The sequence below is a fragment of the Sorangium sp. So ce204 genome (genome assembly GCF_051526795.1).
GTDB classification, from domain to species: domain Bacteria; phylum Myxococcota_A; class Polyangia; order Polyangiales; family Polyangiaceae; genus Sorangium; species Sorangium cellulosum_B.
In genome coordinates this window covers 5,897,501-5,955,171 of the sequence record NZ_CP150317.1, presented here as the reverse complement: position 1 = coordinate 5,955,171, position 57,671 = coordinate 5,897,501, and the positions used below count along the sequence as shown (strand labels likewise).

The window sequence follows — 57,671 nt, the reverse complement described above, 5'->3', positions numbered from 1 at the left end:
CGACCGCGGCCCGGAGATGTCGCGCGACGCGGGCGTGAAAGGAGCACGATTGACGATCATGAACTCGAACTATCTACATGCTGTCGAGCAGATGAGATGGACTGGCCGGCGCACACGTGTGACGCTCCTCGAAAGGATGGCCGAGCTCTTGCGGGCTCGTGCCCTCCGCCTTGCGTGCTTGAGCATCTTCGTCGCGCTCTCGACATGCGGTCACTCGAGCGGTAGCTCCGCCGGAACGACCGACTTTACCGTTCAGTACAGCAACTATGACGCCGCCGCGCCGAACGACACCATCGTCGAGGCCGGGATAAAAATTCGCAACAACACCGCTGCCTCGATACCGCTGAGCAGCATCGTCGTGCGCTACTGGTTCACGAAGAACGGCGCGACGACGGTGACCCCGGCGTGCTGGTGGTGGAGCGCGGGCTGCGGCCGAATCACGCTGACGACCGGGACAGTGGCCTATACGGGCGCCGATCGCTACGTGCAGATCGGCTTCACCAGCGCCGCCGGAAGCCTGGCTCCGGGGGCGACGACCCAGCCGATCGACCTCGGGATCGAGTTCGACACGAACGTCGTCGAGACCGACGATTACTCGTATGGAAACCAGACGGCCTTCTCCAGCTTCAGCCGTATCACCGTGCACGACGCCGGCTCCGCGCCCACGGGCGGCCTGCGCAGCGGTACGCCGCCGAGCGGCGCTGTGTCGCCGCCTCCGGCGCCGATCTCCTTGACGGCGACGGCGTCGAGCGCAAGCGCGATCTCCCTGAGCTGGGCGGCGAGCAGCGGTGCGACGAGCTATGACGTCTACCGATCGACCACGTCGGGTTTCACGCCTGGCACGGGAAGCCGCATCGCCAGCGGCGTGACCTCGACCAGTTACAACAGCACCGGCCTGGCCGCGTCGACCACCTACTATTACAAGGTCACGGCCCTGAACGCGGGCGGTGCGTCTGCCGCCTCCAATCAGGCGAGCGCGACGACCCGGGCCGGCAGCGCGGTCACGGCCGAGTTCTTCGACGATTTCAGCTACAGCGGGACCAGCGACGCCAACTTCACGAGCTGGTGGTCGGTGCGGAGCTGGTCGGGGGCGCCAGGGGTGAGCGGTGCGTCGTGGCTGGAATCCAACGTTTCGCTGGTCGCTGACCCGCAGAGCTCCACGAACAAGCTGATGCGCCTCAAGGCGAGCACGAGCGGCACCGGACCGACCACCTCGCAGGCCGAGGTGATCACCCACGCGCAAAAGTTCCGCTTCGGCACCTACGCTGCCAGGGTCAAGTTCAGCGACACCCCGCTGTCCGGCACGCGTTTCTACGCCGACAAGCCCGTCGAGACCTTCTTCACCTTGACCGAATGGGCTGTCGGCGACCCGGACTACTCGGAGCAGGATTTCGAGTACATGCCCAACGGCGGCTGGGGCCAGGGCGACACGAACACGATGTGGCTGACCTCGTGGGAGACGTCGGACGTGAACGTCTCGAGCTCGGTCTCCGCGAACTTCAACGGATTTCACACCCTCGTTCTCCAGGTTACCAGCACGTCCATCAGCTATTACATCGATGGGGTGCATCGCGCGACGCACGGTTCCATGTACGTTCCGGAGGTGGATCAGTTCATCTTCTTCAACCTCTGGTACGATGAGCTCGATGCCGCAAAGGGCAGCTCGCGGACATACCACGAGGACGTCGACTGGGTCTATTTCGCCGAGGACGCGACCCTGTCGTCGGCCGAGGTCGACGCGAAGATTGCTAACTTCCGCTCTTCGTCGATCTCCCGTCGAGACACGGTGCCTTAGACCGGAGATCACCTTCCTCGGATGCAGGCCCGCCTCGGCGTTCTCGGTGCTCGGCGTACACGAGCCTCAGGACCCTGGTTGTCTCACCTGGATGGCCGAACGGGTTCTGCAGATCGCGGGAGGGCCTGTCGAGCTGGCGCTCGACGCCGCGCCGGTGAGCTTGTCGAGCAGCGCATGGAACGGGATGTTTGCGCGGGTCTGGAAACTTCTGCCCGATGCGGCGAGCCGACGTCGAGCTCTCCTTCCAGCGGTTCGCCTCCCTTGATCACCCCGTGCAACCCCTGGCATGCTCCAACCATGAAGGTTCTCGCTCCGTCCCGTTGGTCGTTGGGTACCCTCGCCGCTTGCCTCGCTGCCGCGGCTTTCACGGGCTGTTCCGGCTCGGGGGAAGGGAAGGACGACGGCGGGAGCGGCGGATCGATCGCGGGATCCACCGGCGCGAGCGGAGGCGGTGGTCAACCGGGCGCCGGGGGCGCGGACGCTACCTCCGCTACCGGAGGCGTCACGGGGAGCGGCGGCGCGAGCAGCAGCAGCAGCAGCGGGCTCCCTGGTGCGGGCGGAGCGACGGGTGGAGGTGGCTCCCCCGGCGACGGCGGCGGGTCCACCGGCGAAGGCGGGTCCACGGGCAGCGGCGCGACCACCTGCCCGCCGGCGACCCCCCTGACCGGAGGCAGGGAGTATTGCTCGAACAGCAAAGGCAATGCGGGCAATGGTTACGGTTATGAGCTCTGGGCGGAGGGAAGCGGGACGGGCTGCATGACCGTGCACGGCGTCGACGCCGCGTTCAGCGCGGAATGGAGCAACGTCGAGGATTTCCTTGCGCGCGTCGGGCTCGACTTCAACCAGACCCGGAAACACGCCCAGATCGGCACCTTCTCGGCGGAATTCGCGCATACCAAGACGGAGGAGGACGGCGGCTTGACGTACATCGGTATCTACGGCTGGACGGTCAACCCGCTGCGCGAGTTCTACATCCTCGACGACTGGGGGAGCGTGAAGCCGGCAGGGTTTTCTTCCGACGGGACGCCACGCGACGAGGTCGGCACGCTCACCGCCGATGGCGAGACCTACGACGTGTGGAAGAAGACCCGCGTGAACAAGCCGGCCATCACGGGGGATAGCGAGACGTTCGATCAGTATTTCAGCATCCGGCGGACGGCTCGCACGTGCGGCACCATCTCCGTTTCCGAACACTTCACCAAGTGGGAAGCGCTCGGCCTTCCCCTGGGGAACCTGCACGAGGTCAAGCTGCTGGTCGAGTCCCAGAACAACAGCGGGACGATCAAGTTCACGACGGCGAAGGTCGTCGTGAAGTGAGCGGAGGCGTCCAGACACATCGAGCTCGGCATGGCCAGCGCGAGCCTGCGCCTCCTGGAGTCATGGCAGGCTCTCTGACCCGCTGGTTCAGGCCGGCTCCGCCTCGAGGTCCTGCGTGACGGTGACGCCCGCGGCCCGGTAGGGCGCGAGCGCCTCCTGCGACACGCCGCGCTCGGTGAACAGCCATGTGAGCTCGCTCAGCGGCGCGACAACGTACGGCGACACGGTGCCCAGCTTGTCCGCGGTCACCAGCGCGACGACCTCGGCCGAGGCCTCCACCATCGCCCGCTTCACGTACGACTCGTCCAGGTCCAGCGTGGTGACGCCGAACGTGGGATCGAGCGTGCACACCCCCAGGTAGCAGAGGTCCGCCCGGATCTGGCGCACCCCCGCAATGGTCACCCCGTCGGCGGCGGCCAGCGGGTCCTTGCGCACGCGCCCGCCCAGCAGGACCAGCTCCACCCGCGGGTGCTCCGAGAGCGCGATGGCGACAGGAGGGCTGTTGGTCACGACCGTCGCCTCGAGATCGCGCGGGAGGTGGCGCGCCACGGCCACGTTGGTCGTCCCGCTGTCGATGAACACGACCTGACCCCGCTTGATCAAGGTCGCCGCGGCCCGCGCGAGCTCCTCCTTGGCCTTCGGCCGCTCCCGCTCGCGCGCAGGAAAGCTCGGGTTCACCCGCGAGACAGGCAGGCCGCCGCCGTGAACCCGCTGCAAGAGCCCCTCGTTCGCCATCTCGCGCAGATCGCGCCGGATCGTGTCCTCCGAGACCCCGAAGGCACGGCTCAGCTCTGCCGCCACCACCTTCCCGTCACGTTCCAGCACCGCGAGAATATGCTGGCGCCGCTCTGCCACCATCAGGCCGGAGGTGTCTGCGTTGTTTTGCACGATCGTTCCTGTTTGTGCACGAAGTTGCTTGCTCCGGTCCCGTCCGGCCCCATGATCTTTCCCTGATGTTCACGAAAATGCACGAACCTTCCGGGGAGCCTCCAACTTTCAACGCCGTCCTCCGGACGGCCTTCCCCGGGCCGCGGCTGTGCGCCAGCGGCTCGCCTGGTCCAGCGCGGGGGGTGCCGTGATGGGCGTCCCCCTCTCGCCCGTCGATGACGTCGCGCGCGCTCGGCGCGCCGTCTCGGTCATGTTCGTGGCGAACGGCATCGCCTTCGCGTCCTGGGCCGCGCGTGTCCCTGCGGTCCGCGAGCGGATCGGGCTGCGCGACGGCCTGCTCGGCCTCGCCCTCCTCGGCCTCGCCTGCGGCGCGATGCTCGCTTTCCGCGCCGCCGGGCCGCTCGTCGCCCGCTTCGGGAGCCGCCGCATCACCCGGGTCTCGGCCGTGCTCCTGTGCGCGGCGCTGCCCCTGCCCGCGCTCGCCCCTTCCTTCGCCGCGCTCGTCGCGGCCCTCCTGCTGCTCGGCGTGTGCAACGGCCTCATGGACGTCGCGATGAACGCGCAGGCCGTCGAGGTCGAGCGGCGCTCCGGCCGGCCGATCCTCGCCTCGGTGCACGGCATGTTCAGCCTCGGCGGGCTGATCGGGGCGGCCCTTGGCGCGCTCGGGGCCGACAGGGCGCTGTCGCCCGCGGCGCACCTCGCCGCCGTCGCCGCCGTGCTCGCCGCGGCCGTCGCGCGCGAGGGCGGGGCGCTCTCGGCCGACGCGCGCCCCGAGCCCGCGGCCGAGGCCGGCCCCGGGACCGCACGCTCGACAGGGCTCCTCCTGCTCGGCCTCGTCGCGTTCTGCTCGTCCGTGGGTGAAGGCGCGATGGCCAACTGGTCGGCCGTCTACCTCCGCGACGAGCTCCACACCACCGCGGCCTTCGCGGCGACCGGCTACGCCGCGTTCTCGCTGGCGATGCTCGTCGGGCGGTTCTCCGGGGACGGGCTGACGCAGCGGTTCGGCGCCGATCGGGTCGTGCGCGCGGCCGGGGTCGTCGTCGCGGGCGGGCTCGGCGCGGCGCTGCTCGCCAACGCCCCCGTCGCCATGCTGCTGGGGTTCGGGTGCGTGGGCGCCGGCCTGTCCGTCGTGGTGCCGCTGGTCTTCCGCGCCGGGGCGAGCGCCCCCGGCGTCGCGCCCGGCAAGGCGCTGGCGACGCTCGCCACCCTGTCGTACGGCGGCTTTCTCGTCGGCCCTCCGGCCATCGGCCTTGTCTCCGACCGCCTCACCCTGCGCGGCGGCCTCGCGCTCGTCGTGGCGCTGGCCCTCGTGATCGTCGCGCTGGGCCCGGCGGTCATCCGCGGGCCCGCGCCCCGCGCCCCCGCCGCCCGCACGCCCGCGCGCCCGCAGGTGATCAGGGCGCACTGACCGCGGGCACCGGCGGGTCTCCGCCCGCTTCGGGGCGATTGACCGCAAGCTGGCTGCAAGCTGCTCGCGCCGAGGGCTCAGCGCTTGCGCCACACCGTCGCCAGCCAGGGCTGCTGCTCGCGCGGCCGGCCCGCCGGTCGATAGTAGTGCTCGATCTCCTCGAACCCGGCGGCGGTCACGTGCTCCCGCCACCGCTCGAGCGACCAGTAGCAACCGTACCGGTCGCCCGACCACCCCTCCGGATCGTCGCCGCGCGGGTTCGAGCAGAAGAGGACGCCGCGATGCGTCGACCCGGGTCGGGGGCAATGCGTCGACCCGGGTCGGGTAGCAGGTCGCACCACAGGCGCTCACGGCGGGCGCCCAGGCGACCCGCTGACGGAGGGATTCGTCGACCGTCGTGCGGGATCTACTGGATGCACATGACGTGGGCCGTCTTGCCGTTGCTCACGGTCACCTTCCACCAGTGGGTCCCGGGGTCATAGGTGACGAAGACGCCGTCGTCCCAGGAGTTGGTCCGGAAGCGCCCACCGACGCCCGTGAGGAAGCATTGCGTTCCGAGGGGGCTCGTGCCGTGGTCGATTGCCTGGACGAGGTTGTGCGTGGCCGTGCCGGAGCTCGGCGCAATAAGTGTCCAGCCCCCGATGCCGGTGCCGGGGCTAACGTCCACGCAGTTGGCCCAGCCTATGGCGTTCCCGGTGCCGCCGAGGTACCAGTTGGTGCCGTCGTTCCAGACCTGCACGCTGTCGCCGGAGGCCTGCCATTCGTCGATCCCGTAGTTCATCACTTGCGTTAGGCCACACCGCCGGTTGGCAGTGACCGGCGCCAGGACCTTCGCCGCCTCTCCGGAACTCCAATCGACCTCCGTCGTCCTGTTCGCGATGCTGGGAACGCAGAGGGTGGTCGCCTTGACCTTGGTGTCATCGTCTTCGCCCCTCGTGGACAGTAACCAGCGGCCGTTGTGGTCGTGGTTGAGGACCCCCGCCTGGGCGGTGAAGAAGCCGGGGCCGTCGGACTTGAGGTTACCGGCGACCCCGGAGAGGAAGCAGGTCATATCGGCGTTCGATGCGAGGTCCCATGACAGCAAATCGTGACCTTCCGTCGCCCGCGACCAGCCCCAGTAGCCGCTGAATGCCTGCTCGGCCGTGCCGACCAGCTCGTCGTCCACCAGCTCGTCGCCCGCCTGTTCACCCGTGGCTGCTACGCAGCTGATTCCCATGAGCAGGACAGGGAGCATGCACGAGAGCTTCCAGAGTTTGTGCGATATGTTCTTCATATGTATTCCATCGATAGGGGTCGTACTGCTCCGACGGCGCTTCAGAACTGATCCATGCAGCGGCGCTTTCGTGGTCCGCGCCCGAGCGTGCAGCGATATTCGATCGAACCGTGGGCCACGGTCCCGCAACGCGTGGATCAGGTGAAGAGCATTGCTGAAGGGACAAAGCAAAAGGCGCGCCAGCTCTGGCGTCCCGGGGTGCTCGCATGCGCAGCAGCGCCAAACTCGGGGCACCGCGGCGCCAAACGTTCGCAACTACAGCGCCTGCAGAGCGAGAGGGCTGCTGCGCCACGCGTCGCCAGGCGGAGCTGTATTGAAAATCTCTGCTGGACTGTAGCGCGTGTCACGGTGCGGCCGTGACATGTCACGTGACATGTCACGGTGCGGCCGTGACATGTCACGTGACATGTCACGGCGAAGCCGGCGGCGATCCAATCCAGATCACGTGAGCGGCAGTCGTTCCTGGGGAGTCGGCCGGGCTACTCGCGCACGATCCGGACGCTGGCGTCGGCGGCCCGTGCGTCGCTGGACCGCGGCTGCCGCGGCGGGCGGGTCAGCGCGACGTGACGGTCCGCGCCCTGGTGAGCTGCATGATGGAAAGTCAAGCGGCTCGCGACGGGGGTCGTGGCCTGCTGCGTCCCTGGACCACCCCCGAGGGCTCAGCGCTTGCGCCACACCGTCGCCAGCCAGGGCTGCTGCTCGCGCGGCCGGCCCGCCGGTCGATAGTAGTGCTCGATCTCCTCGAACCCGGCGGCTGTCACGAGCTCCCGCCACCGCTCGAGCGACCAGTAACAACCGTACCGATCGCCAGACCACCCCTCCCGATCGTCGCCGCGCGGGTTCGAGCAGAAGAGGACGCCGCGCGGCCGGAGCGCGGCGTGGAGCTCGCGGAGCACGCGCGGCAGCTCCTTGCTCGGCACGTGGAACAGCGACGCGTTGGCGAATATCCCGTCGAAGCGCTCCGCTCCGAGATCGAGGTGCAGGAAGTCCTGGTGGAGCACCTCGCAGCCCGCGTGTCGCCGCGCCATCTCGACGAACCGCGCGGACCCGTCGAGGCCGACCGGGGTGTGCCCCGCGTCCCGGAACGCCGCGAGATCGCGCCCGGGGCCACAGCCGAGATCGAGGATCGTGAACGGGCCTGCCCCCTCCAGGGCCGCGAGCAGCGCGGCGCGGTTCTGCGAGACGTCGTGATCGCGCGTGCCCTCCCAGAACGACAGGGCGTGATCGTCGTAGTGAGCCAGGGTCCTCTCGGTGAGCGCGGAGTGCCGGGGGGCGCCGTCGTCGTGCATGGCGGCAGTGTGGGCCGGGAGCGCCCCGCGGAAAAGGACGGCGAGGCGCTCGTGGTGGGGCCGCCGTCCGGCCCGCCCGTTCGGCGCTATCCCTCCGTGCGGCGCGCGCCTACCCTGAGGCTGGCGCATGCACCGACCCACCCGATCGACCCCTCCTCCGTACCGCGTGTCGCTGCCGTTCCGCGCGCTCAACGCGGCCGGGGCGCGGATGGGGCGCTCGGCCCTGCGCGCGCTCGCTCCCCTGGACGTCGATGTCCTGTTCGAGCGCGCCCGGCGGCATACGGGCCTGACCGATCCCGGCGAGGGCTGGTTCTGGGAGGGGCTGCGGATCCTCTCCGCCTCGCTCGAGGACGAGGCCGATCTGGCCCTGCTCGGGAGGCTCGGCTTCGGCGACGAGATCGAGCGGCAGATCGCGAATCGCCTGCTGCTGCGCGAGGACGTGCGGCGCGAGCCGCGGATCGCCGAGCAGCGCACGCCGCGCCCGGTCTTCATCGTCGGCTATCCGCGGACCGGCACGACGCTGCTGCACAACCTGATGATCCTGCACCCGGACGCGCACGCGCCGCGCCTCTGGCGGCTCCAGGCGCCGTCGCCGCCGGTCCGCCCCGAGGACGAGGCCGGCGATCCCCGGCGCGCGGCGGCGAGGCGCCGCGTCCGCTTCGCGCACGCCGTCTGTCCGATCTTTGCCACCATCCACGAGCTTTCCGCGGACGGCCCGGAAGAGTGCGTGTTCCTGATGCAGAACACCCTTCTCCCCTGTGTCCGCGCCGAGACGCCGTCGTACCGGAGGTGGGCGCTCGCGCAGGACCTCGTCCCGGACTACCAGCATCACCGCCGCCAGCTGCAGGTCTTGCAATGGGGGCGCCCCGAGGGGCGCTGGGTGCTCAAGTCTCCCTTCCACCTGCCGTCGATCGCCGCGCTCCTGCAGGTGTATCCGGACGCGTGCGTCGTGATGACGCACCGCGATCCGCTCCGGGTCGTCCCGTCGTTCTGCAGCCTCGTCGCGGCCGCGCGCGCGATGCACCAGCGGCGGGTCGAGCCGCGCGCGGTCGGCCCGGGGGCCCTCGAGCTGCTCGGCGCCATGATGGACCGCTTCCTCGAGGCCCGCGCGCGGCTCGATCCGGCGCGGTTCATCGACGCGAGCTACGAGGAGCTGACCGCGGATCCCGCCGGGCTGGTGCGGCGCATCCACGAGCGCTTCGGCCTCGGGTTCGACGGCGCCGTCGCCGCGCGGATCGAGGGGTGGATGCGCGAGCACCCGCAGCACCGCTGCGGGGTCCATCGCTACGTCCTCGACGAGTTCGGGCTCACCGAGCGGGAGGTGCTGGACCGGTTCGGGGGTTACCTGGAGCGGTTCGGCGAGCTCGCCGCGGGGAAGCGGGGGCGGAGCTGAGCCAGAGAGCGGGAGCGCCGTAGTCCGGGCTCAGGCGGCGTCGAGCCAGGCCTCGAGCTCGGCGGCGAACGCCGCCGGCGCGTCGAGCATCAGCCAGTGGCTGGTCTCCGGCAGCACGACCGCCGTGAGCGCGGGCCTCAGCGCGTGCAGGCTTTGCGGCCATGCGTTCGAGGGGGCGAGGATGGCGTGGGCGCGGGCGCCCGGGGCGGCGAGGTAGCGGTCCAGCGCGTTCACCGCCTGGAACTCCAGCAAATGCCGGGACATGCCGAGCATCCGGTCGTGCGGCGTGGCGGCGACGCGCGCCAGCACCGTCTCCCGGGTCGCGGGCGTGCTGCCCGCGAGCGCCTCGCTGAAGGTGGCCACGGCGGTGTCACGCCAGCCGTCCGCCGCGAGGGCGGCGAGGTAGGGCGGGAAGTGCTGCGCCTGGACCTCCGCCGGGATCTGCGTGAAATCCCGGGGCGGGTCTGCGAGCAGGAGGCGCGCGACCCGCTCCGGGTGGTCGGCCGCGGCGGCGAGCGCCACGAGCGCGCCGTAGCTGTGGCCGACGAGCGCCACGCGGGGGAGCGCCAGGGCGTCGAGGACCGCGAGCACGTCGGCCGCGCACGCGGAGGGAGCGTAGTCCGCGTCGGGCGGGGGCTCCGACGCGCCGTGCCCCCGGAGGTCGATGGCCACCGCGCGCCGCCGGCCGGCGACGTGCGCGAGCGGCGCCTCCCAGAAGCCGGCGTGGCCGACCATCCCGTGCACGAGCACGAGCGGCGGCGCCTCGCGCGAGGAACCGGCGCCTGCGTCGGGGCGGGGGACGGCGGCCGGATGATCGACGATGTGGAGCGCGCCCGCAGGGCCCGCGACGGTCAGGGAAGGCATGGGCGTCTGCTACCTCGGTGTGTATTGCCGCGTGAAGGAGCCGTATTGCGCTGCGAGGACGGAGCGTAGGCGAGGTGCCTGTTCGAAGCAAAGGGGCTCGCCCAGGAGCGCGTCGCCGTGGGCTACACGCAGGTCGATGTCCTCGGAGCCGAGGAGAGCCGGTCGCCGAGCCGATACGGCTCCTTCAGGAGCACGTGTTCGAGGTGAACGACATGCCTGTTGACGATCGGGCTCCCGCAGAGCGCCCCACAGAGCGTCTTCTCGCTCTTTTCCACGAGACCCTGAGTTGGCCCGCCGTCCGCTCCCGGCACCAGGGGGAGGGCTCGAGTTCGTCCCAGGTCCCACGCGACGGACACCCTCTCCGGGGGCCGGACGGCCTGGCGGCGCCCCATCCACCCGGACGCGAGCGTGCCTGTACGGCCGCGAGCCGCTACGCCTCCGCGCGGTGCAGCTTCTGGACGAACGCCGCGAGCCCCGGCGGCGACGACGTGAAGTGGATGCGCACGACGTCCTCGGCGCGCGCGTCGAGCTCGATCACCTTCGCGTGCAGCTCGCCGCCGAGCTGCTCGGCGAGCGGGCCGGACGGGTGGATCTGGAGGTTCGTGAAGGGCGCGGGCCGGGGATGGATCCGCAGCACGGCGCCGAAGGGCGAGAGCCCGAGGATGAAGGCGGACTGCGGCTCGCCCTCGACCCGCTTGCCCGCGAGGCGCGCGCACACGACCGGCAGCGGCGTCGAGAGCGAGAGGATCTCGACCCGCCGCTCGGGCAGGTAGAGCCGCTCGGGGTTGTCGAGGCCCAGGACCTCGTGGACCAGCACACGGTTCGAGAACCCCTTGACGGCCAGCGCGTGGCTCTGGCCGAGCAGGAGCCCCGCGCCGGCGGCGCGGCGCGTGGTGTCCGCGATCAGGATCTGGCGGCCCACCGTGCACGACTCGATGCGGGACGTCAGGTTCACCTGCGCGCCGACGACGCCGTATTTCGTGCGCGCCTCGGAGCCGATGTTGCCGACGACGACGGGGCCGGTGTTGAGCGCGATGCCCATCTGCAGCGTCGGCAGGCCCTCGGCGCTGTTCTTCTCGTTCACCGCGTCCATCGCGATCTGCATCTCCAGCGCGCAGGCGACCGCGCGGCGGGTGTCGTCGCCCGCAGGGAACGGGGCGCCGAAGAGCGCGAGTATCGCGTCGCCGATGAACTCGATGATCGTGCCGCCGCGCGCGACGATGATGCGCGCCATCTCGCCGAGGTAGCCGTTCAGGAGCCGCATGACGACGTCGGGCGGCATGCTCTCGGTCATCGTCGTGAAGCTGCGGAGGTCCGTCATCATGATGGTCACCTCGCGCTCCTCGCCGCCGAGGAGCTGGGCCTCGGGCGAGGAGAGCAGGCGGTTCACCACGTCGTCGCTCAGGTAGCGGCCGAACGTCTTGCGGATGAACTCGCTCTTGACCGACAGCTCCGCCGCGAGCTGCGAGAGCTGCTCGCGCGAGCGCTTCAGCGTGAGCTGCGTGTCGAGCCGCCCGAGCAGGATGTCGAAGTCGATCGGCTTCGTCACATGGTCGTTGGCGCCGAGCTTGAGCGACTCGACGACGTCCTCGCTCGCGCCGCGCGTCGTCACCATGATCACGGGGAGCTCGGCCTGCGACCGGCTCTGCCGCAGCGCGGAGAGCACGCCGAGGCCGCTGATGCCGGGCATGTTCACGTCGAGCAGCACGGCGTCGAAGCGCTCGCGCGCGGCGAGCCCGAGCGCGCGTGGTCCGTCCTCGGCGGAAGCGGTGCGGTAGCCGTTGTTCTGCAGCACCCGGCAGAGGACGTCGCGGTTGCCTCGGCTGTCGTCGACCACGAGGATGGTGCCGCGCCCGCTGCCCTCGATCTCGGCGTGGATCGCGGGCTCCTCGTGCGGGGAGGGGATGCTGACCTTCACGCTCGAGGGCGCGTCCTCGTCGCCGTTCTCCATCGCCTGCACGATGGTGAGCAGCTTGCGCGACGCGAGCTCGATGTTGCGGATGTCCTCGATGTGCTGCGGCGCGACCTTGCCCTGCAGCGACGCCACGAGCAGGCGCGTGTAGCCGAGGATCTGGTTGATGGGCGTGTACGGGTCGTGGCCCCCGCCGTGCGGCTCGTGGAGCCGCTGCGGCTCGCGCCCCGCGGTCGGCCGGGCCGGCGGCGCGGGCTGATGCGCGGCGGGCAGCCCGCCGGTCGCCGTGCGCCTGGCCGGCGACGACGCCGGCGCGTGGCCACGGCCGGCGTCGTCGTGGCGCGAGCCCTCCGGGACGCGCGAGCTCGGCGGCTCGGGCGGCTGGGTCGCGGGCGCCGCGGGGGAGCCCTCGGGCGGGTCCCACCGGTCGAACGGATCCTGCAAGGTGTAGCCGCTGCGCGCCGCGGCCGCGGGCGCAGCCGCCGGCCGCTCTCGCCAGCCGCGCGCCTCCTGCGACGCATAGGCGCCGTGCGGAGAGAGCGGGACGCTCGGCCGATCTCTCCGCACGCGCGCGTCGGCCGGGAAGTGGCTGCCGCGCGCCGGGGGCGGCGCGTGCTGCTGAGGAGGCGGGAGGGTGCTGCCCCCGCGGTTCGATGCGGGCGCCGGCGGCAGGGCGCTGCCGTTGCCGGCGCTGTTGCGCGTCGGAGGCGGCGCTGACGGCAGGGCGGTGCTGCTAGCGCTGGCGCGCGACGGGATCGTCTCCGGCGGAGTCCCTCGCGACGGCACGGGGCTGACCGTTGCCTTTTTGTGCGCGTCCTTGTCGGAGGGGGATCGGCTCATGGTTCCGGCGATTCTACGCCTGCGCGCGTAGACGCAACCATGGATGACACCCGCGCTTCATTTTTTATCGCACCCCTACGCCTCGGCTTCAGCCTCGGCGCGGGTGGATTTCCTCCGCCGGCGTACGCGCGAGCCGCGGGTGTCCAGGCCGTCCTCGGGCGGGTGAACTCTTTCAGTGAGCCGGCATCCAGAAGACGAGAGGCTTCAATCCCTCTCTTTAAAAGACAACCCGCCTGTCGCGGCGCGTGATCCGAGGAAGCGCGAGCGCACCGGGCGGGTGGAGCTCTGGACAGGCCTGCCCTCCGATGTCGGACGATGCCGGCACCCCAATGGGTCTCGCCCCGTCCTCGTGACTCCCGCGCTGGATGAGGACACGAGCGCCGTCGTCCTTGCCGCCCGGAAGGTGGTTGTGAAGGCAAAATGAAAGACTTTTTTCGAAGTCAAGAGGTGATGAGCCCTCGCGCGCCCCGGTGGGGCTCATCTGGCGTCGCGAGGTGAGCCCATGGATGAAGCCGCCGCGGATCGCGCGCCATGGCCGTACGACAGGCACGCTTGTTCCCGGGCTCCCCACCTGATCTTCAGGTGGCCTACCTTCAACTCCGTTGTTCAGCGTCACCGCTCGCGACGACGGGTGCTTTCGGCCGGCCGGACGGCCCTGGCGCTCGGCATGCGCTCATGCGCCGACACCGGCGCACGGTGGATGTCCGTCCACGTGGCCGTGCCTCACAGGAGTGCTCCGTGGCCCCTGCGCTCCTGGGGGATGTAAGTGACGGGTTGGCTTCAATGTGCGCGGGTGCGCGACACGCGCGCAGAGGTGACTGACGCAACCGGCGCGACCGACGTGGCGGAGAGCACTTTGTTTCTCTTGCAGAGGTATTGAAGGCGTCGTAGTGATCTATTTACGCCATTCGGGCGAGTCTTCGGCTGGAGCTGACGGAACCACCGGCTCGGGCCTGTGCGAGTGCGAGAAGGAGTAGCAGAGGTATGCCCCTGCACACCGGACAGATGGTGACGCCTTCGCTGAGGCTCGTGCGCATCCTCCGGCGCGGCGGGATGGGGAGCATCTGGGTTGCCGATCGGCTTCCGCTGAAGGCCCAGGTCGCCGTGAAGTTCATGTCGCCCGAGTACGTGGATGACCCGGGCTACGTCGAGCGGTTCCGGCGAGAGGCGGTCGCTGCGGCGCAGATCACGAGCCCGCACGTCGCGCAGGTCCTCGATCACGGCTTGACGGCGGAGGGCATGCCGTACATCGCGATGGAGCTCCTCCGCGGCGACGACCTGAGGACCCGTATCAGCCGCCAGGGCCGGCTGCCGCTCGGCGAGGTGGCGCGTATCGTGGCGCAGACGGCCAAGGCGCTCGGGCAGGCGCACCGCCTCGGCATCGTCCACCGCGACATCAAGCCGGACAACCTGTTCCTCACCCAGGTGGATGGGGAGACCTTCGTCAAGGTGCTTGACTTCGGTATCGCCAAGCGGGTCCGGGACCTGCGGGTCACCTCGACGGGGAACGTGGTCGGGACGCCGCTGTACATGAGCCCGGAGCAGCTCGTCAGCCCGAGGGATCTCGATTTCCGTGCGGATCTCTGGTCGCTCGGCGTCGTCGCCTACCACGCGATGACGGGGCGGACCCCGTTCTCCGGAGAGACGCTCGCGGCGCTCACGCTCGCCGTGCACAGGGGGCGGTTCACGCCCGCCAGCGCGCACCGGATCGACGTGCCGGCCGCCGTCGACGAGTGGATGGCGAGGGCCCTGCAGCAGGATCCGAGCGCGCGCTTCGGGTCGGCGAAGGAGATGGCAGAGGCGCTGGAGCGTGCGCTTTCGTCGCGCAAGTGGGGCACCGAGACGCCGGCTCCGGCGGCCGGGGACGCGGCTGCGGAGAGCGTGGTCGAGGCGCCGCCCGTGAGCTCGCAGGACGGCGTGGTCACCCGGCGCAACCCTGTCATGACGTCCCCGTCGATACCGGTCGTGGAGGCGGATCTCTGCGAGGACGACGGCGGCGATGGCACGACGGCGGTCCTTGGCGCGGCGTCGAGCCGAAAGAAGCGCAAGAGGCCCTCCGCGCGGCTCGCGGCGGTCGCCGCGATCGGCGCCGTGCTGGCCGGCGCCTGCCTGTTCTTCGGCGTCCGGTTCGCCGCGCCCGCTGCCGATAGCGCCGCGCTCGCCGCCGTCGCCCCCCGCGCGGGGCTGGCGAGCTCGACCGAGTCGACGCTCCTCGCCAGCGTCGTGGAGGCACCCCGGCCGCTGCTCGCGCCGGAGCTCCAGGAGCCCGTCCAGGCCGCTGCGGCGCAGCCCGAGAGCGCGCCCACCAGCGAGGCCTCGCGGTCGACGACGAAGAAGAAGCCCTCCGCGCGCCCCACGCGATCCCCCGGGCGGACCAAGACCGTCCCGTCCACCGGGCGGCACACCCGGCGCATCAAGCCTTTTCCCCGCAACGACATCGCGATGCACCGGTAGCGCTCCCGGCGCTGCTCATCGCGATGCACGGGCAGGCGCCGTCGCGCGCAGCGCCTCCGCGGTCGCCTGGTCGGCGGGGAAGAACGACTCGACCGCGAGCTCGGACAGGGTGACGTCGATCGGCGTGCCGAAGACCATCGTCGTGCTGAGGAAGCTCAGGATACCGCCCTCCGTCCTGAGCCTGAGCGGCACCGCGACGGCGACCGGGGCGGGCTCGCGGGCGGGCTCAGGGCGCCCCGATCCTTCCTGCGATGGATAGCGGATGAGCTCCTCGTAGAGCGTCACGAGGGCGGGATCGGAGCTCACGTCGATCTGACGGCGCAGGCGGGCGAGGAGGTGCGCGCGCCACTCGGGTGAGTTCTCGATGCGCGGCGCGAGGCCGCCTGGGTGCAGGCTCAGGCGCAGCACGTTGATCGGGGGCTGGAGGAGGGCGGCGTCGGCGCCAGCCAGCAATGGGCCGATCGCGCCGTTCGCGGCGACGAGGGTCCAGTGCCGATCGATGGCGACCGCCGGATAGGGCTCGTGGCCGGCGAGCACCAGATCGACCGCCCTGCGCGCCGCCGCGAGCGCCGGATCGCCGAGGCTGCGCTCCGGATAGAGCGGCGCGTACCCCGCCGCCACGAGGAGCTGGTTGCGATCGCGCAACGGCACATCGAGGCGCTCGGCCAGATGGATCACCATCTCGCGGCTCGGCTGCGCGCGGCCGGTCTCGAGGAAGCTCAGGTGGCGTGTCGAGATGTCGGCCTCGCAGGCGAGGTCGAGCTGGCTCATTCGACGGCGCTGACGCCACGCGCGCAGGAGACCCCCGATCGGCGGGTGTGAGCTCGTCATCGCGCGTCGACCCTAGCACGCCGGAAAATGACGCCCATTACCTGGGAGGTAATCGATCCCATGCCGAGGGCGCCCCAAGGTGAGCGGCGTCAGGGGCGCTGCGGACACCCGGCGCGCCACGCGCGTCCGATGTCGAGCGGTCCCGCCCACCGAGGGGCGATGAGCCCCCGACCGCAACGAAAGGAGCCCACCATGTCGTTCGTGATCTCTCCTCGCTTCCTGCGCCGCGCCCTCCTCGCCGACGCGGTCCTCAGCGGCGCTACCGGCCTCCTCATGCTCGCGGCCGCGGCGCCCCTCGCCGGCCCGACCGGCCTCCCCGAGGCGCTGTTCCGATGGGCCGGCGCGAGCCTGCTCCCGTTCGCGGCGCTCGTCGCGTGGCTCGGCACGCGCGAGCGTCCGGCGCGGGGGGCCGTCGTCGCCGTGGTCGTCGCGAACGCGCTCTGGGTCGTCGACAGCGCGCTCCTCCTCGCGCTCGGCTGGTTCGAGCCGACGGCGCTCGGCCATGCGTTCGTCGCGGCGCAGGCGCTCGCCGTCGCGCTCTTCGCGGAGGCGCAGGTCATCGGGCTGCGCCGCGCGCAGGCGGCCGCCTGAGAGCCCTCATCTCGCCGGCAGGAGCCGGCCAGCCCCCGCGCCGATCCACGCGAGCGCGCGGCGCGTCCGGTCCTTCGCCTCGCCTTCGATGACGTCGCCGTGGGCGACGACGACGCGCTCGAACTCCCACGCGAGGACGTCGGCGACGCTGCGCGCCGCCGCGGCGCGGTCCCTCATGAGCACGCGCCACACGTGGTCCTGGGCGGTCTTCCTCCACACGCCGCCCACCCAGAGGAAGACCTTCATGGCGAAGCTGCGGGCCTCATGCACGTTGAAGAGGAGATCCGTCACGATGAGCGTCCGCGACCGCGCGTGCAGGAACACGTGCTCCGCGATGTACGGCACGCCCTCGACGAGCCGTATGCCGAGATCGTCGCCGATCTCCGGCGCCACGCCGGATCGGGGCAGCGGGGTGAAGCGGAGACCGGACAGCTTCTTCTCGAGTCCGGGCGCCCCGAGCACGCTCGCGCGCGGCCAGCGCTCGGTCGCGGCCCTCAAGAAGACGTGGTGGAGGCAGCTCGGGGCGACGAGGGCGCGCACCTCGCCGAGCGCGTCGATCTCCCGGGCGGTGTGGTCATCGAACGCCAGCGGCGCGTGGATGACGATCCCGCCGTCGGCCCGCCTCACGACGGTCGCGCGCGCCGGCAGATCTCCGAACGGCAGCCGGAAGTCCCTCTCGTACGCCCACACCTCCTCGGCGATCGCCCGCAGCATGCCGTCATGCAAAGCCGCGCGTGATCGTGGTGTCAAGGCGTGTACCCCAGGGACTCGAAGGAGGCCTATCGCCTCCGCTCGGCCTCGACGGCGGCCTGCACCGCAGGGCGGGCGCCCACGCGCTCCCTGTAGCGGCCGAGGACGGGCCATCCGCCGAGATCGACGCCCGCGAACCTCGTCCACGTCGTCACGGTATAGAGGTACGCGTCCGCCACCGTGAACCGCTCGCCGAGGAGGTACGTCGTGCGCTCGAGGTGGTGCGCCACGTGGGCGAAGCGCCGGCCGAGCAGCGCCCTCGCCGCGTTCTTCTGCTCGTCCGGCGCCCGCGGCTTGAAGAGCGGCGAGAACTGCTTGTGCAGCTCGGTGCTGATGAAGCTCAGCCACTCCTGCAGCCGGTAGCGGTCCAGGGTGCCGGCCGGGGGCGCGAGCCCGGACTCGGGCCTCCGATCGGCGATGTACTGGACGATCACCGGCCCCTCGGTGAGCACCTCGCCGCCCTCGATCTCGAGCGCGGGCACGTAGCCCTTGGGGTTGATCAAGGTGAAGTCGGCGCCCGACCGGGTCTTCTTCGTGCCGAGGTGGACCTGCTCGAGCTCGAACTGGAGGCCGGCCTCGCGCAGCGCGATGTGCGGAGAGAGCGAGCAGGCGCCAGGGCTGAAATAGAGCTTCATCATGCGCTTCACAGGAGGAGCGAGAGGAGCGCGGGCGCCGATCGCTACTTCAGCGTGTCGGGATCGACGCCGAGCTCCCGGAGCCTCGCTGCCAGCCGCATCGCCTGCTGCTCGGCGGACTCGGCGCGCTGCTCGGCGGACTCGGCGCGCTGCTCGGCGGACTCGGCGCGCCGCTCGGCGGACGCGGCCCGTTTCGCGAGCTCCTTTCCAGCGGGCACGAGCTCTCCCTCGGGGGTGAAGAAGCGGAGCTGTCCCTCCTCGACGCCAAGGAAGAGCTCGAGCTGAGCGCTCCAGAGGCGTCCGGAAGCATCGGGGGAGAGCGGCTCGTAGTGCCCGTCGACGAGGTGGAAGCCCGAGAGCTCGAGCGTCTCCGGATGGAACCAGAAGTAGTCCGGCGTCCGGAAGACGTCCTGGTAAATCTGCTTCTTGAGGCCGCGATCGGCGCCCTCGGTGCTCTCCGAGAGCACCTCCACGATCACGTTCGGGTACCGGCCGTCTTCTTCCCAGACGACCCAGCTCTTGCGTGGCCTCCGCTCGGTGCCGAGCACGACGAAGAAATCCGGGCCCCGGAAGTGCTCGGTCTTGAGCTGCCTGGGGCTGAAGTAGATGGTCAGGTTCCCCGCGGCGAAGAAGTCGGACCGGTCCTTCCAGAAGAGCTCCAGGCTCTCGAGCAGCACGATCATCTGGACGAGGTGCTGGTAGGTCTCCATCGGCGGCTCGTTGCTGTACAGATCGCCCGGCGGAGCGACGACGCTCGGGTCGACGATCTCCGCCGGCATCGCGAAGGCGAGGGACGTCATGTCGGGAGCCTGCCGGAGGATCCACCTCGCAGCAAGGTCCGCGGCGCACCTCGACGTGTCCGCGTAGCCGCTCGACAGCTTGCGGATCCCGGCAGGTGATCGTTTCGAAATCCACCCTTCTGTGGCGTCCCCGCCACAGGGTGCCTCGTGTTCGTCCTGCTCGGCCAGCGCAGCGTCCGTCGCTGCCGCACGCCGGCGCGTGATGGCACCGCGCACCGCGCGCTCGAGCTCAGCTCGCTCGCGTCCGGTCGCACGATGGCCGCCCTCGGCGACGGCTCGGCGCTACGGCGTGCGCGCGCAGCGCACGCCGACGCCGTAGTCGCCGCGATAGTTCGCCGGATCGTAGGAGACCGCCGAGCGATTCGACGACAGGAGGTAAGGCATCAACCCCGTGTGAAAGCCGCCGCCCGGCAGCACCCGGTTCGTGGCGCCGGTGAGGTTCGCGCAGTCCTCGCAGGGGCTCACGTAGTTCGCGTAGACGTCGAGGTTCCACTCCCACACGCTGCCCGAGAGATCCCACTGTCCATAGCGCCCGACGCCGAGCGGCGTGCTCCCGACGTCCGGCACATTCACGACGCCCGTACAACCGCCTCGCCTGCCGCTCGGATAGTAGCAATCGTAGATCGCGTACTGGTTGCCAGAGCCGGGATCCATCGAGCCCCAGGGGTACATGCGCTGCTCGTCTCCACCGGCGGTCGCGTATTTCCATTCGGCTTCGGTCGGCAGAAAGCCGCCGTCCCAGATGCAGAAGGCGTGGGCCTCGTACCAGTTCATGAACGTGAGCGGCAGCATCTCGTTGTCGCCGGCGTTCGCCGTCCAGGTGCCGTACACGGTGGGGGTCAGGTTCTTGGTCCACGTGGCTGCCGCGCCCGGGCCCGTCGGAATGTACCTGTCCCAGCTCGAGTTCCACCCGGACTCGAAGCTTCCGCGCTTCGCGCTGTCGGCCACGCCCTGGCCATCGTTCAAATGCGTGTGTTTGCCGCTGCCCGCCGCGGGCGGGGAGCCGCCGGCGACCAGGTAATCGACGTACTGCCGGAAGCGGCCCACGGTCATCTCGTATTTGTCCAGGCGAAACGAGCTCACCGTCGCGGGATCCCTCGTGTTGGTCGCTCCGCTGCCGTTGTTGCTGTACGTTCGATAGAACGTGCCGCCCGTGACCAGCAGGCTCGTGCAGCAGCTCTCGTTGCCGTCCGGGCCGCACGTCGAGAGCCCAGGTCCGTCGGGCGCGCAGCTCGGCGGCTCGTCGACGTTCGCGCTGCCGCCGGAGCCACCGCTCCCACCGCTCCCGGCCGAGGCCGAGCCGCTGCCCTGACCGCTCGTGCTGTTGCCGCCGCTGGATGTGCCCGCGCCTCCGCCGCTGCTGCTCGTGGCGCCGCCGCCGCTCGTGGCGCCGCCGCCGCTCGTGGCGCCGCCGCCGCTCGTGGCGCCGCCGCCGCCCGCGTCACCGGCGCTCGAGGCATCGGTGTCGTCGCTGCCGCACGCCGCAGCGCCAAGCGCGAGGGCGAGCGCGGCGCACCACGCACCGTGCCGTTGCCGCCCGCGTTCATGGAGCGCGGCGGCTCCCACGTAGGAAGCCAGTGCGCGCGTTGCGCGGCGAGCCGCCGCGTCGCATCGGAGCTGCATTGTCTGTTGCCTGCGGAGCATACGTGGAAAGTACTCCACTCGAGCTATCATGTATCCACAGAAATCGGAGACAGCTACGCTCAGGAAGTGTTGTTGTAAATTTGCTGTCTTATGCGTTGACTTCAACCATTTGCCGACACATCGATCGAAGATCTGCGCGCCGCCATTGGCTCGTGTTCATCGCTCGAAGCGTGCAGCTGGGACCATTTTATCGCGTGGGTGCACAAGGCTCGTCGCCGAGCTTCGGGTATACTGGAGCGACCGGAACCATGGTTCGGGGCTGCAGCCTCCAGCATATGGAGGCGCGCGGCGCCGCCGGCGCCCCGCTGGGTCGGGGCGCTGGGTCGCGTCGCCGCCGCGGCCTACACTCCCTTCGCATGTCCCCCGGATCGCCCACGCCGCCCGCCACCGCCGGCTCCACCGCGCTGATCGAGCGCGCCCGCCGGCTCGCGGCGCTCGTGCTCGCCCCTTCGGCCAACGCCACGGATCAGGCCGCGGCGGTTCCCCGAGAGCACATCCGCGCGCTCGCGGACGCAGGTCTCCTCGGGATCGCGACGCCCGCATGCTACGGCGGCCACGGCGCCCCGCCGCAGGTCGCGCGCGAGGTCCTGGAGATCCTCGCGGGCGCCTGCGGTGTGACGGCGTTCGTCCACATGCAGCACGCCGCCGCGTGCCCGCTCATCGCGCGCGGCGACAACGAGGCGCTCAAGGAGCGCGTCCTGCCTCGTTTCGCCTCGGGAGAGCGCTTTTGCACCGTGGGCTTCTCGCACGTCCGCCGCCCGGGCCCGCCGATGGTCAGGGTCGAGCCCGACGGCGGCCGGTTTCGCTTCGAGGGCGCCGTGCCCTGGTTGACCGGCCATGGGATCGCCGACGATGCGGTCATCGCCGGCGCGCTCCCCGACGGCCGCCTGGTGTACGTCCTGACGTCGCTGGAGGCGGGGGATTCCATCGAGGCATCGCCGCCGCTCCGCCTGAGCGCGATGAACGCCTCGGCCACGGTGTCGCTGACGCTGCGCGATCTGCGCGTCGGGCCCGAGCAGGTGATCGCCATCCTGACGCGCGAGCAGCAGGCCGCCCGCGACGTGGCGGGCCTGCTCACGCCCTCGGTGCTCTCCCTGGGCGCGGCCGGCGCCGCCGCGGCCCTGCTCGCGGACCTGGCGGAGCGCCGCGGCAGCGCGCGCCTGGCGGGCGCCGCGCGGGCGTTCGAGGACGAGAGGCAGGCCGCCCGCGCCGAGGTCGATGCATGGGCGGACCGGCCGGAGGCGGAGGGCCATGCAGAGCACGCGGTCCGCGTTCGGGCCTGGTGCATCGATCTGGGCGTCAGGGCCGCGCACGCGGCGGTCGCTGCGACCGGCGGCAGCGCCAACCTCCTCGACCACGCCGCGCAGCGCCTCTTCCGCGAGGCGATGCTCTATTCGCTCACGGCCCAGACGCGCGACCTGCAGATCGCGACGGTGGAGCGGCTGCTCGAACGGGCGACCCGGCCCCAGGTCGGGGTAACGCCCGCGTCGACGGTGCGATGACGGTCGGCGAGGTGGGGATGCGGCGTCACCGAGGGCCTCCTCAAAAACGTTGCAGTCTCTCCCGAGGCGCTCCATGGCTGAGTCTGGATGGCGGGTCAGAGCAGGAGCGCGCCCCCGCCGCCCTCGCCGGGCGTCCTCGGCGCCCCTGGAGGCCGCATGAACCGCCCGACGCCCCCCGTTCCCTGGTCCCCGCCCCTCTGGCTGACGCCCGACAGGATCGTGCTCGCCGCGGTCGTCGCACTCGCGGCGGCGGCGGCGCTGCCCGCGGTCCAGGGGATCCCGACAGCGCGCCACAAGATCGAGGTCCAGCCGGGTGCCGTCGCGGTGGTGGCCCTCTCGACGGCGTTGCTCAGCTTGATCCTGGTCCGCTTCGCGCTGCGCGCGACGACCGCCCGAGTCGCGTCGCTGCGGTGCGTCTGGGGCGGCGCGCTCGCTGGTGCGCTCAACGCCGGCCTGTCGCTCGCGGGCATGGGCGTCATCAGGCACGGAGATATGGGCAGCGCCCTCTGGGAGTTCGTTGGGGGCTCCCTGTTCGGCAGCATCTTCGGGGGGCCGCTCGGCTTCGTCTTCGGGGCCTCGTACGCCGTCGTCGTCGTGAGCGCCGTGCGCGCGCGGCTGGATCCTTCGCACGACGGCCCCGATCGGGTGCTCACGACCGTGGGCGTGTGGCTCTTCCTCGGGGGAGCGTGCGCGGAGCTCGCCCGACAGGGGGTACCCGTGGCGGTGTCGCCGTCGCGCCTTGCCGTCCTCGGGCTTGGGCTGGCCGCGCTCGGCGCGGCGCGGCGGTACGCCCGACGGGCATGGCTGGCGCGCGTGGCCGCAGGCGTCGAGCCCGCGTGGCAGCTCGACGTGCTCCGCGGTGAAGAGCAGGGGGCGGGGCTCCTGCCGCTCATCCGGCCCGGTGGGCGGCTCCAGGACGGCGTGCTGCTGTACAGGGCGCCTGGGCACGATCGGTACCGCAGCGTCGCGCCGAGCACGCCGGCTGCGCTCACCACCCTTCCAGAGGCTCGCTCAGCAGGCTGAGGGCGACCCGACCCAGGTTGGCGACCGGACCCAAGGTCAGGGCGACCTGGAGGCTCACTCCCTCCCACCCTGGGCATCGTCCCCCGACCGAGGGGACTCGCTACATCGATTCCTGCGGATCCGCGCGGCCGTCGGCGCCGCCCGCGCCGACTGGGTCGTACGCGCCGACGAAGTCCCGCAGCTTCCGGGTCTGGTAGCTGCGTGCCAGCGTCGTGAGCTGCTCGATCCAAGGTCTGAGCCGCGGATCGTGCTGCGCCATCCGCTCCGCCTCCTCCACGATCTTGTGGACGAGCCCCTTCTTCGCGAGCGCCGACAGGATCGCCAGCTCGTCGGCCGGAGGCGCCGCGAGGTGCCCGCCGCCTCCGGCCTCCTTCGCCGGCGCATCCCGGGCGGGGGCTTCCTCGCGGCGAAGCCACTCGATGCCCAGCAACCGCGATATCTTGTCCAGGAGCGCGCTCGCCACGATCGGCTTGGGCAAGAAGTCATCGCAGCCGGCGCTGGCGCACTGCTGCCGCTCGGCCTCGGACACGCTCGCCGACGAAGCCAGGAGGACGACTTGCCGGAGCTCGGGCATGCGCCTGAGGCGACGCGCGGTCTCGTAGCCGTCCATGTCCTTCATGTACACGTCCAGCAGGATGAGCGCCGGCGCGCGCTGCGCCGCCATGCGCAGCGCCGCCTCACCGCCGTCCGCCTCGCGCAGCTCGAAGCCGAGCGGGCCGAGGAGCCCGCGCACCACCGCGCGATTGTCGGAATTGTCGTCCACGATGAGTATCGTGCGGCGCTCCCCCGGATAGCCGACGATCGTGTCCCACCCCCTGGCGTCGCCTGGGCTCGCCGCGAGCTGCGCCTCGGCGAGCGGGAGCGTCACGGTGAAGACGCTGCCCTCGCCGATCTCGCTCTGCACCTCGATCGCACCACCCATCTGTTGCACGAGCTTCCTCGTGATGGCGAGGCCAAGCCCTGTGCCCTCGCTCTTCGCGCGCAGCTCCCCCACCTGCTCGAAGGGCTCGAAGATGCGGGACAGGTGCTCCGGGGCGATCCCAGGACCCGTATCCTCGATCCGGAACCGCACCACCCGCCCTGCGGGGACGGTCTCCTCCAGCACCTCGACATGGAGGGACACGCCTCCTCGCTCGGTGAACTTGATGGCATTGCCGAGGAGGTTCAAGAGCACCTGCATCAGCCGCTTCTCGTCGGCGCGGACGGCCTCCAGCGCAGGGCCGCGCAGCTCATGGGAGAACGTGATCCCCTTCGCTTCGGCGCGCACCCGGCACAGGTCGACCACCGTCCGCACGAGCGCAGGCAACCGGAACTCCGTCAGGACGGAGTCCATCTTGCCCGCCTCGATCTTGGCCAGGTGCAGCAGGTCATTGATGAGCGAGAGCAGGTGCTCGCTCGACTTCTGGATGACCCGCAGGCCCTCCCGCCACGCCGGCGGGACGTCGGGCGTTCTCTCCAGGATCTGGGCATGACCCATGATCCCGTTGAGCGGCGTCCGCAGCTCGTGGCTCATGCTGGAGAGAAAGTCGCTCTTGGCCTGGCTGGCGCGCTCCGCGGCCTCCTTGGCGACGCGGAGCTCGGCGGTGCGCTCCTTGATCTTGGCCTCCAGGTCCCGGTAGAGGAGGGCGTTCTCCACGGCGATGGCGGCCTGCGCGGCGAGCACCGACAGGAGCTCCACCCGCCGCTCGGGGAACGCCGCAGGCACCTCGCGATGCTCGAGGTAGAGCACGCCCACGAGGCGCCCTCGATGCGACAAGGGGAGCGAGAGGAGCGAGAGCACGGAGCGCGAGGCCAGGTGCGGATCGGCCGCGAAGCGCGCGTCCGACCTGGCGTCGTCCACCACGACCGGCTCGTTCGTGCGCGCCACGTAGTGCGCCACCGTCCTCGCCACCTCGCTGCTCTGCGAGAGCGGCTCGGACAGGCCCGTCTCGATGCGGCCTCCCTCCACCGAGAGCCGCGCCACGACCGAGAGCTCTTCGCCTTCGCCCAGCAGCAGGACGCCGCGCTGCGCCCCGGCGCTCTCCAGCACGAGCTCCATCAGACGCCCGACGACCCGCTCCGGATCGAGCTCGCTCGACAGCGCCTGCGCCGCGCGCACCGCGGTGTTCACGTCGAGCTGCGCGCCGCCGGTGACCCCCGTGGTGGTCAGCGTGGCGACGCCCGTCGTGCGGCGGCGCTCCGCCGTCGCGGGCTGGGCAGGCGCACGGAGCAGGGCCGGCCATCTCGCCTCCAGGTGGGCCACCACGGCGTGCGCTTCCCAGCGAACATAAGCGTCCCTGGCCTCGCGCAGGTACAGCGCGGCGATACGGCTCCTGCCCGCCTCGAGGTGAAACTCGGCGCAGAGCTGCGCCGCCAGGGCTTCGATGTGAAAGAACCGCTGCTCCCGCGCGAGCTCGATGGCCTCGTCGTACCTGGCCATGGCCTCGTCGGTCTTGCCCTGCACGCGGGCGTGCTCGGCCTCGAGCAGGCGCAGCTTGTGGAGGAAATTGTCCGCGCTCCCCTCGGCGAAGTACCTCAACCGCGCGAGGCCTTGCTCGATGTCGTCGCGGAGCCCGGCCCGCTCCGCCGCGTCCGCGACCTCCGGCCAGCACCTCGCGGCCGCGAGCGCGAGCCAGAGCGGTATGTCCGTGACCGGGGGAAAGCCGAAGATGGACACGCGGAGCTGCTCGGCCTCCCGCGCCCGCGAGAGGGCCATCGGGTACGCGCCGGCGACGAGGAACAGGTGCGCCTCGAGGATGCGCGCCAGCTCGGCTGCCATCCCGTCTCCGTCAGCCAGGAGGGAGCGCGAGCCCCGTGAGAGCGGCTCGTCCGACAGGAGCCTCCCCGCGCCGCCGGCGGTCGTCAGGAGGTCGCACCACGACGCGATCGCCTCGAAATAGTGCGTCCCGAGCGCGGTCCCCGCGCGCTGCATCAACCCCCAGCGCGCCGCCCGGTGCGCCTCGAGCTGCCCGAGCGGCTGGCCGCGCCACACGCGGTAGTAGAACAGGTCGCCTTCCAGCCCCCAGCTCGCCCCCTGGAACGAGCCGACCTTCAGGCCGGTCGCGCAGGTTCGCTCGAAGATGGGCCCCATTTCATCCGCGGGGCGGGCGTAGGCCGTGTACTGCCCCTGGAAGGACAGACACTCTGCCAGAAAGGGCGACGCGACGCGCTCGGCTGCGCGCACGCCAGGGCCGACCCAGCACGCGGCGCGACGATACATGCCTGTGGTGAGCGACCAGACGTTCGCGAAGCAAACGATGATGAAGGGAGAGACCGGCGTGAGCGCGCGCCGCTCTCGCACCCTCAGCACGGCGCGGGCGATCACGAGCCCGGACAGCACCGGCGCACCGCCGATCGCCGCGCACACCATGAGGTGCATCGTCAGCGCATCGATGAGCACCTGCTCCGGGGAGGGATCGAGGGGCATCCGCTCGAACGCGTCCGGGTCGCGCTCGAACCATCGATCCAGCTCGGCGGACTCCTCGAGGAGCGCGGCGCGGCGCGCCTCGTCCGCGCCCGGAAATGCGATGTCCTGCTCCGTGAGCGCGGCGAGCCCGAGCTCGACCCCTCGCGCGAACTGGCCCGCCGCCTGGGCGCTGCGGACGCGCATCTCGTGCGCCGAGAGCCTCGTGAGCGCCGGCAGCGGCCTGGCGAGCAGCCGCGCGCACCGCGCCTCGACGTCGTCGAACTCCCGCAGCAGAAAGGCCCCCTCGATCTGCTCGAGCGCGAGCTCCGCGCACAGCGGCGCGTCCTTGCGCCAGGCGTCATCGCCCAGCAAGCCCTGCGCGGTCTCGGCGAGGCTCAGGAGGAGCCGGTACGAGCTCGCCGCCTTCGCGGCGCGCGCGGCCTCGAGGTTCAGCCGCGCCAGCGCCTCGCGCTCACCTGCGGAGTCCATCCGCGCCGAGCCCAGGTTGAGGTGCCGCACCAGCTCCAGGAGCTCTTGCGGTGTGCCCCCCTTCGCCCGATGCCGCGCCCACAGCCGCCGGCCGATCTCCAGGTGCGCCAGGACGCGCTGCGCCGGCGGGGCCCGCTCGTAGCTCGCCTGCTGCACGCGGTCGTGCAAGAAGCGGTAGTCAGCGTCGAGCGCTCCTTCTCCAGTCCCGGTTCCGGTCCCGGCCTCTCCCAGCGCCTGCGCGGTCCGGTAGGCTCCATCGGCCGGCACCACCAGCTCCTCCCGCAGGGCGGGCCAGAGCGCGCCGGTCACCCGGGCGCGCTCCCATCCGCTGAGCCGCTCCAGGTCGTGGAGGTGGAAGGCGTGCCCCGCGCACGCCGCGAGCCCCAGGAGCTGCTGTGTCGCTTCAGGCATCTCGAGCAGCTTGTCCGTCAGGAGGGCGACGACGTTGTCGGTCACCTGCGCCTGCTCGATCTCCTTCTGGCCCCAGCGCCACGCGCCGCTCTCCGGGTCCCGCGCCACCTTGCCCTGCCGGTGCAAGGACAGCAGCAGCTGCTCCATGAAGAACGGGTTTCCTCGCGTTTTTTGCCCCAGGATGCGCGAGAGCGGCTCCACCCGCGCCGCCTCGCTGTTCAGCGCCCGGGCTGCCCATGCCTGCACGTGCTCCGCCGACAGGGGGCGCACCGACATCCTCGACACCCTCGCCCCGCTCTCCTCGACCGACGCCACGAGCCTCCACAGCGGGTGCTCGGGGGGCGCCTCGTTGTCGCGGTACGCCGCGATCACGAGCAGCTCTCTCCGCTCTGCGTCGGTCAGCAGCGTCCTCAGGATCTCCAGCGTGGCGCTGTCGGCCCACTGCATGTCGTCGAGGAACATCACGAGCGGCGCGTTCGGCGTCGTGACCGCCCGCACGAAGCTCAGCCAGGTCAGCCTCTGGCGTGCGAGCACCTGCTCGCCGTGCACCGGCGGCACCGGCGCGAGCTTGCCCATGATGAGGTCGAGCTCCGGCACCACGTCGGCGATGAGCCGGGCGTTGTCCCCCACGTCGGCCCTGATTCGCTCCTGCCACGCCGTGAGCGCCGGCCTCGGGCTCGCCAGCCACTGCTGCATCAGCGCCCCGAACGCCTGCGCCATGGCCGCGTAGGGCGTCGACCGCGCGAGCTGGTCGTGCTTGCCCGAGATCAGGAGCCCGCGCCCCGCGCGCGCGATGTCCTGGTAGACGGTGCGCACGAGCGCCGTCTTGCCGATGCCGGACGGGCCGCCGATGAGCACGAGCTCCGCCGCGCCCCCGGCGGCGCGGGCGAAGGCCGCGCCCAGGAGATCGCGCTCGTGCTCCCGCCCGACGAGGACGTCCGGCAGCCGCAGCCTCTGCGAGAAATCCTTGTCCCCGAGCGTGAAGCGCTCCACCGCGCCGCCCGCTCGCCACATGCGCAGCGCTCGCTCCAGGTCCTCCGCCGCCCCCTTGGCCGTCTGATACCGCCGGTCAGGGTTCTTCGCGAGGAGCCTGGTCACGATCGCCGCGAGGCCCGGAGGCACGTCGGGGGCGACCTCGTCGAGGGACGGCGGCTCCTTGGCCAGGTGCGCGTGCACCAGCGAGAGCGGGTCGCGCTCGGTGAACGGCAGCCGCCCCGAGAGCGCCTCGAAGAGCGTCACTCCGAGCGAGTACAGATCGGTGCGGGGATCGAGCGCTCGCGCCGTGCGGCCCGTCTGCTCGGGCGACATGTACGCCAGTGTCCCCTCGAGCCCTTCGGGGATGCTCGCCGCCGTCGCCTCCAGCGGCAGCGACGAGGCGATGCCGAAGTCGAGCAGCTTGACCTGCGCGTACGCCGCGTCGACCAGCACGTTCTGGGGTTTGATATCCTTGTGTGTTATGCCGGCCGCGTGCACGGCCTCGAGGGCTCGAGCGAGGAGCGCTCCCAGCCTCAGCCCCGCTTCCACCGGCAGGCGCCCGCGCTCGGCGAGCTCTAGATCCAGCGACCGGAAGCCGGGGTCCTCGATCACCAGCGCGACCGTGCCGCCCCGCGGCAGGAGCTCCCGCGCCCGCGCCACCCCTGACACCTCGCTCAGCTGTGTCAGGATGTGATGCTCATGCAGGATGCGCCCCGTCACGCGCGCGCTCGGCGCGGCCGCCACGGGGAGCTTGAGCACCACCCTGTCGCCGGAGGGACGATGGACCGCGCGGCACACGCGGGTCTCGGCCCCTTCGTGCATCACCTCCCCCACAACGTAGTCTCTCAGATCCATCCCGGTTCAGCTCCTCTTCGGGGCCGGCGGAGACGCCGGGCGAACAACGGAATTCTCCGGTACTTCAGCGCTCGGGCTTGCGCTGGCGGCGGTCGCGTGTCCGCAGCGCGTGCTCCACGCCCGACTGCAGGGTGGCCTTCGTCACGAGCTGTTCGAGCTGCAGGTCGAGCGCCACGAGCGTCTGCGCTACCTCTGCGCGGATGCCCGTGACGACCGTTTGCGTGCCGAGCAGCGAGAGCCCCATCGCGGCTTGCACGAGCATGCGCGCAACCGTCTCATCTACTGCTTTCACGCCGGTGATGTCAATGATGAGATAGTCCGCCCTGCGCTCGCTCGCCCCGCGCAGCGCTGTCTCGACCGCCTGTCCGGCGCGCTCGACGTCCACCGCGCCGATGAGGGGCATCACGAGGACGCCATCGATCATCGGGATGAGCGGAGCGGACAGCTCGAGGAGCCGCTCCCGCTGGGCCGCGATGATCTGCTCTTGCAGCGCCGCCCTGGCCGCCTCGGCGCGCTCGCTCTGCGTCAGCTGCTGCGAGAGCCGCTCGTTCGTGTCGCGCAGCATCTGCACGGCCTGCGCCAGCGCCTCCTCCGCCTTGGCGCGCTCCCGGATCTCCTCCGAGAGCCTCGTATTGCGCTCCTCGAGAGCCCGCGTTGCGCGCCGGAGCGAGATCTGGGTGTGCACCCGCGCCAGGAGCTCGGTCTTCTCGAACGGCTTTGTCACATAGTCGACGGCGCCCACGCGGAAGCCCTGGAGCCTGAACCTCGCTTCAGCGAGCGCCGTCATGAAGATGACGGGGATGCCCTGCGTCGCCGGATCGGCCTTGAGCCGCCGGCACGTCTCGAACCCGCTGAGGCCGGGCATCAGCGCGTCGAGCAAGACGAGGTCCGGCTGGGCCCGGCTGACCAGCTCGATCGCCTCCTCCCCGTCGCGCGCGACAGCGACCTCCAGGCCATCCGACATGAGCGCGTGCGACAGCACGGTCAGGTTGTCCGCGCTATCGTCCACGATGAGGACGAGGCCAGAGAGCGGCGTTTCTTGTTCTTGCATGGGTCTCTGCCGGCTCAGCGCGATCGCGCGAGCCTCGTGCGCCCGGTCGGCGTGCCCCAACGGACGGCGAGCGAGCAAATGCGTACACTGTGAGCCGGCGGCCCCATCACAGGAAACATTCCGTCTTCTCTTCTTCCGTTCGTACCACGGGCTGTTCAGCCTTAACATACCCTTTGTAGGCGGAAGCGGAGAGGGTTGTAGGGTGCGGTGGAGAGGGTAGGCTGAGCCACACGGGTCATCCATTCCATCGACGTACGCATGAGTACGCATGAGATGGGCGGTTTTCGCCTCGTTCCGAGGTCCCATGTCGGCTCGCCTCACTTGCTTTCCTCCGCGAGGAGGCCTCCGCTTTTTTCGGCTCTCACGCTCCATCGGGCTTCTCGCGAGATGAATGTGCGCACGCGCCGGCGCATCTAGCGCCTCGTGGCCCGCGCTCCTCTCGCGTCCAGAACCAGGGAAGCGCTCGGGAACCCGTCGTCAATACGCGGATCGGAAAGGTGGAGCACGTGAGGCACGGAGATGCTCGGGTGTGGCAGGGGCTAAGAGGGGCTGCGATGCTCGGGATGGCGCTGACCCTCGGCTGCACGACCGGCGGCGGCCAGGGAGGCGCGGGGGGAGAGCCGGCGACCGGCGGCGGCCAGGGAGGCGCGGGGGGAGAGCCGGCGACCGGCGGCGGCGGGCAGGGAGGCGCGGGGGGAGAGCCGGCGACCGGCGGCGGCGGGCAGGGAGGCGCGGGGGGAGAGCCGGCGACCGGCGGCGGCGGGCAGGGAGGCGCGGGGGGAGAGCCGGCGACCGGCGGCGGCGGGCAGGGAGGCGCGGGGGGAGAGCCGGCGACCGGCGGCGGCGGGCAGGGAGGCGCGGGGGGAGAGCCGGCGACCGGCGGCGGCGGGCAGGGAGGCGCGGGGGGAGAGCCGGCGACCGGCGGCGGCGGTGGCGGCACAGCGGTTTGCGAGCCGGGGTCGCACCTGAGCTGCTATTCGGGGCTACCGGGGACGCAAGGCGTGGGGCTCTGCACCGCCGGTGTTCAGACCTGCCTACCAGACGGATCTGGCCATGGCCCGTGCACCGGCGAGATCACGCCGTCAGCTGAAGACTGCGCCTCGGAGGCCGACGAGGACTGCGATGGTACGGGGCAATGCTCGCTTCCGCCGCTTTGGTCCGCCGCGCTGGGCGGCGCCGGCGCTGACGCCGCCTACGGCGTCGCGACGGACGCCGCGGGCAACCTCTATGTGACGGGCGCGTTCGTGGGGACGGTCGATTTCGGGGCGGGGCCGCTCGTGAGCGCAGGATCCGCGGACGTGTTCGTGCTCAAGCTCGACCCGGCAGGCCATGCGATATGGAGCAGACGATTCGGCAGCAGTCCGTACGGGGAAGCCGGAACCAAGATCGCGCTCGACGCGAGCGGCAACATCCTCCTCGGCGGGACCTATGGCGGCGCCACCTTCGACGGGCCGCCGCCTGTGGACTTCGGAAGCGGCCCGCTCCCCTGGGCCTATGACTTCTCGCCGAGCGCCGTCTTCTTCGTCAAGCTCGATCCGGACGGGAACCACCTCTTCAGCCACGGATACATCACCGGGAGCACCGCGAGCTCGATCAACCTGCGAGACATCGCGGCAGGCGCCGGGGGCACCTCCGCTGCGCTGTTCGTCTACCCGAGCTCCGTCGACACCGGCATGAGCGTGAGAACCTACGATGCGGCGGGCGAGTACATGTGGGGCTTCTCCCATCGGTCGTTCGACAGCCCGGGCGGGATCGCCATGGACAGCGCCGGCAACGTCCTCTTGGCCATGGGGCACACCGAGGGCCCAGGGTTATGCCCCTGCGCCTACTATTTCCATGTCGAGAAGCGAGACCCTGCGGGCACCACGCTCTGGCGAAAGCTCCTGTCCGGACCGTCGGCGCCGAACTTCTCGGATGACGGAGGAGTGGCAAAGGATGTCGCCGTCGACCCCGAAGATAATGTCGTGGTCGTGGGCCGCAGCCTGGGAAATCTGGATCTCGGCGGTGGGCCAGTCCCCGCCGGAACACACTTCGTGCTGAAGCTGAGCCCGCTCGGCGACTATCTCTGGCACCGAGAGGCTCCGAGCGACGCCGTGGTCACGGACTCCGCCGGCAACATCCTCGTCCTGGGAGCGCAGTCCCTCGTCAAGCTCGATGCTTCCGGCGCGGAGCTCTGGCGCCGCACGTTCACGGGCACGCCCGCCACGATAAGAGGCTTGACGACCTATCGCGCCGACCGCATCGCGCTCGTCGGCGACTTCACGGGTACAGCCGACTTCGGCGCCGGCCCGCTCACCGCCGCGGGCAAGGACGGCTTCGTCGCGGTCTCCGCCCCCTGACGCACGCGAGCGCGCCGGCGTCGGGCGTGGTCCGCGGCGGCTCGGTCCAGGCTGGGCGACCCCGACGACGGCCCAGGTGGGGGTGAAAGCGCGACCAGCGGTCGGGGCTCCGTGAGCGCCAGCTGGAGCGACGTTCGCCGAGGGGGGATTGATGACCGGCTCGACCCGATCTCCGCTCCGCGGCCCCGCGCGCCCCACGAGCGCCTGGACAGTCACGCGAGCGCCGAGGCGCGCTCGGCGCGGTCCAGGCGCCGGGCGGCGGGGTGGGGGGCCTCGCGAAGGGGCGCGCTTCGCGACGAAGTAGGTTAGAGTGCGCGCCATGCCTGATTTCGCCAAGCTCGCCGCCGCGGCCTCGATCGCCCGCGGCCTCGCCATGGATGCCGTCCACGCCTGCTCATCCGGTCACCTCGGCCTACCGCTAGGGGCCGCCGAGATCGGCGCCGCGCTCTACGGCGACATCCTCCGCCACGATCCGAGCGAACCGCACTGGTTGAACCGCGATCGCTTCGTCCTGTCCGCCGGTCACGGCAGCATGTTCCTCTACGCCTGGCTGCACCTCTCGGGCTATCCGGTGTCCCTCGACGACGTCCGCCGCTTCCGGCAGTGGGAGTCGAAGACGCCCGGCCACCCGGAGTACCATTACACCGAGGGCGTCGAGGCGACGACGGGCCCGCTCGGCCAGGGCGTGGGCAACGCCGTCGGGCACGCGGTGGCCGCCAAGATGCTCGCCGCGCGTTACAACACGCCGGAGCACACGATCTTCGATCTCAACGTCTACTGCCTCGCCGGCGACGGCTGCCTCCAGGAGGGCGTGGCCGCCGAGGCGGCCTCCTTCGCGGGGCACTTCAAGCTCGACAACCTGATCCTCATCTACGACGCCAACGACGTCACCCTCGACGCGATGGCGATCAAGACCCAGAGCGAGGACACGGCCAAGCGCTTCGAGGCCTACGGCTTCGAGGTGCTCCACATCGAGCAGGGCAACGATCTGGCGGCCGTCCACCGGGTGCTCGCCGAGGCGCGGGCGTCGAAGAGCGGAAAGCCGAAGTTCGTCGTCGCCCACACCCTCATCGGCAAGGGGATCCCGGAGGTCGCCGGCACGCAGAAGGCGCACGGCGAGGGCGGCGCCAAGTTCGTGGATCAGGCCCGCAAGAACCTGGGGCTGCCCGCGGAGCACTTCTACGTCAGCGAGGAGGTGAAGCAGTTCTTCGCGACGCGCAAGGAAGAGCTCGCCAAGGTGCGGGGGGCGTGGGAGGCGACCTTCCAGGCCTGGCGCGCGAAGAACCCGGAGCTCGCCCGCCAGCTCGACGACGGCCTCGCGAAGAAGCTCCCCGCGGACCTCGACGCGCGCGTCCCCGCCTTCGCCGCCGGCACCAAGGTCGCCACGCGCAAGGCCGGCGAGACCGTGCTGCAGGCGGTCGCCGAGGCGGTGCCCGCGCTCATCGGGTCGAGCGCCGACCTCTACGGCTCGACGTTCAACTACATCGCGTCGAGCACCGACTTCGATCCGGAGCACCCCGGCGGCCGGAACATCCGCGCCGGCATCCGCGAGCACGGCATGGGCGCGATCATGAACGGCATCGCGTACCACGGCGGCCTTCGGCCGAGCGGCGCGACGTTCCTCGTGTTCGCGGACTACCTGCGGCCGAGCGTCCGCCTGGCCGCGCTGTCGCACCTGCCGGTCATCTACATCTTCACGCACGACTCGGTGGGCGTGGGCGAGGACGGGCCGACGCACCAGCCCGTCGAGACCGTCGCCGGGCTGCGCGTCATCGTCGATCTGGACGTCATCCGGCCGGCGGACGCCGAGGAGACGGCCGGCGCCTGGATCTCCGCGCTGGAGCGCAGCGACGGCCCGACGGTCCTCGCGCTCACGCGCCAGGCCGTCCCGCTGCTTCCGGGCGACGCCGCCGCCAAGCGCGAGGGCGTCCGGCGCGGCGCCTACGTCCTTGTCAAGGAGACGGCGGCGCTCGAGACCATCCTGATCGCGACGGGCAGCGAGGTGCAGCACGCCGTCGAGGCCGCGAAGCGCATCGGGCCCGGCGTCCGCGTCGTCTCGATGCCCTGCGTGGAGCGGTTCGCGCGCCAGGATCACGCCTACCGCGAGGCCGTGCTGCCCGCCGCGTGCACGCGGCGCGTGTCCATCGAGGCGGGCGTCACCTTCGGCTGGCACCGGTGGGTCGGCTCCAAGGGGATCGCCCTCGGCATCGACCGCTTCGGCACGAGCGCCCCTGGCGACATCGTGATGGACCGGCTGGGCATGAACGCCCAGGCGGTGGTGCAGGCCGTGCAGGACCTCGTGCCCTGACCCCCTGAAGAAGCGCGGGAGCGCCGGGACGCAACGTTCCTCGGCGCTCCTGGCGCTGTCTCGATCTCCCACCCCGCTGCCTCCCCACCCCGCTGCCGGCCGGCCGCATGACCGGCGAGAGCGCTGGACGCCGCCCGCCGCCGAGCTAAAAGCGGGCCCGTGCCGTCGGGCGACCTGATCTCGCAGCTCCTGGCCCTCTTCGCGGTGCTCGGGGTCGGCGTGCTGCTGCGCGCGCTGGGCCGGGCCGGCCAGGCGGACGCCGCCGTGCTGCACCGGCTGGTCATCGACGTCACCACGCCCGCGCTGATCGTCACCGTGCTCCGCCGCTCGGGCATCGGCCACGGCGCGTGGGGCGCGGTCGCCGCGTCGACGGTCGCGCTCTTCGCGTCCGCCCTCGCGGGGGTCGCGGTGGCGCGGGCGCTCGGGCTCCCGCGCGCCGCGCAGGGCGCCGCCGGCCTCGTCGGCAGCTTCTCCAACACCGGCTTCCTCGGCGTGCCCGTCGTGCTGGCCCTCTACGGCGACGCGGGCGGCGCGGCGGGGACGGCGATCCTCGTCGACAGCATCGTCACCGCGTTCCTCCTGTGGACCTTCGGCGTCGCGCTCGCCGCGCGCATGGGCGGGGGCGGCGGCGGGGATGGGCGGGGCCTGCTCGCGGTGCTCCTGCACCCCAACGTGCTGTCGATCGCCGTCGGCCTCACGCTCCACGCGGCGCCGATCCCGCTGCCTGTGTGGCTGGAGCACGCGCTCGGCGCGCTCGGGAGCGCGACCCCGACGCTCGTGTTCCTCGCGCTGGGCCTCAGCCTCGACCTCGGTTCGCTCCGCGGCCGCGTGCGCCCGCTCGCGGCCGTCGCCGCCGTGAAGCTGCTCCTGTCGCCCGCTGTCGCGCTCGGCGCCGCGGTCGCGCTCGGCCTGAAGCGGCCCTCTTCCGAGGTGGCGGTGCTGCAGTCCGCCATGCCGACGTCCATGGTGTCCGTGATCGTCGCCGCGCGGTACGGCTGCGATGGCCAGTTCGCCGCGGCCACCGCGGTCGTGACCACGCTCGGTGCGCTGGCGACCCTGCCGATCCTGGTCGAGGCGCTGCGTCGGATCGTCCCGTAGCGCGCACTCCGCTTCCCCGCTCATCAACGCGGCGACCCCACGCGGCCTGACGCGACCCATAGCGCAGGTCCCGCGCAGGTGTGGGCGCCACCACGCGCTCAATCGCTGAAAGCCAAGCTCAGCAAATCGGCTTGGCAATGCTGGACGGAACATGTAACTGTCCAGCGTGTAATAATGAATGTCTACGACCTGGGCGCGATGGCCACTCGCGAGCTGAAAAGGTAGAGCCGATGACCCCGGGAGGCACGGACATCGAGGGACTGCAGGCTGAGCTGGAGCGGCTCCGCTGCGAGGTCAAGGCGCTGGAGCAGCGCGCCCAGGCCGCGGAGGCGCAGGCGGCGCTGTACCAGGGCGTCTTCGAGCACCTGCCGGTCCCGTCGGCGCTCTACGGCGCCGACGGCGCACTCGTGGACATCAACCGACGGAACCGCGAGATACTGGCCGTTCCGTCGAAGGAGGCCATGGTCGGCAAGCACAATATGTACGAGGACCCTGTCGCCTTGGCGGGCGGATACACTGCCCACTTCGATCAGGTGATCCGGAGCGGCGGAGGCGTGATCATGGCGCCGACCGCGTACAACACGGCCGACGCCGGCCTCGAGCGCACCGAGGACCGCACCGTCTGGACCGAGACCAGGATGTCGGCGGCCGACGTGGGCGGCGCGCGCTACGTGATCGGGATCAACCTCGACGTGACCGACAGGATGCGCGCCCAGCAGGCGTACCAGGACAGCGCGGCATTCGTCACCGCAATCGTGGAGCACGCGCCCAGCGCCGTCTACGTCAAGGATCTGAACGGCCGCTACGCGCTCGTCAACAGGCACTTCGAGCGGCTCATGGGCCTCTCCCGCGACGCGGTGCTCGGGCGCGCCGATCCCGATGTCATGCCCTCGGAGCTCGCCGAGGCGTTCGCGCAGTTGGACCGGCAGGTCATCGCGACGGAGGCGCCGCTCGTCAAGGAGGAGCAGCTCCTGCTCGATGGCCGCGTCCATGCCTTCGTGACAACGAGGTTCCCGCTGCGGGATTCACGAGGCAGGCTGCATGCTGTGTGCGGGATCTCCGTGGAGGTCACCGAGAGCCGAGCGACCGAGGCCGAGGCTCAGCGGCTTCAGGACGAGATCATCCACCTGCAGGAGGCCAGGCTGCGCGCCCTCTCCACCCCGCTGCTGCCGATCGCGCGCGGCGTGGTGGTGATGCCGCTCATCGGCAACATCGATGCGCCGCGGGCCCAGCAGGTGCTCGAGATCCTGCTGGCAGGCATCGTCGCCCACCAGGCCTCGATGGTGATCCTCGACGTCACGGGCGTGCCGACCATCGACACCCAGGTCGCGAGCGCGCTGGTGCGGACGGCGCGCGCGGTGAACCTGCTCGGCGCGCAGGTGCTCCTGACGGGGATCCAGCCCGCCATCGCGCGGACGCTCGTCGAGCTCGGGGCGGATCTGGGCGGGCTCCTCGTGCGGTCCACGCTCGATTCGGGCATCGCCTATGCCCTCACGCCCCGACCTGGTAGACGCGCCGGTACCCCGCCTCCACGTCCGTGATCGTCACCTCGACGATCCCGTGTGAGGTGATCGCGTACTGCTCCTCGATCAGCGGCCCCTCGCTGCCCATCCGCTCGACGGTCACCCCGCCGAGCTCGGCGGCGCGGTCGCGGAGCCGCCTGTCGAAGGGGAATACGATCTCGTTGAAGGCCGTGATGTCGCCGTGCGGCACGCCGAGCCGGTCGAGCGCGGCGCACTCGACGAACCGGTAGCGGCCGACGTTGTGCGCCGCCCGGTACACCCGCCGCGAGACCACCGGCGCCTCGTGGCTCGACGGGATGCGCGCCTCCCGGTCGAAGATCGGGTCGAAGACCACCTCGTCCCCGCCGCTGCCCTCCCGGAACACCCCGAAGTGGCGCGAGAGCCGGTCGGAGAGCTCGAAGCCCGCGTCCTCGTCGACGGCGATGGCCAGGCCGATCGCGATGGCCGCCGAGGGGTAGGGGGAGCGATGGACGCGGCGCCCGAAGCGCTCGCGCAGCGTCCGCGCGACGATGGGCAGCGAGCTCGCGCCGCCGACGACGTAGATCCCCGCGATGTCGGCGAGCGCCTCGCCCGCGCCGGCGTCGAGGCGCGCGATCACCGGCTGCATCGCCGTGATGGTCGACTCCACGAGGGGCACGCACCGGTCGTAGTAGTCGGCGGTCGCGATCGTCACCTCGCTGGCGGGCGAGAGGTCGCCGAGGCACGCCTCCAGGTCGATCACGATGCGCCGGGAGTTCGGGTTGAGCCGCTCCTTCGCCTCGCGGCACTGGTCCACGAGCGCCGCGAGCGCGCGCGCCGGCAGCCCCTCACGCTCGATCTTCTCGATCTTGCCCGCGTCGAGCGCCATCGAGGCCAGCGCGGCGTCGAAGTCGTCGCCGCCGAGGTGGTTCAGGCCCGCGGTCGTCACGGCGTCGTGGCTGCGCCCGGTCATGTGGACCAGCGACGCGTCGAACGTCCCGCCGCCGAGGTCGTAGACGACGATGTGCTCGCGCTTCGACGTGATGGTGCTGCGGTGGCGGTGCGTGTACTCGAAGCCGGCGGCCGACGGCTCGTTCAGGAGCGCGATGATCTCGAAGCCGGCGCGGCGGAAGGCGTCGAGCGTCACGAACCGCTGCGACCCGTGCGCGTTCGCCGGGGTCGCCACGACCGAGATGAGGCGCCCGTCGTCGTCCTTCTTGGGCCGGTTCGACCGGTTCAGGACGGCGTCGCGGAGCGACCCGAGGAAGAGGGTCAGGAGATCGAGCACCCGGAGCTTCGTCCCGCCGATCTCGACCTCGACGTCGGGCGACGCGCGCGGGCCGGAGAGCACGCGCTTGAACGACCGGAGCACGGTCCACTCGGGGTCCGAGGCGACCGCGAGGGCGTCGAAGCCGAACCGGAGCTCCCCCCGCCGCTCGGCGGCCACGGAGGGGTAGAAATCCACGGTGTCCCCCGCGGCGTCCTGGAAGCTGACGACAGGGTAGTTTCCGCGATCGCAGCACGCGACCACGGTCCGTGTGGTTCCGAAATCGATCCCGAGGCGCAAGGTAGGGTCTCCTCCGGCCCCATGCTGCCACATCCGGCCGCCCGCGGTGAAACTCTGCGAGGTCAGTCGGCTTCTATCTCGAAGGCGCCGTCGTAGATGGCGTCGACCGAGATCTGGGCGCCGTTCGCCAGGGCGATCGTATCGCCCCGCTCGAGCACGCGATACCGCCAGGAGCCGTCCCCCTCGCGTCGATAGTGCTCGATACGCACGTGCCATGGTGAGACGAGCAGGTAGTCCGTCAGGCAGGGGAGCCGCTGGTACCCTTCCCACTTCTCGCCCCGATCGAAGGCCTCGGTGCTGCGCGAGAGCACCTCCACGATGGCAGTGGGTTCGAGAGGACGTCGCCGGCGCCTGGCTCGGTCTGCACGCCGCCGCGCACGACGACGACATCCGCGTAAACGTAGCGCTCTCCCTGTCTGGCCGAGATCCGTTGATCGGACGAGAGCACGTGGCACCCCCTGCCGCGCACGGCCGCGCGGAGCTCTGCGCCCGCGGCGGTCGACAGGAAGTTGTGCCGCGGGCTGCCGCCGGCCATCGCGAAGACCTCACCGAGGTGGTACTCGTGCTTCGCGGGCTGCTCGCGCTCCCACGCCAGGTACTCGGCGGCGCTCATGCGTCGGCTGGCGGCGCCATCGCCCATGGCACGCAGCTTAGCGCAGCGGGCGAGGGCTGGCGACAGACGGGGGACGGCTGGCGCGCCGCCGCCACATCGGCTCGGCGCGCCGGCGATCGCGGCGCCGCCGCGGGCAGCGCGTGCTGGCGCAGGTCCTGGGATCCCCGTGAAGCTCAGCTCATCGGCTCGCCTTCCTCCGCGTCGGCCCAGAGCACCTTGCGCTCGTACACCCACCCGCTCGTGGACAGCTCCAGGCGGACCAGCGCGAGCTCCGCTTCATGGCCGCCGACGCAGCCGTCGAGCGCGTGACGCCGATCGACGACAGCTGCCAGCCGCCGCGGGCCGTCGCTCCACCGTGCGGCAGGTGCTCCGCGCTGCAGCTCGTCGCGGACGTGCCCTGGTGTGCGGCCGCCGAGGCGCTCGTCGATGAACTGCTCGGCTTCTCCGCCGAAGAGCACGCGTGGGAGCGTGAACTCGTGGCTGCCGAGCCCCTGAAACACCGCGAGCAGGTCCAGCACACCGAAGGCGCCGGCCATGGACTCGAGGAGCGCTGAGTCGGCGGCCCTCCAGAGATCGCGATGTACGAACCTCGCGAGATCGATGTCGCCTGGCTGCGGCGGCGCCTCGCCGCGCACGCGCTGGACGAGCGCCGCCCACCCGTCCCCGCCAGGGGCGCTGTCGAGAGCGCAGCCGCGCAGGTGCTCGAGGCGCACCCGATCCGCCGGCTCCGCATGCATAGCCCCCTCGCGCGCTCGATCCTCGAGGGCATCTCGGGGCACGACGCCTCCCGCCAGGGCCCACGTGAGCGCCCGCCGCGCGGGAACGTAGATGTATCGGTTCTCTCCTCTCTCGAAGAGGATGAGGTTGCGGCGCTGGTATTGCCAGAACCACTGGCTCACTCCGGTGACGGACCACGAATCCAAGAGCCCCGGAGGGTCGATGCGCACCGTATCGAGCTCGCTGGTCTTCAAGTAGGGCTCTTGGGCCCCGAGCATCAACGCGGTCAGCGCTGTGTCGGAGGTGACGACATCGCCGGCAGCGTGGGGTGGCGAGCCGTCGCGCCGCGGCTCGCCGCGAGGGGCCGGCGTCCTGTAGCAGGAATGGCTGATCCGCGAAGGCTCATGGCTCGAGGGCTCGACGGCTCGCCCGAGCAGCGTTGCCCGCAACCATTGACGGAAGCTCCATCGATCACCCATCGGGTCGAAGATAGCGACGATGGTTACCAGGTCGCTCCCCGTTCGCCATGGCCCATCCCGCAGGGGAGATCTCGCGCTCCTCGCGCCCGAGCACGCGTTCGCTCTCCTGACGCTACTTCTTCTCGCCCTGCTTGTCGCCCGTCGCGCCGCCGCTCGCCTCCACGAGGGAAGGTGGCGGGTCCGACTGGACCGTCTTCGCGTCGCCGGGCTCGAGCGTCACCATCATGGTCCGGTTGCCGCGCTCCGGGTCCACGAACGTCACCTCGTGCGAGCCGGGCGCGACCTTGCGCCCCGAGATCGGCGTCGTCCCGATGGGCTTGCCGTCCAGCAGGATCTCGGTCGGCTGCGCGGCGATCACGTCGAGCATCGGCGCGTCGTCGAGCGGGGGCTCGGGCTCCGGCTCGGGCTCGGCGGCGATCGGCGCCGGTCGCGGGGGCTCCTGCGGCGGCGTCGGGGCGCCGCCGCAGCCGGCGATGGCGAGGGTGACGAGGAGGGTGGAGGTGCGAAGCATGGACCCAAAGCTAGACAGGAAACGCGCGGGAGGAAATGGTGAGGTTGACCTTACCGCGCAGCGCTCCGCCACGGCGCGCTCGCTGCGGCCCAGGCAGGGCGCGCAGGCCCACCGGGGGGATCCCCACCGAGACGGCGGCGAGCCTCTCTCAATCGAGGAGGGGCTCTTTCCCCCGATCGAACGATCGCCCGGTCATCCGCCGCCGCTGCCGTAAGGACGGGTGATGATCTCGAGGAAGTGCCCGGCGGGATCGGGGAAGTAGACGCCGCGCCCGCCGTCATGGTGGTTGATCTCCCCGGGGTGCTGCGCTCTGGGATCGGCCCAGTACGGGATCTGGCGTTCGCGGATTCGACCGAAGATCTCGTCGAACTCGGCCTCGCTGACCAGGAAGGCGAGGTGCTGGGAGCGGATCTCGCCAGGGGTGTCGATGAAGTCGAGCGTGACGTCGTTATCGAGCCGCACCGTCAAGAAGTGCCCGAACGGCACCGGCGCCGAGAGGCCCAGGATCTCGGTCAAAAAGGTGGCGGACGTCGTCTTGTCCCGCGCCGGGACGATGGTGTGATTGAGCTGGACGGCCATGCTCGCTTCCTCCCTTTCATGGGCGGTTGCCCATCTCCGGCGGATCTTGAGCGATCTCGCGGCGAGAGGCCACCTCCAGGCTGGCGCGATGACCTGGATCGAGCGGACTTTGCCGCCTCTCGGCCCTCGCCGCCGCGCGCCCGGGAGGATTGCTGGAGCCGGCGAGCGGCCTTAGGAGCCCCACCAGGATCGCGGCGCCGAAGCGCACCCCGCGCCCTCTGCGCGTCCGGGGTGGAGGGACGGTCGTACGCCGGAGCTGTCCGCGATCGAGGAGCGGCGAGAAATGGTGCGCATTCCGATGTTCGTCGTCGCGTTGCCCTGCAGCATGCTCGCGCTCACGGCGGCCTGCTCCGACCCCGCCCCGCCCACGCCGCCGCAGCCCGCCACCGACCCGGCGGCGGAGGAGGCCGCGCGGTTCATCGAGGCGGCCGAGGCGGAGCTGCATGAGCTCAGCACCTTCAACAACCGCGCGGCGTGGGTGGCGGCGACGTACATCACCGTCGACACCGAGATCCTCGCGGCCGCGGCGAGCGCGAAGCTGCTCGGGGTGCAGGCCGATTACGCGAAGCGGGCCGCCCGCTTCCTCGACCTCGATCTGCCCTATGACGTCCGCCGCCGGCTCGAGCTCCTGCGAACGTCCCTCACGCTCTACGCGCCCGCCGATCCCGCGAAAACGAAGGAGGTCGCGACCATCGCGTCGAGGCTGGAGGCCATGTACGGAGCGGGCAAATACTGCCCCGCGAGCGGCGAGTGCCTCACTCTCGAGGACCTGAGCAGGACCCTCGCGAAGAGCCGCGACCCCGAGGAGCTGAAGCGGGCGTGGGTCGGCTGGCACACGGTCTCTGCCCCCATGCGGGCCGATTTCACGCGGCTCGTCCAGCTGGCGAACCAGGGCGCCCGCGAGCTCGGGTTCAAGGACACAGGCGACGCGTGGCGCTCGAAATTCGAGATGCGGCCCGGCGTGCTGTCGCGGGAGGTCGATCGCCTCTGGGGGCAGGTCAAGCCGCTCTACGACGCGCTCCACTGCTACGCGCGGGGCCGGCTCGCCGCGAAGTACGGCGAGGACGTCGCGCCCGGCAAGGGCCCGATCCGGGCGGATCTGCTCGGCAACATGTGGGCGCAGGACTGGAGCAACCTCTACGATCTCATGGAGCCCGAGGGCGCCGCGCCGATCTACGATCTCGACGCCGCGCTGCAGGCGAAGGGGTACACGCCGATCGAGATGGTGAAGACGGGCGAGCGCTTCTTCGTCTCGCTCGGGTTCGAGCCGCTCCCGGCCACCTTCTGGGAGCGGTCGCTCTTCGTCAAGCCGGCGGATCGCGACGTCGTCTGCCACGCGAGCGCGTGGAACATCGATGACGAGGAGGATCTGCGCATCAAGATGTGCATCGAGATCACGGCCGGCGACTTCCAGACGATCCACCACGAGCTCGGCCACACCTTCTACCAGCGCGCGTACAACCACCTGCCGCTCCTGTACCGCGACAGCCCCAACCCCGCGTTTCACGAGGCCATCGGCGACACGATCGGGCTCTCGGTCAGCCCGGAGTACCTCCAGCGGATCGGGCTCGTGGACCAGCTGCCCCCCGCCTCCAGCGATCTCTCGCTCCTCCTCCGCGAGGCCCTCGGCAAGATCGCCTTCCTGCCGTTCGCCGTCTCGGTCGACCGGTGGCGCTGGGGGGTGTTCTCGGGGGACATCCAGCCGGAGGGATACAACAAGGCCTACTGGGAGCTCCGGAGGAGGTACCAGGGAGTCGTGCCGCCGGTGCCTCGCTCCGAGTCGGACTTCGATCCTGGCGCGAAGTACCATGTGGCCGCGAGCGTCCCGTACATCCGGTACTTCTTCGCCCATATCCTCCAGTTCCAGTTCCACCGCGCGCTCTGCGAGGCAGCGGGGTACAAGGGGCCGCTCCACCGCTGCACGATCTACGACAGCGACAAGGCCGGCGAGCGTCTCCGGCGGATGCTGGAGATGGGGCGGAGCCGCCCGTGGCCGGAGGCGCTCGAGGTGGTGACGGGATCGCGGCGGATGGATGCGGCGCCGATGCTCGACTACTTCGGGCCGCTCAAGGACTGGCTCGATCAGCAGAACCGCGGCAAGACGTGCGGGTGGTAGGCGGGGGCGCGCGGGATCAGGCCTGCGGCGGCGGCAGGTAGTCCGCCGGCGGCGTGTAGAAGGCGAAGCGCGTGACCGCGTGGTAGCCCATCACGTCGTACACGGGCCGCCCCAGGTCCGTCGCGTGGAGGACGGTCTTCTGGGCGCCGGTGGCGCTCAGCGCGTCATCGAGACAGCAGCGCATCACCGCCTCGGCGTAGCCTTTGCGCCGGTGCTCGGCCGCGGTGGCGACGAAGCCCACGTACCGGATCCCCGCCACCATGAACGTCGCCGCGCAGCATACCGGCTGGTCGCCCACGTAGCCGACCCGCCCGAACGCCCGGTCGTCCCACAACGCCTCGTGGGCCAGGGCGGCGCGCCCGGTGGGGAGCGGGAGGCCATAGGCGACGGAGTTGAGATCGGCGACGGCGGCGCGCGTCTCGGCGTCGCCCACGCGCCTGAGCTCCAGGCCGGCGATCTCCCGCCGCGGGGTGGGGAGCGCGCCGGCCACCATGCCCATGATCGACACCGCAGGTTGGAAGCCGAGCCCGGCCAGGAGCTCGGCGGCCGCTTCCGCGTCGCCGCCGGGCGCCCAGCTGTCGGACAGCGCGAAGAACCAGGGGACACCGCCGGTCCGGGCGAGCTCGGCGCCGATGCGCGCGCGGCGCTCCAGATCCGTGAGGTTGCCGGCCGGTGAGGAGAGCGTGGCGATGTTGAGCAGGGCCATGCCCGTGCCCGAGAGGATGACGGAGACACCGTCCGTGTGCTCGATCCGGTGGCCGGGGAGGCAGCGGCTGAAGTGGATCCAGGCGGCCAGGAACTGCGCGTTGCACTCTGCGATCTCGAGCGGGTCGGACATGGGAGACCTCCTCTGGACCGAGATATACCGGGCCGGGCGCCCGGCGATCGAGCTTTCGCCGTCGCGCGCGCGGGCCCCGCGGCGCTGCCGTGGCCGTCGGCTCGGCAGCAGCGGAGCGCTCTCGCCGAGCAGGATGATCCGATCGAACCTGGCGGATCAGGGCGCCGGATGTGACGAAGCCAACGCGAAGGTGCCAGTCCCAGAAGGACGCGGACCTCGGGGCGGAGGTGCGCCGACGGGCGCGAGGGGGCCGAGGTGAGCGCCGCTCGTTCCCCCCTCGGGCGGCCTCACGGCTCGACCGACCCCAGCGTGTGGCAGTTGTTGCACGAGAAGTCGCCATTGCCGGTCGTGGGGTCGTACTGGACGCGCTGGAGCAGGCTGGCCATCTCGGGCACGACCTTCTCGAACATGAAGGTGCTCCACTCCGCGCGCTCGGGGTGCTCCGGGTCTTGCACGTACTCGAGGAACCCCTCCTCGGTGTCGGGCAGCACGGCGATCGCCGGGCTCGGCATGGCGTAGGCGCGCGTGGGCCCGTCGGCGCCGTGGCACGTCGCGCAGTCCATGGTCTCGAACGCCGGGTCGTACGCCACGAACACCTCCTTCATCCGCGGCAGGACGTCGCTGTTCATGTACGCGACGCGCTGCTCGAAGTTCATGTCCTTCCACGCGGTCGGCTCCGGATCGCTGGAGCCTCCCGCGCCGCCGCCCCCGGTCAGCTCCGGATCGCTGGAGCCTCCCGCGCCGCCGCCCCCGGTCAGCTCCGGATCACTGCCGTCCTCCGCGCCGCCGCACGCGGCGACGAACAGGCACGCTGCCATCGAGACGCGCCTCACGACCGCGCTCCTCGTCCGGCGATAGGAACGCGGCGGCGCGTGTTCCGGCCGCTCCCGCGCTGCCTTCGCGTCATTGGTGGCCGGTTCCGCGGTGATCATGGATCGCATGTCGTATCTCCTCTCCTGGGTCGTGCTGGTTCGAAGCGGGTCGTCCGGACGGCACTGACCGGATGCGCCCTGGTTCTACCGTCACGACGAACGGGCGGGCCCGAGATCGACACGCTCAGCGATGTTTTTTTGCTGCCGCCATCTGTCGACAACTGCTTGAAACTGCTGGGTCAACAGCGCGCCATTGCGGCGAGGCTCAACGTCGACTGAAGTCGCCCGACGCCGACTGATGTCCACTGACGCCGGCTGATGCCCACTGACGCCGGCTGATATCGGCTGATCTCGACGGACGCCGATCGGGGCAGGGGTATGGATGCTTTCTTCGATCCTCTCACGAGGGCGGCGCCGCGCCGAGCGTCACCGGCACGGCCGTGGGCTTGCGGAAGAACAGGCTGGGCGCGTAGCTCGGCCGCGCCGCGGCGGCGAGGCGCAGCCCGGGGAACGCCGCGCGCAGCGCCTGCACGGCGCACCTCACCTCGATGCGCGCGAGGGGAGCGCCGATGCACGTGTGGACCCCCCAGCCGAAGCCGAGGTGCCGCCCGCGCGGGGGGGCGACGGGGCGGGTCACGTCGAACCGATCCGGGCTCGGGAAGACCGTGGGGTCGTGGTTGGCGGCCCCGAAGAAGGCGAACGCCGTGGCGCCCGCGGGGATCTCGACGCCGCCGACGACCGCGGGCGCCGTCGCGCGCCGCGGCTCCATCTGCACGGGCGCGTCGATCCGGAGCGTCTCCTCGATCGCCGCCTGGAGCAGCGCCGCGTCGCCGCCGATGGCGTCCCAGAGCGCGGGCGCCTCCAGCAGGCGGAGCACGAGAGAGCCGATCAGGCTCGCGACGGTCTCGTAGCCGGCGAAGAACAGGACGATGATATGCGAGATCATCTCGTCGACCGACAGCGGCGCCTCGCCGTCGACGCGGGCGCCGATCAGGGCGGTGATGAGGTCGTCGGCAGGCTCGGCGCGGCGCCGCTCGATGAGGGCGGTCAGGTAGCGCTCGTAGGAGACGAACCGCCGCGCCGCCTCCACCTTTCGCGCCGTGTCGGCCGTCGGATCGTAGAGCGTGAACCGCTCGTCCTGGCAGGCCCTGAGCAGGGGCGCGTCCTCGAGCGGTATCCCGACGAGGGCGGCGCTCATCTGCAAGGGGAGCGGGAAGGCGAGCGCCTGCATCAGATCCACAGGGCCGCTGCCCGGGTCCATGGCGCGCACCAGCTCGTTTGCGGCCCGGGCGATCGCCGGCTCGAGGGAGGCGACCCTCGCCGGCGTGAACCCCTTGGAGAACAGCGCCCGCGCGCGCGTGTGCCCGGGAGGGTCGTTGTTGAAGAGCGCCGGCGGCAGCTCGTACACGCCCTGCTTGAGCTCGGCGATCACCTCCGGCGGCAGATCCGGCGGCAGGTCGAGGATGTGCGCGGAAGAGAACGCGACCGGCTCGCGGAGCACCTGCGTGAGCTCGGCGTGGCCCGTGACGAGGTAGGCGGAGAACGCCTCGCTGTAAGCGACCGGCGCCTCCCGGTGCGCCGCCTGATAGAAGGCGCGCGCGGGGTCGTCGGCATAACCCGGCGAGAAGGGCTGGAACAGCGCGCCGACCCGGCGCGCGCTCGCGCCGGCCGGCGTCCCCTGAGGGGTGTTCTCTTCAAGCATCGGCCCCGAGGCTACCGGGTCCGGCGAGCGAGGGAAACAGCCCGGGAGATCGGCAGAACGCCCGCCCGAGGAGGGCGCTCGGCGCGCAGGCGCAGACGAGGACCGCGGCGATGGTCATGCTCGCGGCGCGGCGCGCCGAGGGGCCAGCGTGCACCACACGAGGTGCTCGCGGTGCCGAGGGGACCGCGACCGCCCTCGGCGTCGCCTCGATCTCGACCAGGCGGTTCACGCTCGGCCGAGCCGCCCCGCCGCGCGCGTCCGCCTGATGGGATGGGACCTAGAGGTCCTGGAGGGAATCACATCCGATGCTCCTGCCGAGAGAGTGGCAGGAGATGGCGGTCTCCGGCGCCAGGTCCGGGCGATGGATGTTGGGAGTCCGGTAACAGGTGGACTGGTCATTGCCGACGATCAGATATGCCCACCGCCTCCCCGTCGGGGTGGGGCCCGACATCGTGCAATCGAGCCTGCTCCCTGCCACGAACCCGGTCACGATCGCTTGCTCGGTCTCGCCGGCTTCTTCGCTGTCGACCGACGGATCCATGGAACCCACGCAGGCGGAGCCGGAGACGCAGACGAGCCCTGTCACCAGCGCCATGCCGAGCCAGTTCTGGAGATTGCGACGATTGCTCATACTTCCCCTCTTTCTACGACGTAGACTCGTTGCCGACGACGGAGACTCGTCGCGGTGGAGCCCCGGTGGTCACCGTTCGCGAGCCTCGTCGGATTCACGAGCAAGAGCTATGCTCGGGGCGTCTGTCACCCGACGCTACAGCGTCACTGGCTTGACTTCACTTGACTTCAGATATCGAGGCATCTCCGCTCCCGGGGAAAAATCGTGCGACAGGGACACGGAGAACGTCACGAGAGCCAGGGAAACGAGCGACATCGAAGATGGATACGATCGCCAGGGACACGGAGCCTGGCGACAGGACATGGAGAACGCCGCCAGGGACACGAAATCGAGCGACCTGGATGTGGAGATCCTGGCCAGGGACACGATCAGCGCCGACAGCGAACTACGGAGTTGCCGGCAGGGACATGCGGACCGCCGTCAGGGCCGAGGTATGGCGTGCCAGGGACGACGCACGGCGTGCCAGGGACAAGACGCGGCGTTGCCAGGGACAAGACGCGACGCGCCAGGGGACAGGACGCGGCATGCCAGGGACAGGACGCGGCATGCCAGGGACAGGACGCGGCGCGCCAGGGACAGGACGCGGCATGCCAGGGACAGGACGCGGCATGCCAGGGACAGGACGCGGCATGCCAGGGACAGGACGCGGCGCGCCAGGGACATCCGGGCGCGCCTTCGCCTGTCCCTGGCGCCGCCGTCACGCCGGCTCTTGCGCGCTCATGGGCGCCGCGGGGGAGCGCGCAAGACGAGGCCGCGCGCGCCATCGCGCGGCTCGCGCTTCACAGCACGTGCGGGAGCGGCAAGGCGAGCCCGGTGAGCGGCGGCATCTGACCGGCGCGCGCCAGCGCGTCGCCGTACACGGCGTCTCCGCTGCGGAGGTCGCCGAGCCGGCGCGGGGCGAAGCGGATGTCGTCGAAGACCGCTGTGCAGCCGTCGCCTGCGGGCGACTGGGCCGAGAAGCCGACGGCGAGCTCCGCCGTGCTGCCCAGCGAGAAGCTGCGGACGAGGCGCCATGTCGTCCCGTCGGTGGAGGCGTGGAACGCGCACACCCGCCCGAGCCGCGAGACGCGCAGCCAGACATGATCCGCGTCGACCTCGAAGGATCGGCGGTCGTCCGACAGGCCGCGGGTCACGACGGAGACGACCGTCGGGGCGCCCTCCGGCGAGAGCTCGAAGCAGAGCTTCGCCCACGAGCGCTCGTGCGCCCAGAGGAGCAACACGCCCGCGTCGTGCACCGCCGAGAAGCCCACCGTCACCCGCGCGCTGGCAAGGAAGTCCCCGTGCGGCGTCCCGAGCAAGCGCGGCGCGTTCAGCGCGCCCCGCGTGCGCTCCGGATCGAGGAACAGGTCGGTCTCGCCGCCCGCTGTGACGGTCAGGCTCGACGCTTTCGCGGCGCTCCAGCTCCTGGGCGGTACCTCCCAGCGGAGTGGTGTGGGCCACGGCGTTAGGTGCACAGGTTCGCTCACCTCGTCTCCCTCCCCTGCATCGCGTCGATGGTACCGGAGTGTGCTCCTGTGTTGTCGTGGAATCGTTTCGGTGTGTATGGAGGATCTCGGTTCTATGCGAATTACCGTCCTTCTGATCTCCTGCTGCTCGGTTGGAATCCTGGCAGGGTGCTTCACCTCGCGGAAGGGACCGCCGGAGTTCCTGCTCGGCGCGAGGGCGGTGCGCACATCGCCTGGTGGTGATGGTGACCGGGACGAGAACGCCAGCACCGGGGTCACCGGCACCGGCTATGCGGACGCAGCGGCCGCCCTCGCCAGTGCGGCCGGGTCGACCGTCGCAAACCGCGCGTTGTACGATACCTGCTACGCGGCGTGTCCAACCGGGACGGCGTGCGACGCCGCCACAGGGATGTGTTTGCGGCAGCCGTGCGGGGGGAAATGCCCGGCCGACTACCGCTGCAAGGTCGTCGAGGGGAAGGAGGCCTGCGTCCTCGGCGAGCCCGACCGCGGCGTCATGTCGCCGCCGGCCGCGCCCGGGGCAGGGGAGCTCGGGCCGGGAGCGGCGCCCGGGGATGCGCCGGGGCCGCGCATCACCGGGGATGCGCCGGGGCCGCGCGTCAACTGAGGAGCGGCGCCCCGCGCGATCACCGCCCCTCGATCCGCCTCATCACCTCCGCATAGACCTCGCGCCGGTCCGGCCGAGCGCGGCCCAGCGCGTCCTTGAGCGCGGGGAGCGCCGGCGCGCCCACGTGCCCGAGCCCCTCCGCGGCCGCGCGGCGGACGACCGCGTGCGGGTGCAGGAGCAGGCCCACGATCGCGGGGAGCGCCGGCGGCCACGGCGCAAAGCAGAGGATCCGGATCGCCGAGCGGACAACGTCCGGCAGCGGGTCCGAGAGCAGCGCGCACGTCGCGCGCAGGTAGGCGGCGCGATCGACCGCGTCGCGGAGCAGCCGGTGCGCGTGGAGCCGCACCCGGGGGCGCCGATCGCCGAGCAGCTCCACGAGCAGCGCCGCGAGCTCCCCGTCGGGCGCCCCGGCCAGCGCCGAGAGCGCCCGGCGCGCCTGCTCCGCGTCGCCTGCGCGCGCGAGCCGCACGAGCTCCTGCCGCGACAGACCTCGGTCGCTCGCCTCGGGCGCCTGCGGCTCCGGACGCGCGCGCAGGGCCTCCAGCGCCCGCGCGTCCTCGGCCGCACGTCCCCCTCCGGGCGGCCGGAGCGGGCCGTCGTCGAGCGAGAGCCGCCCGGCCAGATCGGCGCGCCCCTCGGCGCGGAGGCGCTCCACCACGGCCGCGAGCTCCGGCGTCCGGAGCAGCCGCTCCCCCGCGACAAGATCGAGGTAGCCCCACGCCCCCTGCCGGAGGCGATCGACAAGCCGAGCCGCCCGCGCGTCGGGCGCGACGCGGCGGATCGCCTGGGCCGCCGCCGCGCGCGTCGCCGGCGCGCCCGACTCCCACCACGAGAGCAGCTGCGGGAACAGGCGCTCCGCTTCCGGCGGCATCAGCTGGGCCGCGAGGCGCGCCGCGCGCTCCCGGCGCGCCTCGTCGGCCGGGTCGCCCCGGAGCTCTTCCTCGGAGAGATCGAGCAGCGAGTGCGCCAGGGAGGGCAGCCCCGGGCGGTCGACGCCGTGCACGTCGCCGCGCAGGTAGGCCCGCAGCACGGCGGCGCGGGCGTCGGGCTCCGGCCATGAGAGGAGCGCGACGGCGGCGTGGGTCCGGAGCTCGGGCGCCGGCGCGGCCAGCACCGACAGCAGGCGCTCGCGGAGCGCGGCCGAGCGCGGCTGGTCGAGATCGAACGGCCGGGGCACCCGCGCCTCGCCGCTCGGCGCGGCCGCCTGCTCGGCGAGGGTCCAGGGCGGCGCGCCGATCGGCTGGAGCGACTCCATCCAGTCGAGCAGCGCCGGCCGCGCCGGCTCGGCCGCGGCCGGGAACACCTCGATGAGCGCGGCGAGCTGCGCGCGCGAGCCGAGGCCGCCGCGCGGCCCCGCCCTGAGCGCCGCGAGCGCCGCCGGCTCCAGCGCCGCGGCCCGGAGCGCCGCCCGCCACGCGGCCGCGCCCCCGGGATCCTCGCCATCACCCGCCTCGGCCGTCACCCCGAACGCCTCGCGCAGGATCGCCGGCTCGGCCGTCCACGGATCGGCGGCGGCGCGCGCCATCGCGAGCGCCTGGTCCACGTCGGCGCGCCCGAGGATCGCCCCGCACCCCCGCAGGAGCGCGAGCGGCGATCGGCGCGCCCCCGGCGCCGGCGCGAGCCCGCGCACGCGCGCCGCGACGCCGAGCGCCTCGGCGCGCGCGAGCTCGGGCGCCGCCTCCTCGAGCAGCGGGAGCAGCCCGTCGCGCAGATCGGCCGCCGCCGCGGCGAGCCCGTCGAGCAGGACCGCGGCGTGCCGGGCGTACAGGCGCGCCTCGACGGGCGACCACGGGGCGGTGGACGCGCGGACGAGCAGCCGGAGCGCCGCGTCGCGCAGCGCCGGCTCGTCCGCCGCCAGGCGGAGCCACTCCGGCGCGAGCTTCCGCAGGGCGGCGAGCCACCGCTGCGTCAGCGCCGCCTGCCGCTCGAGCAGGCGCCGCGCCGTCGCGTCGTCCCAGCCGTCGCGGGCGAGCGCGGCGGCGAGCGCGTCCGCGGCGCCTGGGGGAGGCGCGGCGCCCGGCCGCCCTCGCACGCGGGCGGGGAGGCCGTGCGCCTCGATCTCCACGGCGAGCTCGTCGGCGGTCCCGGAGGCGAGGGCGATCTCGCCGTCGAGCACCCGCTCGAGCAGCCGCGCCGCCGCGGCCGATCCCTGGCGGAGCCCGCTCCGGATCGCCTGGGCCGACAGCTTGCCGCTCAGGGCGTCGAGCAGCCGGTCGCGGGCGCGCTCGTCCTCCACCGCCCCTGCGGCGGCGAGGATCGTCGCCTCGCAGGCCGGTCCGACGATCGCCCGCAGCGCGGCCTCGAGCGCCGCGCGCAGCCCCGGGTTGTCGTGGCGGCCGAGCCAGAAGACGAGCTTCGGCGCGGCCTCGGGCCCGCCCGCCCGCGCCAGGGCCTCGGCCGCCGTCTTCTTGATGCTCATGTTCGGGTGATCGAGGCACGCGGCGATGGCGGGGCAGGCCCAGCGCGCCTCCATGCCCCCGAGCGCGCGCAGCGCCTGCCTCGCCGTCTGCACGTCGCCCGCGCCCGTGAGGAGCGTCAGGCTGGCCGAGAGCGCCTCGGCGCCGTCCTCGGCGAGCAGCGCGATCACGCGCTTGCGCACGCGGGGATCGCGGTGGCGGAGCAAGCGCGGGACGCGCGAGCGCGCGGCCTGACCGCGCGCCGAGCGCAGCAGGTCGACGAGGAGCGCGCGCTCGCCCGCGGACACGCCGGGCCGGTCGAGGAGGTCGAGGGCGAGGCTCGCGAGCAGCGCGTCGCCGGCGGCGCTCTCGCTCGCGGCGTCGAGGAGGCAGACAGGCCTGATCTTCCGGCGCTGGTGGAGCCGCCGCCCGAGGCCGCGGATCGCCTCCGCGACATCGTCCGGGATCGCCGGCTCCGCGGGCCGCGCGGGGCCCCGGTCGAGGTCGCGCTCGGGCGGCTCGGCCGGCCCGCCGGGGGCCCACGCCGCGGCCTGGTCCGCCGCGATCCGGAGCAGCAGATCGGCGATCGCCGGCAGGGCGCTCGCGTCGCCCGCGCGCGCGAGCGCCCTGAGCGCGTCCGCTGGCGTGCACCGCTTCACCGCGCGCTGGAGCACCGCGAGCTCCGCCGCCTCGGCCCCGGCGAGGTCGGCGGCGATCTCGGCCGGCAGGTCCCGGGGGTTCAGGCGGGCGACGAGCGCGCGCCGGTCCGCCGGATCCTCCGTCAGGTGCCAGAGCAGCGCCGCGGCGCGGTGGCGCTCGCCTCGGAGGTGCGGCGCCGTGGCCGCGCCCGCGCCGCCCTGGCCCAGCGCGGCCCGGAGCGCCTCCGCCGTGCGTGGGCCGCCGATCGCGGCGAGCGCCTCCAGGGCCGCGGCGGGCGCGCGCGGCAGGGCGGCGAGCACGTCGTCCTCCGCGGCCGCGTGGCGCAGGGCGCCCAGCGCGCGCAGGAGGGGCGCGGGTGATGGCGCGTCGCGGAGCTTCTCGGCGAGCGCGTCGCCGAGCGGCAGATCCGCCGCGCCCTGCCGCGCCATGGCGACGATGATCTCGGCGCGGCGCGGCCAGCTCGCGTCGCCGCCCGGCGCCGCGGCGAGCGCCGACAGGAGCGCGCGGCGGCAGGTGAAGGCGATAGCCGCGACGTCCTCCGCGGCGATCGTGGGATCGGCGAGGGCGAGATCGAGCAGGGCCGCCGCGTGCTCCGGGGCGGGGAAGTGCCCGCGCCGGTGCAGCGCGCGCAGGCAGGCGATCGCGCTCGGGCCGAGCAGCAGCGGATCGCCCGCCGCGACGCGCAGGATGGCGCCGACGTCCTCGCGGGTCGCGTGCTCGCCGAGGAGCGTGAGCGCCCGCTGCCGGAGCCGCGGCGGCGCGTCCTCGCGGGAGACGAACGCGCGGAGCGCGGCGCCCTCGCCGTGGCGCGCCGCCGTCTCCAGCGCGGCGGCGGCCACCTCGGGGGCGCCGCCGAGGAGCTGCCCGAGGCGCGCGCCCGGGAGCGGCGCGCCGGCGAGGACGGCCCAGGGCGCGGCGAGCTCGCGCAGCGCGCCCGCGACGATCGCGGGCGCCGCCGCGTCGAGCAGCGCGGCGAGCACCGCGCGCGCCTGCTCGGGCGCGAGCAGCGCCGCGTGCAGGCATCGCCGGGTGAGGTCGAGCGCCGCGGCCGCGAGGACCGGATCGCGGCGCGCCGCGAGCTCGGGGAGGAGCGCCTCGGGCGCGGGGATCTCGGCCGGATCGAGCGCGTGGAGCGCCTGGTAGAGGAGCTCGCCGGCGGGCTCGCCGCGGACGGCCTCCGGCCGCGTGAGGATCTCGGTCCGGAGCCACGCGACGCGAACGGCGGCGGGGAGCGAGGCCTCGCGCCACGCCGGGAGGCGCTGATCCGGGAGGGAGGGCCACAGCTCGCTGTAGAGCCCGGCGAGGAGCAGCGCGACCTCCGGCGTCCTGTCCAGCGTGCGCAGCGTGCGCGGGAGCAGCGCCGCGAGCTCTCGCCGCCCTGCGCTGCCCTCGCGCCGGGCGTCCTGGGCCATCCGGGTGAGCCCGAGGTACCGCACGCGCTCGTCCTCGTGCTCGACGAGCTGGCGGAGCACCTCCTTGCTGCAGCGCGCTTCACCGACGTGCTCGACGTGCTCGGCGAGCCACCGCACGTCCGCGCGGCGGAGCGCCGCGGCGAACGTCTCGTCCAGGTGCACCATGGCGGCGCCATCGTAGACCGGCGCGCGGCGGCGCGGCGCCGGAGTTACTCCGACGGCCTGCTCCCCGTCACGGCAGCGCGCGACAGATTCAACAGCGCCTTCGCGCGCGAGTACGCGATGTACGGGTTGTCCGTGGAGCCGCCGAGATCGTCGGCGTCTTCCCCTGGGCCCTGCGCCCTCACCGGGAGCCAGAGGTAGTCGGGGTGCATCGACTTGCCGTTGATGCCGTTGACGAGGGCGGGGTTCCTGATCCACTCGCCGCCGATCACGGCCAGCCGATCGTCGAGCTCGAGCACGTAGTGGAGCTCCACGTTCATGAGCGGGATGTTGCGCTGCGCGGGGGGCTGGAGGAGCTGCTCGGGGCTCACCTCGTCCGAGACCATCCCGTAGCGCCCGCTGACCCGGACGAAGCGCCTCGCGTACGGGTTGAACCGGTAATTGTAGCAATCCGCCCCCTGGAACCCGCCGTTACAGACGAGCCGCGCTGCCTCCTGCGCGCTCACCTCCGCCATCGCGTCGATGGCGAACGACGTGACCGGGTAGCTCCACACCTCGCGGTGCCAGGTGTAGTCGACGACGAACGCGCGCCGCGCCCGGGCGCTGGACGTCGAGCTGATGGAGCTCGCGCCCAGCCCGAGGAGGCCGGTCATGGCGATGTGCATCGTCCCGGGGTTCAGGTCGCGGCACGCCGGATCGACGGGCCTGCCGTACTGATCGCGCTGGACGAGGTCCTCCCGCGCCTCGCAGCGCCGCCCGGACACCGTGGCCGAGTCGCTGTGGTACACCTCGGTCATGAGCGCCTCGATATCGGCGGTGCGGAACAGGATGCACCCCGTCTCCACCGAAGCGCACGTGGTCACCTGGCCGCCCGAGAGCTTCACGCGGATGTCGCGCTGCGGCGGCCCGCCGTCCTCGGCGACGACGTAGGCCGCCCAGCCGTTGCAGTGTCCCCACCAGTACTCCGGGGTCACCCCTTGATACAGGCCGTGGTGCTTCAGCTCCCAGTACGTCGTCGGCCCCGCCACGCGCGTCGCCCGGGGAGCGCGCAGCCCGTCAGCCCGGCCCATCTCCAAGGTGATTGCGCCCGCGGGTGCATCGAGGGACCGGCCCTGTCCCGCGTAGAACAGGAGATCGTACTTCTCGGCCGGCGAGAGATTGTCTGGATCGGACGTCAGATCGCCGTAGTCCTTGACCGCGGAGTTCCACCGGTCCGCGATGCCGTTCCTGTTCTGCGGCCACCACTGCGAGGCGAAGGGGCCCGTGGAGTGGCCTTGCAGCAGGCTCGAGTTCAGCGCCACGTACGACCCCCTGAGCTCCGGATGCAGGCTCGTGGGCAGGTTCGCGCCGTCGATGGCCTCTCGCGTCCCGGTCAGCGGGATGAGGAGCGAGTGCGAGCCGCCGAGGATCTGCCCGGTCTCCGGCGAGAAGCCGAGCACGTACGGAATCGATCCACCCTCGATGAAGCGCGGCGTCTCCGGCCGCGCGCCGCTCTGTATCTGCAGAGCGGCCACGCCTTCGCGTGGCGGCTCTTGCTGATCCAGGTCCACACAGCCCAGCGCGAGAACCGCTGAGCCCACCGCCATCGCTCCGATGCGCATTGTCATGGCCGCTCCCCCCGACGCCTACCCTGTGCCACCTGGGTCGCCGGTGTCTGCAGAGGTCAGGCCAGCGGAGAGGAGGATGCGTCGCGCAATCGATGCACGCGCGCGGCACGCACGCGCAGCCGTGCTGCAGTGAAGGTCTCGTTAGTCCTTTGCGTACTCCTTTGCGTGCGGGCGCATGCGCTCCAGACGGCCGATGGTGCGCTCGCGCGGCTCTGGCCCGCGCACGGAGAGCGTCCACGGCGGGCTCTCGCCCGGGAGGGTCTCCTGCGGCGTCACGTCCTCGTGCGAGCCGAGGTCGTGGCGGGCGAGCTCGGGCCCGGCACGCGGCGGGCGAGCTCGGGCCCGGTACGCCACGCCGGGCCCGGCGGACGGCGCGCCGCGCGCAGCGCCAGCGGACGCAACGTCGTCCTCGCGCCCTGGGCGGTTCTGTCGTCCGGTGACATGGCGGGCGGCCGGTCCCTCGGACGTGTCTCGACGCCGCACCGGGCGGCGAGGCGCGGCGAGGTGCGCGAGGCGGCGAGCAGGGCGAGCCGACCGATGCGGCGCCGGCACGCACACGACCGAGCGCTCGAGGCCATCTGGCCGCGGATCGCGCCCGTTGACACCCCCATGAAACATAGATAAGTTCACCGTCGCACGTCGTCGGAAACGCCGGCGGAAGCCGACATCTTGAGCAGCGAAGCCGCTGCGCCTCCGGATCGCTCATCAGGCGGCCGAGGCAGGTCGGCAGGATCGACCGAGTCGATCCAGTCGAAGGAAAGGGTTGACAGGTTCGAGGCAGGCCGTTAGAAGGCCCGCCCCGAGCTGAGGACCAGCAGCTGAGCAGCGGAGACGCTGCGGCTCTGGGCCGCTCGCTTGACCGGTCCAGGCCGGTCGGTGAGCAGGGCGACCGGGCGACTTCAGCGAGACTCCCCGGGAGTCCGTTCGAAGGGCCGGGTGATCGAGCAACCCGGTCAGCGAGTCGATCTTCTCGCTCGAACTTCTCGAAAGAGAACGCGAGAGAAAGGGTTGACAGGTTCGAGGCAGGTCGTTAGAAAGCCCGCCCCGAACCGGCGGATCGGAAATCGAGCAGCGGAAGCGCTGCCGGCCCGGGCCGCTCGGTTGGTTGTTGTGGAAGTGGTTGTGACAAGTCGGCCTT

At 71.8% G+C, this 57,671-nt stretch carries 37 protein-coding genes and 2 pseudogenes; 14 read left to right on the top strand and 25 right to left on the bottom strand.

All coding sequences use genetic code 11. From position 1 onward, the window contains the following. The first annotated feature begins 148 nt into the window (after nucleotides 1–148). Both WMF22_RS22120 and WMF22_RS22115 read left to right on the top strand, forming a co-directional pair. On the top strand, nucleotides 149–1,795 hold the full coding sequence (locus tag WMF22_RS22120; protein ID WP_438036931.1) for a cellulose binding domain-containing protein: 1,647 nt from the start codon (nucleotides 149–151) through the stop codon (nucleotides 1,793–1,795). 297 nt (nucleotides 1,796–2,092) lie between these two features. Next, the gene (locus WMF22_RS22115; RefSeq protein WP_438036930.1) at nucleotides 2,093–3,112 is read left to right on the top strand and encodes a glycoside hydrolase family 11 protein; all 1,020 of its coding nucleotides are present in this window, start codon (nucleotides 2,093–2,095) and stop codon (nucleotides 3,110–3,112) included. Nucleotides 3,113–3,199: 87 nt separating this feature from the next. Here WMF22_RS22115 and WMF22_RS22110 read toward each other — a convergent pair whose 3' ends face one another. Beyond that, nucleotides 3,200–4,000: a DeoR/GlpR family DNA-binding transcription regulator gene (locus WMF22_RS22110; protein ID WP_437301013.1), complete on the bottom strand. Its 801-nt coding sequence runs from the start codon at nucleotides 3,998–4,000 to the stop codon at nucleotides 3,200–3,202. 190 nt (nucleotides 4,001–4,190) lie between these two features. Here WMF22_RS22110 and WMF22_RS22105 point away from each other — a divergent pair, with 190 nt between their 5' ends. Further along, nucleotides 4,191–5,408, top strand: coding sequence for an MFS transporter (locus tag WMF22_RS22105; RefSeq protein WP_438036929.1), 1,218 nt, complete (start codon nucleotides 4,191–4,193; stop codon nucleotides 5,406–5,408). 77 nt (nucleotides 5,409–5,485) lie between these two features. Here WMF22_RS22105 and WMF22_RS22100 read toward each other — a convergent pair. The 3 genes and pseudogenes from WMF22_RS22100 to WMF22_RS22090 all read right to left on the bottom strand — a co-directional run. Next, a pseudogene (locus WMF22_RS22100) lies at nucleotides 5,486–5,686 on the bottom strand (SAM-dependent methyltransferase); the annotation flags it as partial. Nucleotides 5,687–5,814: 128 nt separating this feature from the next. Further along, nucleotides 5,815–6,681, bottom strand: coding sequence for a hypothetical protein (locus WMF22_RS22095; protein ID WP_438036928.1), 867 nt, complete (start codon nucleotides 6,679–6,681; stop codon nucleotides 5,815–5,817). Nucleotides 6,682–7,340: 659 nt separating this feature from the next. Then, nucleotides 7,341–7,970 carry a class I SAM-dependent methyltransferase gene (locus WMF22_RS22090; RefSeq protein ID WP_438036927.1) on the bottom strand — a complete coding sequence of 210 codons (630 nt, stop codon included), beginning with the start codon at nucleotides 7,968–7,970 and terminating at the stop codon, nucleotides 7,341–7,343. Between the two features lie 127 nt (nucleotides 7,971–8,097). On the opposite strand from WMF22_RS22090, the gene WMF22_RS22085 reads away from it, so the two are divergent. After that, nucleotides 8,098–9,363, top strand: a complete 1,266-nt coding sequence (locus tag WMF22_RS22085; protein WP_438036926.1) for a sulfotransferase family protein — start codon at nucleotides 8,098–8,100, stop codon at nucleotides 9,361–9,363. Between the two features lie 30 nt (nucleotides 9,364–9,393). On the opposite strand, the gene WMF22_RS22080 is transcribed toward WMF22_RS22085, so the two are convergent. Both WMF22_RS22080 and WMF22_RS22075 read right to left on the bottom strand, forming a co-directional pair. After that, complete coding sequence (locus tag WMF22_RS22080; protein WP_438036925.1) at nucleotides 9,394–10,227, bottom strand: alpha/beta fold hydrolase; 834 nt, start codon at nucleotides 10,225–10,227, stop codon at nucleotides 9,394–9,396. Nucleotides 10,228–10,657: 430 nt separating this feature from the next. Next, the gene (locus tag WMF22_RS22075; RefSeq protein WP_437301007.1) at nucleotides 10,658–12,979 is read right to left on the bottom strand and encodes a response regulator; all 2,322 of its coding nucleotides are present in this window, start codon (nucleotides 12,977–12,979) and stop codon (nucleotides 10,658–10,660) included. 984 nt (nucleotides 12,980–13,963) lie between these two features. Between WMF22_RS22075 and WMF22_RS22070 the strand changes: the two genes are divergently transcribed. Further along, nucleotides 13,964–15,433 carry a serine/threonine-protein kinase gene (locus tag WMF22_RS22070; RefSeq protein ID WP_438036924.1) on the top strand — a complete coding sequence of 490 codons (1,470 nt, stop codon included), beginning with the start codon at nucleotides 13,964–13,966 and terminating at the stop codon, nucleotides 15,431–15,433. Between the two features lie 15 nt (nucleotides 15,434–15,448). On the opposite strand, the gene WMF22_RS22065 is transcribed toward WMF22_RS22070, so the two are convergent. Beyond that, entirely contained in the window at nucleotides 15,449–16,264 is an 816-nt protein-coding gene (locus WMF22_RS22065; RefSeq protein WP_437301005.1) for a helix-turn-helix domain-containing protein, read from the bottom strand. A gap of 192 nt (nucleotides 16,265–16,456) precedes the next feature. On the opposite strand from WMF22_RS22065, the gene WMF22_RS22060 reads away from it, so the two are divergent. Next, a complete protein-coding gene (locus WMF22_RS22060) occupies nucleotides 16,457–16,855 on the top strand; it encodes a hypothetical protein (protein WP_438036923.1) in 399 nt (132 codons plus the stop codon). Nucleotides 16,856–16,861: 6 nt separating this feature from the next. Here WMF22_RS22060 and WMF22_RS22055 read toward each other — a convergent pair whose 3' ends face one another. The 4 genes from WMF22_RS22055 to WMF22_RS22040 all read right to left on the bottom strand — a co-directional run bounded on the left by WMF22_RS22055 (nucleotide 16,862) and on the right by WMF22_RS22040 (nucleotide 20,606). Continuing rightward, complete coding sequence (locus WMF22_RS22055) at nucleotides 16,862–17,569, bottom strand: DUF4336 domain-containing protein (protein WP_438036922.1); 708 nt, start codon at nucleotides 17,567–17,569, stop codon at nucleotides 16,862–16,864. Between the two features lie 65 nt (nucleotides 17,570–17,634). Continuing rightward, nucleotides 17,635–18,240, bottom strand: coding sequence for a glutathione transferase GstA (gene gstA, locus WMF22_RS22050; protein ID WP_438037275.1), 606 nt, complete (start codon nucleotides 18,238–18,240; stop codon nucleotides 17,635–17,637). 44 nt (nucleotides 18,241–18,284) lie between these two features. Then, complete coding sequence (locus WMF22_RS22045; RefSeq protein WP_438036921.1) at nucleotides 18,285–19,040, bottom strand: Uma2 family endonuclease; 756 nt, start codon at nucleotides 19,038–19,040, stop codon at nucleotides 18,285–18,287. Between the two features lie 282 nt (nucleotides 19,041–19,322). Then, nucleotides 19,323–20,606 carry a formylglycine-generating enzyme family protein gene (locus WMF22_RS22040; RefSeq protein ID WP_438036920.1) on the bottom strand — a complete coding sequence of 428 codons (1,284 nt, stop codon included), beginning with the start codon at nucleotides 20,604–20,606 and terminating at the stop codon, nucleotides 19,323–19,325. A gap of 434 nt (nucleotides 20,607–21,040) precedes the next feature. Here WMF22_RS22040 and WMF22_RS22035 point away from each other — a divergent pair, with 434 nt between their 5' ends. Further along, nucleotides 21,041–22,186 (top strand): acyl-CoA dehydrogenase family protein, encoded by a 1,146-nt coding sequence (locus WMF22_RS22035; protein ID WP_438036919.1) that lies wholly within the window; start codon nucleotides 21,041–21,043, stop codon nucleotides 22,184–22,186. Nucleotides 22,187–22,342: 156 nt separating this feature from the next. Continuing rightward, nucleotides 22,343–23,209: a hypothetical protein gene (locus WMF22_RS22030; RefSeq protein WP_437300999.1), complete on the top strand. Its 867-nt coding sequence runs from the start codon at nucleotides 22,343–22,345 to the stop codon at nucleotides 23,207–23,209. 100 nt (nucleotides 23,210–23,309) lie between these two features. On the opposite strand, the gene WMF22_RS22025 is transcribed toward WMF22_RS22030, so the two are convergent. Both WMF22_RS22025 and WMF22_RS22020 read right to left on the bottom strand, forming a co-directional pair. After that, nucleotides 23,310–29,324, bottom strand: a complete 6,015-nt coding sequence (locus tag WMF22_RS22025) for an AAA family ATPase (RefSeq protein ID WP_438036918.1) — start codon at nucleotides 29,322–29,324, stop codon at nucleotides 23,310–23,312. A 64-nt stretch (nucleotides 29,325–29,388) separates the two neighbouring features. Beyond that, nucleotides 29,389–30,375, bottom strand: a complete 987-nt coding sequence (locus WMF22_RS22020) for a response regulator (protein ID WP_437300997.1) — start codon at nucleotides 30,373–30,375, stop codon at nucleotides 29,389–29,391. Between the two features lie 554 nt (nucleotides 30,376–30,929). Between WMF22_RS22020 and WMF22_RS22015 the strand changes: the two genes are divergently transcribed. From WMF22_RS22015 to WMF22_RS22000, 4 genes are all read left to right on the top strand, one after another. Then, nucleotides 30,930–32,714, top strand: a complete 1,785-nt coding sequence (locus tag WMF22_RS22015; protein ID WP_438036917.1) for a hypothetical protein — start codon at nucleotides 30,930–30,932, stop codon at nucleotides 32,712–32,714. 319 nt (nucleotides 32,715–33,033) lie between these two features. Continuing rightward, nucleotides 33,034–35,022 (top strand): transketolase, encoded by a 1,989-nt coding sequence (gene tkt, locus WMF22_RS22010; RefSeq protein ID WP_437300995.1) that lies wholly within the window; start codon nucleotides 33,034–33,036, stop codon nucleotides 35,020–35,022. Between the two features lie 159 nt (nucleotides 35,023–35,181). Further along, nucleotides 35,182–36,120 (top strand): AEC family transporter, encoded by a 939-nt coding sequence (locus WMF22_RS22005; protein WP_437300994.1) that lies wholly within the window; start codon nucleotides 35,182–35,184, stop codon nucleotides 36,118–36,120. A gap of 230 nt (nucleotides 36,121–36,350) precedes the next feature. Then, a complete protein-coding gene (locus WMF22_RS22000; RefSeq protein WP_438036916.1) occupies nucleotides 36,351–37,661 on the top strand; it encodes a PAS domain-containing protein in 1,311 nt (436 codons plus the stop codon). Here WMF22_RS22000 and WMF22_RS21995 read toward each other — a convergent pair. The 5 genes and pseudogenes from WMF22_RS21995 to WMF22_RS21975 form a co-directional block, all read right to left on the bottom strand. After that, entirely contained in the window at nucleotides 37,612–39,168 is a 1,557-nt protein-coding gene (locus tag WMF22_RS21995) for an Hsp70 family protein (RefSeq protein ID WP_438036915.1), read from the bottom strand. The genes WMF22_RS22000 and WMF22_RS21995 overlap by 50 nt on opposite strands. 62 nt (nucleotides 39,169–39,230) lie before the next feature. Continuing rightward, a pseudogene (locus WMF22_RS21990) lies at nucleotides 39,231–39,781 on the bottom strand (Uma2 family endonuclease). 173 nt (nucleotides 39,782–39,954) lie between these two features. After that, a complete protein-coding gene (locus tag WMF22_RS21985) occupies nucleotides 39,955–40,752 on the bottom strand; it encodes a hypothetical protein (RefSeq protein WP_438036914.1) in 798 nt (265 codons plus the stop codon). 337 nt (nucleotides 40,753–41,089) lie between these two features. Continuing rightward, nucleotides 41,090–41,488 carry a PEGA domain-containing protein gene (locus WMF22_RS21980; protein ID WP_438036913.1) on the bottom strand — a complete coding sequence of 133 codons (399 nt, stop codon included), beginning with the start codon at nucleotides 41,486–41,488 and terminating at the stop codon, nucleotides 41,090–41,092. Nucleotides 41,489–41,680: 192 nt separating this feature from the next. After that, the gene (locus WMF22_RS21975; protein ID WP_437300988.1) at nucleotides 41,681–42,067 is read right to left on the bottom strand and encodes a VOC family protein; all 387 of its coding nucleotides are present in this window, start codon (nucleotides 42,065–42,067) and stop codon (nucleotides 41,681–41,683) included. A gap of 283 nt (nucleotides 42,068–42,350) precedes the next feature. Between WMF22_RS21975 and WMF22_RS21970 the strand changes: the two genes are divergently transcribed. Continuing rightward, nucleotides 42,351–44,183 (top strand): M2 family metallopeptidase, encoded by a 1,833-nt coding sequence (locus tag WMF22_RS21970; protein WP_438036912.1) that lies wholly within the window; start codon nucleotides 42,351–42,353, stop codon nucleotides 44,181–44,183. A 16-nt stretch (nucleotides 44,184–44,199) separates the two neighbouring features. On the opposite strand, the gene WMF22_RS21965 is transcribed toward WMF22_RS21970, so the two are convergent. The 5 genes from WMF22_RS21965 to WMF22_RS21945 form a co-directional block, all read right to left on the bottom strand. Next, the gene (locus WMF22_RS21965; RefSeq protein WP_438036911.1) at nucleotides 44,200–45,021 is read right to left on the bottom strand and encodes a GNAT family N-acetyltransferase; all 822 of its coding nucleotides are present in this window, start codon (nucleotides 45,019–45,021) and stop codon (nucleotides 44,200–44,202) included. 287 nt (nucleotides 45,022–45,308) lie between these two features. After that, nucleotides 45,309–45,854, bottom strand: coding sequence for a hypothetical protein (locus WMF22_RS21960; RefSeq protein WP_437300985.1), 546 nt, complete (start codon nucleotides 45,852–45,854; stop codon nucleotides 45,309–45,311). Nucleotides 45,855–46,293: 439 nt separating this feature from the next. Continuing rightward, nucleotides 46,294–47,595: a cytochrome P450 gene (locus WMF22_RS21955; protein ID WP_438036910.1), complete on the bottom strand. Its 1,302-nt coding sequence runs from the start codon at nucleotides 47,593–47,595 to the stop codon at nucleotides 46,294–46,296. A 277-nt stretch (nucleotides 47,596–47,872) separates the two neighbouring features. Then, nucleotides 47,873–48,226, bottom strand: a complete 354-nt coding sequence (locus WMF22_RS21950; RefSeq protein ID WP_437300983.1) for a hypothetical protein — start codon at nucleotides 48,224–48,226, stop codon at nucleotides 47,873–47,875. 779 nt (nucleotides 48,227–49,005) lie between these two features. Further along, a complete protein-coding gene (locus WMF22_RS21945) occupies nucleotides 49,006–49,692 on the bottom strand; it encodes a DUF1349 domain-containing protein (protein ID WP_438036909.1) in 687 nt (228 codons plus the stop codon). A 94-nt stretch (nucleotides 49,693–49,786) separates the two neighbouring features. Here WMF22_RS21945 and WMF22_RS21940 point away from each other — a divergent pair, with 94 nt between their 5' ends. Next, nucleotides 49,787–50,296 (top strand): hypothetical protein, encoded by a 510-nt coding sequence (locus WMF22_RS21940; protein WP_438036908.1) that lies wholly within the window; start codon nucleotides 49,787–49,789, stop codon nucleotides 50,294–50,296. Nucleotides 50,297–50,315: 19 nt separating this feature from the next. Here WMF22_RS21940 and WMF22_RS21935 read toward each other — a convergent pair whose 3' ends face one another. Beyond that, nucleotides 50,316–54,929, bottom strand: coding sequence for a HEAT repeat domain-containing protein (locus tag WMF22_RS21935; RefSeq protein ID WP_438036907.1), 4,614 nt, complete (start codon nucleotides 54,927–54,929; stop codon nucleotides 50,316–50,318). 44 nt (nucleotides 54,930–54,973) lie between these two features. Then, nucleotides 54,974–56,440, bottom strand: a complete 1,467-nt coding sequence (locus tag WMF22_RS21930; protein WP_438036906.1) for a hypothetical protein — start codon at nucleotides 56,438–56,440, stop codon at nucleotides 54,974–54,976. Nucleotides 56,441–57,671 lie beyond the last annotated feature (1,231 nt).

Excerpts from the sequence above, each read along its gene's own strand:
- WMF22_RS21980 (WP_438036913.1), bottom strand. The coding sequence starts at position 41,488 with ATGCTTCGCACCTCCACCCTCCTCGTCACCCTCGCCATCGCCGGCTGC.
- WMF22_RS21940 (WP_438036908.1), top strand. The coding sequence starts at position 49,787 with ATGCGAATTACCGTCCTTCTGATCTCCTGCTGCTCGGTTGGAATCCTG.
- WMF22_RS22115 (WP_438036930.1), top strand. The coding sequence starts at position 2,093 with ATGAAGGTTCTCGCTCCGTCCCGTTGGTCGTTGGGTACCCTCGCCGCT.
- WMF22_RS22070 (WP_438036924.1), top strand. The coding sequence starts at position 13,964 with ATGCCCCTGCACACCGGACAGATGGTGACGCCTTCGCTGAGGCTCGTG.
- tkt (WP_437300995.1), top strand. The coding sequence starts at position 33,034 with ATGCCTGATTTCGCCAAGCTCGCCGCCGCGGCCTCGATCGCCCGCGGC.
- WMF22_RS22105 (WP_438036929.1), top strand. The coding sequence starts at position 4,191 with ATGGGCGTCCCCCTCTCGCCCGTCGATGACGTCGCGCGCGCTCGGCGC.
- WMF22_RS22035 (WP_438036919.1), top strand. The coding sequence starts at position 21,041 with ATGTCCCCCGGATCGCCCACGCCGCCCGCCACCGCCGGCTCCACCGCG.
- WMF22_RS21935 (WP_438036907.1), bottom strand. The coding sequence starts at position 54,929 with ATGGTGCACCTGGACGAGACGTTCGCCGCGGCGCTCCGCCGCGCGGAC.
- WMF22_RS22065 (WP_437301005.1), bottom strand. The coding sequence starts at position 16,264 with ATGACGAGCTCACACCCGCCGATCGGGGGTCTCCTGCGCGCGTGGCGT.
- WMF22_RS22095 (WP_438036928.1), bottom strand. The coding sequence starts at position 6,681 with ATGAAGAACATATCGCACAAACTCTGGAAGCTCTCGTGCATGCTCCCT.
- WMF22_RS22090 (WP_438036927.1), bottom strand. The coding sequence starts at position 7,970 with ATGCACGACGACGGCGCCCCCCGGCACTCCGCGCTCACCGAGAGGACC.
- WMF22_RS22000 (WP_438036916.1), top strand. The coding sequence starts at position 36,351 with ATGACCCCGGGAGGCACGGACATCGAGGGACTGCAGGCTGAGCTGGAG.
- WMF22_RS22030 (WP_437300999.1), top strand. The coding sequence starts at position 22,343 with ATGAACCGCCCGACGCCCCCCGTTCCCTGGTCCCCGCCCCTCTGGCTG.
- WMF22_RS21950 (WP_437300983.1), bottom strand. The coding sequence starts at position 48,226 with ATGAGCAATCGTCGCAATCTCCAGAACTGGCTCGGCATGGCGCTGGTG.
- WMF22_RS22085 (WP_438036926.1), top strand. The coding sequence starts at position 8,098 with ATGCACCGACCCACCCGATCGACCCCTCCTCCGTACCGCGTGTCGCTG.
- WMF22_RS22020 (WP_437300997.1), bottom strand. The coding sequence starts at position 30,375 with ATGCAAGAACAAGAAACGCCGCTCTCTGGCCTCGTCCTCATCGTGGAC.
- WMF22_RS22075 (WP_437301007.1), bottom strand. The coding sequence starts at position 12,979 with ATGAGCCGATCCCCCTCCGACAAGGACGCGCACAAAAAGGCAACGGTC.
- WMF22_RS22025 (WP_438036918.1), bottom strand. The coding sequence starts at position 29,324 with ATGGATCTGAGAGACTACGTTGTGGGGGAGGTGATGCACGAAGGGGCC.
- WMF22_RS21965 (WP_438036911.1), bottom strand. The coding sequence starts at position 45,021 with ATGTCCGACCCGCTCGAGATCGCAGAGTGCAACGCGCAGTTCCTGGCC.
- WMF22_RS21975 (WP_437300988.1), bottom strand. The coding sequence starts at position 42,067 with ATGGCCGTCCAGCTCAATCACACCATCGTCCCGGCGCGGGACAAGACG.
- WMF22_RS22060 (WP_438036923.1), top strand. The coding sequence starts at position 16,457 with ATGTCGTTCGTGATCTCTCCTCGCTTCCTGCGCCGCGCCCTCCTCGCC.
- gstA (WP_438037275.1), bottom strand. The coding sequence starts at position 18,240 with ATGAAGCTCTATTTCAGCCCTGGCGCCTGCTCGCTCTCTCCGCACATC.
- WMF22_RS21970 (WP_438036912.1), top strand. The coding sequence starts at position 42,351 with ATGGTGCGCATTCCGATGTTCGTCGTCGCGTTGCCCTGCAGCATGCTC.
- WMF22_RS22080 (WP_438036925.1), bottom strand. The coding sequence starts at position 10,227 with ATGCCTTCCCTGACCGTCGCGGGCCCTGCGGGCGCGCTCCACATCGTC.
- WMF22_RS22045 (WP_438036921.1), bottom strand. The coding sequence starts at position 19,040 with ATGACGTCCCTCGCCTTCGCGATGCCGGCGGAGATCGTCGACCCGAGC.
- WMF22_RS22055 (WP_438036922.1), bottom strand. The coding sequence starts at position 17,569 with ATGCTGCGGGCGATCGCCGAGGAGGTGTGGGCGTACGAGAGGGACTTC.
- WMF22_RS22015 (WP_438036917.1), top strand. The coding sequence starts at position 30,930 with ATGCTCGGGATGGCGCTGACCCTCGGCTGCACGACCGGCGGCGGCCAG.
- WMF22_RS21955 (WP_438036910.1), bottom strand. The coding sequence starts at position 47,595 with ATGCTTGAAGAGAACACCCCTCAGGGGACGCCGGCCGGCGCGAGCGCG.